Here is a 57,671-nt window from a genome sequence, read left to right as displayed (position 1 = left end):
GGTTCAAGTGGATGGAAAAGTCTTCTCCAAATCAGGTGATACAGAAGGGTGGAGTTATGACAGTGCAAAAAAATTGATTTTGTTGCACACACAAAAAACTAGTAATCAAAATATTACAATTACTATTAATTAAGGTGTATAAATCAACAGTACACAACAGGACAGTAAATATTAATAAATAAAATAAATTTCCTTTTATAATTTAAACCTTGTTTACCATGGCTATTTTGGAAAAAAAATTTAATCATGTCTCATATCTATGGGATGAGCAAAAAGCAAACTCTTTGGGCAATGACGAAGTTGCCCTTTTGATATATAGGTCTAACATACTTGGCGCGGATCTACGAATCACAAATTATGGCGGTGGAAATACCAGCTGCAAAACCTACGAAAAAGACCCTCTTTCGGGAAAAGAAGTGGAAGTGATGTGGGTAAAAGGCTCAGGCGGTGATATAGGCACATTGACCAAATCAGGCTTGGCAGGTCTATACGTAGACAAATTGAGAGATTTGGAAGGTATCTACAAAGGAATAGAATTCGAAGACGAAATGGTTGGGCTATTCAACCATTGTATCTATGATCTGGACTCCAAAGCTCCTTCGATCGATACGCCACTCCATGCATTTTTACCATTCAAACACATTGATCACCTTCATCCGGATGCGGCCATCGCCATTGCTGCTTCCAAAGAGGGAGAAAAAATCACCCAAGAACTTTTCGACGGGCAAATCGCCTGGATTCCTTGGCAAAGACCGGGATTCGATTTGGGTCTTCAGTTGAAGAAGGCTTTGGATGAAAACCCTGGAATCAGAGGCATCATGTTGGGTGGCCACGGACTTTTCACTTGGGGAGATACAGCATATGAATGCTATATCAACAGTCTTGAAGTAATCGAAAAAGCTTCCCAGTATTTAGAAGACAACTATGGTAAAAAGAGACCGGTATTCGGTGGTCAAAAAATCGAATCACTTGAACCAAGCAAAAGAAAAGACCAAGCAGCTATCATCGCTCCACTTTTGAGGGGATTGGCTTCCAGCTACGATAGGATGGTCGGTACTTTCAGTGACTCAGACACCGTATTACAATTTATCAATTCCAATGATTTGGACAAATTGGCTCCTTTGGGTACTTCTTGCCCAGATCACTTTTTGAGAACCAAAATTGCCCCTTTGGTATTGGACATTCCTGCTGACCAAGACCTCAGTGACTTGGGTGCCATCAAAGAGCACATCAGCAAGCTGTTTGCTACTTACAGAGAAGGCTACAAGGACTATTACGAAAAACATAAAAGATCCAACAGCCCAGCAATGCGTGATCCAAATCCAGTGATCATCTTATGGCCAGGTGTTGGTTTGTTCTCTTACGCAAAAAACAAACAAACTTCCAGGGTAGCTTCAGAATTCTATATCAACGCAATCAATGTAATGCGTGGTGCCGAAGCTGTATCGGAATATGTTTCATTGCCATTGCAGGAAGCATTTGATATCGAATATTGGTTGTTGGAAGAAGCAAAGCTTCAAAGAATGCCTAAAGAGCAGCCTTTGTCAAGAAAAGTAGCTTTGATCACAGGAAGTGCGGGAGGTATCGGAAAAGCTATCGCAGACAAACTTGCCAAAGAAGGCGCTTGTGTGGTCTTGACAGATCTTGATGGAGATAGATTGGAAGAAGCCGTGAAGGATTTCGGAAAAGACACTGCTATCCAGACAAAACTGAATGTTTTGGACAATGACACCATTACGTCTGCATTCAAAGCGGCTAACCTTGCCTTTGGTGGTGTGGATATCGTTGTGAACTGTGCAGGTCTTGCGATAAGCAAACCATTGAACGAAACTTCAGAAGCTGATTGGGACTTACTAAACGATGTGTTGGTCAAAGGCCAATTCAAAGTAAGCCAGGAAGGTGTCAAAATCCTAAGAGCTCAAGGCCTGGGTGGTGATATCATCAATATTGCCTCTAAAAATGCCCTTGTATCAGGACCAAACAATGTAGGTTATGGAACGGCAAAAGCAGCCCAAGTACATATGTCTAGGTTGTTGGCAGCTGAATTGGGACCTGACAAAATCCGTGTAAATGTGGTAAATCCTGATGCTGTGATCGAAGGGTCAAAAATCTGGGAAGGTAAATGGGCTGAAGGAAGGGCCAAAGCGTATGGCATCTCGGTAGAGGAATTGCCTGCGCATTATGCAAAACGCACCTTGCTGAACGAAATCATCAGTACGGAAGATATCGCCAATGGTGTTTTCGCATTCGTAGGTGGCATCCTTTCCAAAAGCACCGGAAATATCCTCAATGTAGATGGGGGTGTAGCGGCAGCATTTGTCAGATAACTTGCACAAACCTATTATTTATACCTCAAATCCTTTCAGGTTTTTTCTAAATTGGACATTAGTCTAAACCTGGAAGGTTTTTATTTATCTAATATGATTATCCGCAATAACATCAGAAGCTAAATTAAAAGACTGGTTCAAGCGGATAACCGTTAATAGTTATTAGTCGATAAGTTATCAGTGCATCAATTGATTTAAAATATATTATTTTCTTTGGCTACTGGTAAGAAAGCGAATACACGTATTATCTAATAATTTCCAAAAATGAAAATCACACAAAGCCATATAGAAAATTCCAATGATGATTTGAAAAAGAATCACTCGGAATCTTTCGACTTTTTATCCAACCAGCTTTCCAACAAAGGTGTAGATGTAAATTTGGTCGTTGAAAAAATCAAGGCATTGCAAATTGCCATACCATCATGGGCACTTGGTGCCGGTGGGACTAGATTTGGCCGTTTTTCGGGCACAGGTGAGCCAGCTGACCTGACCCAAAAGATCCAAGACATCGGCATCATCCACGCACTCAACAAGTCTAGCAATGCGGTTTCACTCCACATTCCTTGGGACATCCCCCAGGATTATGAAGCCATCAGACAGATTGCAAGGGATTTGGACATCAACTTTGACGCTGTCAATTCCAATACTTTTCAAGACCAACCTGGACAAAAAGTATCCTATAAATACGGTTCCTTGGCAAACTCCGACAAAGCAGTAAGGGAATTGGCAGTAGAGCATAACAAAGAAGTCATCAAAATAGGTGAAAGACTTGGCTCAAAAGCTTTGACAGTCTGGCTTGCTGATGGATCGAGTTTTCCTGGTCAGCATAGTATCAGAAAGGCTTTGGCAAACACACATGATTCACTAAGTTCTATATACGAGTATCTTCCTTCAGATTGGAAAATCTTGGTGGAATACAAGCCTTACGAGCCAAATTTCTACAGTACTGTGATCCAAGATTGGGGTACATCCTTTTTGTTGGCCAACAAACTTGGTCCAAAAGCATATACTTTGGTAGATCTAGGGCACCATTTGCCAAATACAAACATTGAGCAGATCGTGGCTACCTTGATGACAGAGGAAAAGTTGGGTGGATTCCATTTCAACGATTCCAAATATGGAGATGATGACCTGACAGTAGGAAGTGTCAAACCATATCAGCTATTCCTGATTTTCCATGAATTGGTACAAGGCTTTGCAGAAACCAATAATCCATCACTTTCGTGGATGATCGATGCAAGTCACAATGTCAAAGATCCATTGGAAGATCTCTTGCAGTCTGTGGAAGCGATCAAGCTTGCTTATGCGCAAGCATTGATCATCGATCAAAAGGCCTTGGAAGAAGCACAGCAAAACCATGATACCGCAAAAGCGCAAGAAATCTTGCAAGACGCCTACAGAACAGATGTGAGGGCACTGGTATCAGAAGCAAGCAGACAATTGGGAGGTGCGATCTCTCCAATAAATGCATACCGAAAAGTTGGTGTGAGAAATGAACTGATCAAGGAGAGAGGAACCGATAGTAAAGCAAGCGGATTATAATGATACCTGTTACTGCCATATTTGATATAGGAAAAACCAATAAGAAATTCTTTCTTTTTGATGTGAATTTCAAGGAAGTCTACAAAGTCTATCATCGTCTGGAATATATCCAAGACGAGGATGGAGATCCATGTGAATCCATCAAGGAATTGACCAATTGGATCAAAGATACCCTTTCACATGCACTGACATTGGAGGAATTTAATATCAGAAAACTCAATTTTACAACTTACGGGGCATCACTTGTCCATCTGGATAGAGAAGGTGACCCAATCACACCGTTGTACAATTACACCAAAGAATATCCAAAGGATCTCCTGGAGGAATTTTATAGCAAATATGGTCCACAGGAAAACTTCTGCCAAGAGACATCCTCTCCTGCATTGGGCATGATCAATTCAGGTCTTCAGCTATTTTGGCTCAAGTACCGAAAGCCCGAATTATTCAAAAAAATCCACAATACCCTCCACCTTCCCCAGTATCTGAGCTATATGTTTACGGGGAAAATGGTCTCGGATTACACCAGTATAGGTTGCCACACTGGGCTATGGGATTTCAAAAACAATAGTTATCACCAATGGCTTGAGCAGGAAGACTTGTTGAAGTTTTTGCCAAGGGCTGTGGATTCTGCAGAGACTTTTCCCATTTCATTTCGCAAGCAATCGATGTCAGTCGGTGTAGGTGTACATGATTCATCCTCTGCACTATTACCTTACCTGATCAACAATACTGAACCCTTTGCCCTCTTATCCACAGGAACTTGGGCCATCAGCATCAATCCTTTCAACAGTGAAGTCCTGACCTTGGAAGAGTTGGAAAAAGACTGTCTGCATTTCATTGGCATTCATGGTCAGCCCATCAAAATCAGCAGACTTTTTATCGGTGAAGAGCACAAGTATCAGATTGAGAAGCTTTACGACCATTTCAAACTTGAAAAAGGATATTACAAGGCTTTGAAATTTGATCCTATTCATTACGCAAAAACGAAGGCATGCAAAACCAAGAAATTCCGTTTCGAATATCTGAAACCGGAAGCTTATGGAATTTCCCAAGCTGGGAAAAATGATTTTTCCCAGTTTGAAACCTTTGAAGATGCCTACTATTGTTTCTTGGATGAACTTACAGAATTGCAAGTGGCATCACTCCAATTAGTCCTAGCCGACACTTCCGTAAAACGATTGTATATTGATGGTGGATTCAATGCCAACGAGATGTTTGTAGAAATGCTCCGCCAAAAACTCCCAAACATCAGTGTAGAAACGACCGACTTTGCTTTGGGTACTGCACTAGGAGCTGCGATTTTGGTGAATAAGGTAGCAGTGGATGTGTGATGGTATTTTTTCAATTAAAAAGTCATATTGAAAACGAAATAATGATCTATTTCCAAAAAAGACTAAACTTTTTCAGTGCCTAGCTTTCACTATGATTTTAACACAATCATAGGTTGTTTATTAAAACCTTAATTCCACAAACCCAATTTGGCTTAATTCCCAAGGCATTTGGATCAACCGATGGGTATTTGATCAATAACTCTTGAAGTTTAATTGAAAATGAATTTTCTGGTGCTATTACGTTTACCAAATACCTCATAATACATAAATGCATATATAATTTTGAAGTGTCTTTTGGTACATCATCAACCCATCTAAATGGAGGTTTAGATAATAGTTTTGGTGTACCTGGTAAATTTTTATTCCATAACCTGCTATGATGCGCACAGTAATTCCTTATTTGCGTAATAGATTGCAACCAACTTGGAAGGTAAGTGTGGTTAGCCACTCCTAATTCTTGCGCAATTATATCTTTTGACTTGACATTATTTTTAAGGTTTCCGTAAAGTTTAGACAAAGATCCAAAACTTGTCAACTCCAGTGTTTTCCAAGCTGGAGGAAATCGCAAATCATCCTTATACTTTTTTTTGTGCTCTTTGATAAAGATGTCTTTTGAACGATCAACTTCTTCTTTGATGCTAGCCAAAGTTCCAATCAAGGCACCTGAATCTTTAAAAATTGTTATATTCTGAAACCACCATGAATCATATTCATGTGAAAGTTGATAGATGAGTTTCGTACGAAGACTAATTTCAATTTTTTCTATGACATCAAATAATAGGATTCTAAGTTCCCTATCAAAATTATATAAGGAAATTACATCTTCAAATCTACTATTTTCTTTAAAAAAATGGTTTTCTTTATCGTTTTGCATAGACCACCAATAGCCTGCAAGTCTATAATAGCTTACATTTTTTAAATAATGCTTGGCAATATTTTCGTCTGTTATAGATAATCCTCTTTTGCGAAGCTGTTCGATATGTTCATCGATGGTAAAAGCCTTTTTATCATAAATCATGATGATGCATTGTTAAAAATGAAAAAACATTAGACAAATCCCATGTTGCATGGAAATATTTTATAAAATCAGGAGCTTTATAAAAGCAAAAGACTCGCCCTGGTACGCAGTCAAATAGACTTAAGCGTGGCGAGTACTGTTACTACAAAGTTATTAATATTTTTTGAATTCCATAAATATTTTAAAAAAATCACCTAACACATTCTTTTACGTGGTTATTGGATAGAAAACTGATATCCAGATAAATCCTATTTCAAAATATCAAAATAGCCTGTTCTTGAGATCATATTAATTATGGTTACAACCATAAAAACTCACTAACTTCTCCTCTACTTTAACTCAAAAACCAAATAATCTGAATACTCCTGCTCAATATCAGGATTGTCTTTTTTTCTGATCAATATTCGGTTACCAGGAAGCTGTACTATTTCTGAATGTGGTTCGCCATCTGAAGGAAAGGTGGTTTCTTGGTATCCCGAACCATCTTTTTCCAAAATCAGAAGCCTGAAAAGCGCTGGATCCTGATAAAAAAGGTAATCAGAATCAGCATCTTTTTTCAAATGTATATCTCCTTCCGACATGCCTGAATAGTATAAAAGCGCTAATTTATCTGATCCCAACTCAAGAAGAGTAACGTTTCTGGATTTATTGGAAGGAATGAAATTTTGATGTTCAAAATTCAGCGTTTCTATCGATTCAAACCCTTTGGACATATCATATACTCCTATGGTTTTCGAATCTTGGAAAGTCAAATACATGAGGTTAGTTTCCCTATTCAGTGCATAGATTTGTTTGGGATTGATTGTCTTTTCTTTGAGTTCAGTAGAAGAAAAATATTGTTTATCAAATCGTAAGGTCCATTCAAGCGAGTCTTTGACTGGATTGTAAAACTCGACCATCATTTGCTCACTTAGTCCGTCTTTTGTTTCAAAATTATGAACCGGAATGCCTGAAAAAAAGTTGGTGAGAAAATAAGGTGAAGAACTGTTTGCAAGGCGGAAATATGGAACACCAAGCTTTGGCCCACTGTATAATTTTATGGTATAGTAGGCAGGAATCTGTAATCGTTCTTTTACTTTCCAATCTCCAGAATACCAAATAAATTCATTGGAGCTTTGAACAAAGATCCCCTCATTTTCATGATTAAATGAAGCGGCCAAAATACTTGTATTGTATTCATCCGGTCCTTCGCCAAATTTCACTACAGCATGCAATACTTCTCCACTTTTGTCAAGCTGCACAAATTCATTTGTAATTGCATCAAATGCCAGGAATTCCTCACTTTTAGAATTATAATCCAAAATCCGGATCCTATTCTCCCGTGCTACCCTAAAGGAATCAACTTGAACCAATTGATATGAGTAGATTGTATTTTCACTCCTCTGGGAGTTGGAACAAGAGAAGAAGAAAAATAAAGATAAAATACAGTTGTAGGCAAACAACTGATTTACAGTTTGATATTTCATAAACGAATAATTTCTTTTTAAATTAACTATTTCTTAAATCGATTCCAAGTGTTAGTTTCATTACCTCTACCCGACACTACAGGATGTTAAAAAGTAGCGATTTATCGAAATTGAAACTATCTTATAGATTCTATTTGAATTTGCATGTGCTATCTTCACTTCTTCGGTTGACAATTGACTTTTGTCTGTCGACTGTTGCTGCCAGATAAGCCAAATCAAGATCCGTATTGATTCAAAAAATATGTCATTCAACAAAAAAGTAGGCCTCTTTATTCCATGTTACGTGGATCAGTTTTATCCAAATGTGGCAATAGCAACTTTGGAGCTTCTTCAGAAATTAGGTTGCGATGTAAGCTACCCCATGGGCCAAACCTGCTGTGGCCAACCCATGGCAAATTCAGGATACGAACGGGATACCGTAGCTACCACACAGCATTTTTTGGACACGTTCGAAGCTTTCGACTACATTGTCGCTCCATCAGGAAGCTGTGTACACCACGTCAGAGACCATGCTCCAAGCATCGAAGGCAAAGAATCCCACCAAAAAGATATTCAGCACAAAGTCTATGAATTGACTGAGTTTATCACCGATATCCTAAAAATCACCGATATCAAAGGAACATACCGCCATAGGGTTGGTTTTCATTCCAGTTGTCACGGTCAGAGAGGGTTGAGGTTGGCCTCATCAAGTGAACTAAACCTTCCTTCTTTCAACAAAGCCAAACAGCTCTTGGCCAATTTCGAAGGTTTGGAATGGGTTGAGTTGAGTAGAAAAGACGAATGCTGTGGTTTTGGGGGAACATTTGCAGTGACAGAAGAAGCCCTTTCCGTCCAAATGGGGAAAGACAGACTTCAAGACCATATCAGCAAAGAAGCTGAAATCATCATCGGAGGTGACATGTCCTGTATCATGCACCTTTCGGGCATTGCTTCCCGAAACAAGCAAGCGATCCAGTTCAAACACATTGCAGAAGTACTAAACGAGGCCATTATATGAACCATCCCGTCCAAGCAGCAAAATTCCTGGAAGACAAGCCCAATGCCAAATGGCATGACGAGACCCTGTGGTTTGTCCGCGACAAGAGAGACCTCTCCAGCAAATCAATCCCAGAGTGGGAGAAGTTGAGGGAATTGGCATCAGACATCAAAGATAATGTACTCAGCAATCTCGATACTTATCTGGTAGAGTTTGAAAAGAATGCAACCAAAAATGGCATTAAAATCCATTGGGCAAAAGATGCGGAGGAACACAATCAAATAGTCCTTTCAATTTTGAAAGAGAAAGACTGCAAGGCCATCGTCAAAAGTAAATCTATCCTGACAGAAGAATGTCACCTGAATCCATATTTGGAAGAAAATGGCGTGGAAGTAGTCGATACTGATTTGGGTGAGCGGATTGTACAGTTTCTCAACCAGCCACCAAGCCACATAGTCCTGCCGGCAATCCACCTCAAAAAAGAACATATTTCGGAAATTTTTCACGAAAAACTCCAAACCGAAAAAGGTAACAATGACCCTTACTACCTGACACAAGCGGCAAGAAAACACCTTCGGGAAAAGTTCCTTGCTGCCAAAGTGGCTATCACAGGAGTAAATTTTGGAGTCGCTGAGACTGGGGAATTTGTAGTCTGCACCAATGAAGGCAATGCCGACATGGGTGTACATCTAGCAGACACACATATTGCCTGTATGGGAATAGAAAAATTGATCCCAAAAAGGGAACATTTGGGTGTATTTTTACGGCTATTGGCGCGCTCTGCGACCGGGCAAAGCATCACCAATTACAATTCCCATTTCAGAAGCCCCTCCAATGGAAAAGAAATCCACATAGTCCTTCTGGATAATGGCCGGACGAAGCAGTTGGCGAGGGAAAAATTCAGAAACTCCCTCAAATGTATCCGATGCGGTGCCTGTATGAACACTTGTCCGATCTATCGAAGAAGTGGTGGCTATTCTTATGGTAGTGTGGTACCTGGACCGATTGGATCTATCCTATCCCCTGGAATAGACCTCAAAAAACACAGCTCCTTGCCTTTTGCCTCTACTCTCTGTGGCTCCTGTTCGGATGTATGTCCTGTCAAAATCAATATCCACGAGCAACTCTACGAATGGAGACAGGAGATCACCAAAGCACAGTCTTCCCTCAACGCCAAAAGCATTGCCATGAAGATCGCAAACGGTATATTCTCAACTCCATTTGCCTACAAAATCAGTGGTAAAATCATGCGTGGAAGCCTCAAAATACTTCCTGAAAGCATCACATACAGCAATCTAAACACTTGGGGCAAAGAGAGGGATCTTCCAGAATTGCCAAAACAATCTTTCAAAGACTGGTACAAAAACAAAGGAAATGAATAGCAGAGAGCAAATATTAAGTGAGATCAAGAAGCTGAAAATAGGCAATTCTGAACTTCCTGTAATTCCTCAGTTTGAGTTTCAAGAGGACATAGTCGCTAGCTTCAAGACATCCATCAAGGCAAATAAAGGGGAAATCATTTCTGAAGAAGAATTTGAAGGCCTCCTGCAATCCGGGGAATTTCCAAATATTTACACCGCTTTGGAAAACTATTCCCAATATGGCAATTGCCAACTGCCAGAGGATCCACATGAACTGAAAAACTTGGATTTGGCCATTATAGAGGGGTATTTTGGGGTAGGAGAAAACGGCGCTATCTGGCTGGATGACAGCAAGCTTGACCATAGGGTCTTGCCATTTATTGCAGAACACTTGGTGATCGTTTTGGATAAAAAATCCCTCGTTCCCAATATGCATGTAGCCTACAATCAAATCGACCAAAAGCATTCAGGATTTGGGGTATTTATCGCCGGTCCATCCAAAACTGCTGATATAGAACAATCCTTGGTGATCGGTGCCCACGGAGCGAAAAGTCTACGGGTAGTGCTGGTGTAGGCGAATAGACCTCACACAAAGACCGCAAAAGTGCAGAGAGACGCTGAGGCTTATTGAAAAACGGTGCGGCTATTCTAGAAAATAAGACAGTGTCAATTATTTTGATAAAAAGATTCTGCTTTTTGTGTTTTATGTATATCCATATTGTTTCTAAGGCAAGTTGTGTTTTTTGAACTCTTATTTATTTTCAGTATTTTAGTACAGATATTTCCACTTATTCATGAAAGAAATAACCCTGAAAATCCCTGAAGATAAATTTGATTTCTACATGGAATTGTTTCGCCAACTCGGTTTGGAATCAGAATCTAATTTCGAAATCCCGAAAGAGCACAAAGATATTGTAAGAGAACGAATTCGTCTTTCTGAAGAAAACAAAAGTAATTTACTTAATTGGGAAGCAGTAAAAGATGAATTTGATTTTTGATGAATGACTACGTTGTGCAAATTGATTCATTAGCCAAACTTGACATACAAGAAGGAATCAATTGGTACAACAACCAAGCTCAAGGTCTTGGAAGAAAATTTCATTTAGAAATAAAGGATACAATTGATAGAATTAAACTAGTCAAGTTTTTTCAAATAAGATATGATGAAGTTCGATGTCTCCCTACAAAAAAATTTCCTTACATGTTTCATTTCACAATCGATGACAATCGGAAATTGATGATAATCAGAGCTGTACTCAACACCCACTTAGATCCCCAAAAATGGGATAAAAGGAAATAATACTAATCTATTAGAATTAAAACCTCACTATTCCTATCAATTATTATTATAATCTATAGGAAACACGTAATTTGCGGAATATTTGATTGTGCAATGATTCAAAAACTCTTTCCCCTAGACAAAAACTACATCCTTCGACAGGCACAAACTGCCATGGAAGAAAGTATGTTGAACTTAATGGTCTTAGAACTAAAGAAATCATACACAGCTCTTTTCAATCCATTGATGCTCATGGATAAGACCTTTAATCAGATATTGGATACTTATGATTTTCCGAAAGATCGGTTAAAAATCATCTACTATCAACTCTGCGGGATCTATCGATACAAATTTGGATCGAATCAACTAGAATTGCTTTTCGATGGAAGAACGCACTTTGACAAATTTCAAGACGATTGGGCAGATCAGTTGACAGAGTGGGTCAGAGATCTTGGACATCATGAACAATATGTCAAAACCATGCTTCGGATGACGGTATTGTTCGATACAGATTCAAGGGCAGAATGGTCAGAAAATCAGTGCAAGGCATTTATCAACCAGTTTTTTGACCTAAAAATTGTCAAGAGAAAAGGGGAGTTGAAACTCAAGATTGCCTAAAAAAACTTAAGCATATAACATAAACAATAAAGGCTCCAAAATTGGAGCCTTTATTGTTTATTCTACTGTCACTGACTTAGCCAGATTTCGTGGTTGATCCACGTTGCAGCCACGCATCACTGCAATGTGATAGGATAGTTGTTGCAATGGGATAACTGATAGCAATGGAACAAATGCCTCTGCTGTGTCAGGAACCTCCAAGACATGGTCTGCCATGCCCCTCACCACAGTATCACCTTCTGTGACCACAGCGATGATTTTCCCTTTTCTAGCTTTCACTTCTTGGATATTGGACACTACCTTTTCGTATGAAGTGTCTTTTGTTGCAATAAATACAACAGGCATCTCTTCATCAATCAAGGCAATCGGCCCATGCTTCATTTCCGCTGCTGGATAACCTTCTGCATGGATATAGGAAATTTCCTTCAACTTCAATGCTCCTTCAAGTGCAACAGGGAAATTATATCCTCTTCCCAAATAAAGGAAGTTTCTAGAGTCTTTATATTCAGCAGCTATTTTTTCAACATTGCTGTTCATTTTCAAAGCCTTTTCTACTTTGCCCGGAATCCCCTCCAATTCATTCAACAACTGCACATACTTGCTCTCTGTCAAAGTACCTCTTTGGTATCCAAGCATCAATGCCATCATGGTCAAAACAGAAATCTGAGCTGTAAATGCCTTGGTGGAAGCCACACCGATCTCAGGCCCTGCATGGGTATAACAGCCTGCATGGGTAGCCCTTGCGATGGATGAGCCCACCACATTACATACACCAAAAATTGTAGCCCCTTTAGATTTTGCCAACTCAATAGCGGCAAGCGTATCCGCAGTCTCGCCGGATTGGGAGATAGCGATCACAAAGTCCTTTTCGCTGATGACTGGATTTCTATACCTGAATTCAGAAGCATATTCTACCTCCACCGGAATCCTTGCAAACTCCTCAAAAAGATACTCTGCTACCAGACCTGCATGCCAAGAAGTCCCACAGGCAGTGATGATGATTCTATCTGCATTTTGGAACTTGTTCATGTAGTCACGAAGGCCACCCAGCACCAATCTGCCATTTTTGGCATCCAATCTACCACGCATACAATCGGCAATGGATCTCGGTTGCTCATTGATTTCCTTCAACATGAAATGGTCATATCCACCCTTTTCGATGGCTTCCAATTCCATTTCCAACTTGTTGATATACGGGTTGGTCTCTACATTCTCAATGGTCTTGATTTGAAGATTATTGTTGCGGATTACGGCAATTTCATAATCATCCAAATAAATCACTTGGTTGGTATATTCTATGATTGGGGTAGCATCTGATGCCAAGAAATATTCATCTTCACCAACGCCTATCACCAAAGGAGAACCTTTTCGTGCAGCTATCAAAGTATCCGGCTCCGCCAAGTTCATGATCACGATGGCATAAGCCCCTACTACCTTATGCAGCGCCAGCCTTACAGCTTCTTCGAGACTACAATCATTGTGTTTATGGATATCCTCAATGAATTTCATGAAAACTTCCGAATCAGTATCACTATGGAACTGATAACCTCTGTTTTTTAAATCTGTTTTGAGTACATCATAGTTTTCGATGATCCCGTTGTGGATCATTGCAAACTGTTCGTTTGAAGAGTAATGTGGGTGTGCATTGACATCATTTGGCTCTCCATGTGTGGCCCATCTGGTATGGCCAATGCCTATCTTGGAACCTAGGTCTGCCTGACTGCTTAGGTGGTTCTCCAACTCAGAGACTTTCCCTTTCTTTTTATAGACATTTAGTCCTTTTTTGTCGATCAGGGCTACACCGGCACTATCATATCCCCGGTATTCAAGCCTTTTGAGACCTTTGATTATAATTGGCAGAGCCTCTTGCTGCCCAACATAAGCTACTATTCCACACATAAGTAAAAATTTTAAAGGTTAAAGGTAATTCATTTCATACTCAGAAAGCAAAACCCAAGCCTAAATTTTAGCATTCATTTTTACTTGAATCCTAATATTTGGGCTTGGGTTTAATACAATGCTTGTTTGGGCAAAGGGTGAATTAGAATGCCCTGATTTTAGAATAATATATTTTTAATTTGATATTGTTTTGGTCTACAGTAAATCCCCTAAATGATTTCTTGAAAGCATCTTCGAAATTTACATCTGATGGAAATGATGGTGATACCAATAAATCATTCCGCTGAAGCCCTTGTCTGTAAACAGCATTCATATAGGAAGTAATGCCTGTTCTGTACATATTCGAAGTACTGATAAAACCCAAAACACCGTGATTATTACTACTCACAGCTGGTACAAGATTCCCTTCTGCATTTCTAACAACCTGAAGAGAACGCTCATCCTGTATTGTATAAAATTGTCCCGAACTATTTCTAAGTTTTTTGTTGGTTTCATCTGTGAAATACATAAACATACCAGCTGGAGGCCTGTTTGTCGTGACCTCTTCGGTCAAAGGTCCAATCTCCAATACAATATCATTGAAGGTGACATTGGTCAGGGTATCCAAAAATGCATCTATGGGACTGGTATCCAATTTCATCATCAATCCAACACTGGATTTCACACCAACGCGGTTTCCTACATCATAAGCCTGATTTGCCTCGGTGATGACGGCAGTAGGGGTACCTGTTCTATCGCTGTGTACATAATTGAAATGTCTGGATTGCGCAGTGGAAATCGAATATCCCCTTGAAACAGTATCGCCTTCATTTTTGAAATACACAACTATTCCGGTCGTGTTTCCTATCCTGATTCCTGTAGATGCATTTTCCTCAGGATTCCCCTGAAAAGCAACTCCCGGAATAAGGTTTCTAAAGGAGAATACATCTTTGAAAGCATCCCCTTTTTTCAGTTCTTCAAAGATAAACTCCGAAAAACCTGATTCCATAGCAACAGAAACAGCAGTATCCTGTCGGGCAGAAAAATCAAAACTTCCCTGGGCAATAGGATTTGGATCGAAATCCAACCTATCAAAATTATAATAGGTGGTATCCATAATTCCCTCGGTCAACAAATGCACCGACAAAGACTTGGCAGTCCCCAAATCATTCCCGATGACAGATTCAATCCGGAAATTAAACTTGACCGAGTCCAAAACGGCATTCTGGGCGGGTCTTGTTGCTGTTGGGCTGATAGCCAGCCTGCTAAAGCCAATCCCTTCGGATTTGCCAAAGAAATCATCGGTCAATCCACCAACAACCATCGAATTGGTATTGGTTGTATTCATTGAATCTTGCAGAACCATAGAAGCAGAAAGGGGTATTTCTGTATAGAAAACCCCTATCTGATTGTTGTTGGGATCCAAATCTAGCCCTAGGGTAGAAGGATCGCTGCAAGAACTCGCAATGGATAATGTGATCATTAGACCTCCAACCAGCTTAGCTGGCGAGGTCATTATAGATGTTGTAATAACTTTCAAAAAGTTGTTCTTCTTCGTCGCTGTTAATCTCACACTTCTTGTCTTTAGAGCACTCCTCAATTAATTGTGTTAGTTTATCTGAGATATCCTCGTTCTTGATGACTACATCGGCATATTCCATCCCTATTTTTAGGAAGCCTTCATAGTCTTTGGATTTCAAAGGAGCTAATATGGCATCATCAATATCAACCATTTTCACTTTCTCAAACAAATCGTCGCCAAATTTATGGCTAAATCCGGTATTATAAATAGCAAATACGGATTTTGTATCCTTAAATAACGGTTCATTTTTGTAGGTGGTCTTGAGGTACATTGGTATCAAGCTGGTCATCCAGTCATTACAATGTACTACATCGGGAGCCCAACCTAGTTTTTTTACTGTTTCAATCACACCTTTACAGAAGAAAATGGCTCTTTCATCATTGTCTTCATAGAATTTTTCCTGCTTGTCATGAAAAACGCTCTTCCTTTGGAAATAGTCTTCGTTGTCTATGAAATAAACCTGAAGCTTCGCATTGGGTATAGATGCAACTTTAATGATCAATGGTTTTTCTTCCTCACCAACGGATATGTTGATTCCAGAAAGTCTCACTACCTCATGTAACCTGTTCTTTCTTTCGTTGATCAGACCAAATCTAGGAACAAGAATTCGAATTTCCATACCTTTTTCTTGCATTGCCTGGGGCAGTGCCCTTACAAAGTTGGCAACTTCTGAAGTTTCTAAGAAAGGATTGATTTCGCTGGCTACGTAGAGAATACGAAGTTTAGACATATCTTGTTTTTTTTGTTGAGGGATAATACGGGACTACAAACTTACAAAAAAAATCCTTCAAATCCATTGTTTTTATCCAGAATAACATAGCTTTGCGGCTATTTTACATTTTCCAAAATTTCCAAATTGTGACAATCCTTAGGACCAAACAGGCTGTAAAATCAGCTCTACAGATTCTTAGAACCAGTCAAAAAACCATAGGTTTTGTACCTACCATGGGCGCATTGCACAAGGGACATCTGTCCTTGGTAGAAAATGCAAAATTATCTTCTGAGGTTGTAATTGTCTCTATTTTTGTAAATCCCACCCAATTCAACAACAAAGAAGACTTCGAAAATTACCCCATCACGATCGAAGAAGACCTTAAATTACTGGAAGAAAAAGGGGTCGATTTCATCTTTTTGCCAAATCTCGAAGAGATGTATCCAGCAGAAACCCTCCTAAAAATGGACTTTGGTGACCTGGATAAAACCCTCGAAGGAGCCTTCCGTCCGGGGCATTTTAGCGGAGTTGGTGTGGTGGTTTCTAAATTGTTAAACATTGTTAAACCTGATAAATCTTACTTCGGACAGAAGGATTTGCAGCAAGTTGCGATCATCAAACGCCTGGTAGTGGACCTTTGCTTTGATGTGGAGATCATCGTAATCCCGACTATCAGGGAACAGGATGGATTGGCTATGTCTTCCCGGAATGTGAGGCTCAATCCAGATGAAAGACTGACTGCAACCATCCTTTACAAATGCTTGGTTTTTGCCAAAGATGAACTTTTAGACGGCGGAGATTGGTTTGAGATCAGGGAAAAGGTGACAAAGAGATTCCATGATGAACCGCAAGCGCGATTAGAATACTTCGAGCTGGTACATACTGATACGCTGGAAAAACTCAAGGAGATCAAAGGGCAAAAAAAAGTATCTATCTGTACGGCTGCCTATATAGGTGAAGTGAGATTGATTGATAACCTTTCCATAGTTTAAATTAGCTTTGCATAAAACAAATTGAATTCATGCATATTCAAGTATTAAAATCCAAAATACATAGGGTAAAGATAACTCAGGCAGAACTTCACTATGTAGGAAGCATCACTGTCGATGAAGACTTGATGGATGCTGCCAACATCATCGAAAATGAAAAAGTGCAAATCGTCAATGTAAACAATGGCGAGAGAATTGAAACCTATGTGATCAAAGGGGATCGAGGATCTGGTATGGTCTGTCTAAATGGTCCGGCTGCACGCAAAGCGCAAGTGGGAGATGTAGTCATCATCATTTCCTATGCTTCAATGGATTTTGAGGAAGCCAAATCCCACAAACCGGTACTGATTTTCCCAGACGACCACAATAAAGTCATTTAAATATTGAGACTCACCATCAAACAATGGATCCAGGTCTTGCTTTCCCTGGGGGTAGCAACCTGGATCTTTTGGTTTTTATACAAAGACATCAGTTTTTCCGAGCTTTCAGATGTCATCCAGGAAACTTCTTTGGCTTGGCTTGGCTTGTCGATTTTGGTATCCATCTTCGGTTTTTGGCTCCGTGCCTGGAGATGGTCGCTGTTGATAGATGCAGGAGAACACCAAAAAACATCTTCCCTCAGAACATTCTGGGCATTGATGGTTGGTTATTTGGCAAACCTCATTGTGCCCAGAGCCGGTGAAGTTGCCCGCTGTGGGGTGTTGAAAAAGACCGAAGGCATAGATATGGGTCGGCTAATAGGCACTGTTCTCATGGAGCGGACCATTGATTTGCTGTTTATGCTCTTTTCCATTTTCCTCGCATTTTTTATCGAAAGAAGGCTCTTCACAAGTTTGTTTTCTGAGCTGGTCTCCGTAGAAACTGTAATCGAGAAGCTTAGCAACGCATTGCCAATTTTCATAGGAGGATTGGTCATTACTATTATTTTTGTTCGTTTTATATCCAAAAAATATAAGCACAAGAATTTCTTCAAAAAGCTTAGACATTTTATCAGAAACTTAGTCCAGGGTGTCTCCAGTCTATGCAAAGTAAAAAACCAGTTTGGCTTTTGGGCATCATCCATTGCCATATGGGTCAGCTATTACCTGACCATGTATGCAGTTGCCTTGGCGATTCCAGCTACTGCCAGTTTGTCACCCAGTGCGGTGTTGATGGTCATGGTAATGGGAAGTATTGGCATGACTGCACCTGTCCAAGGTGGAATAGGTACCTTTCATGCATTAGTGGCGTTCATTTTGATACGTTATGGATTATCGGAAGACCAGGGGAAAATCTTTGCAGCAATCATCCATGGAAGCCAAGTTTTGACGATCATTGCCTTAGGGATGGTAGCTTTGGCTATTTTCTTTAAGATCACTGCAAAACAAAAACCTAAAACTTCCTAAATTCGTAAAGACAAGCACTAAAATACCAAAGCTATGATTATACTTATCGTCGTTGTGTTCGGAATCTTGGGATTCGTGGTAAGCAACAGATTAAAGAGCAAATTCAAAAAGTATTCAAAAACCCCGCTTCAGGCAAACCTGTCTGGAAAGGAAATCGCAGAGCTGATGCTCGCAGACAATAAAATCTATGACGTCAAAGTCAATTGTGTAGAAGGGCAGCTCAGTGATCACTACAATCCTGCTAATAAGACTGTAAACCTGAGCCCAGATGTATATTATGGAAGAAATGCAGCCGCTACAGCAGTAGCTGCCCATGAATGTGGCCACGCAGTACAGCATGCAACAGCTTACTCTTGGCTTCAGTTAAGATCAGCCATGGTGCCTATCCAAAATGCCAGTGGTAAAATATTGAATATTGTGTTGATAGCTTCCATTATTGGTGGCTTTTTAATCAAGTTACCCTATGAATTTATCGGATTGATAGTAGTAGGTGCATATGGAGTCATGACATTGTTTACTTTTATCACACTTCCAGTGGAATTTGATGCAAGTAGAAGGGCCTTGGCTTGGGTCAACCAAAGAAACATCGTAACCAGCTCTGAATACGCCATGTCCAAAGATGCCTTGAAATGGGCAGCGATGACTTATGTCGTGGCAGCATTGGCTTCATTGGCCACATTGGCTTATTACATCTTTATTTTCTTTGGAAATAGAGACTAAGAAACTGAAAACATCAATTTGAGTTTACATTTAAGGGGCAAGAAATTGCCCCTTTTATTTTTTTGCTCTATATTCCAATCTTGAAACAATTAACCCAAATATCGATATGAATTTTGAATATACAGAAGAGCAGCTGGCAGTCCGAGATGCAGCAAGGGAATTTGCACAAACCGAATTGTTGCCCGGAGTAATAGAAAGGGACACAGAAGCAAAATTTCCCCATGAACAAATCAAAAAAATGGGTGAATTGGGATTCCTTGGAATGATGGTAGACCCCAAATACAATGGTGGTGGTATGGATACTGTGTCTTACATATTGGCCATGGAAGAGATCTCCAAGGTAGATGCCTCAGCTTCTGTAGCAATGTCTGTCAACAATTCGCTGGTATGTTGGGGCTTGGAAAAATATGGAAACGAAGAGCAAAAGGAAAAATACCTAAAACGGATCGCATCAGGTGAAATCTTGGGGGCATTCTGTCTCTCTGAACCAGAAGCAGGGTCCGATGCCACCTCCCAAAAGACAACAGCGGATCTAAGTGGAGACCATTATGTCCTGAACGGAACCAAGAATTGGATTACCAACGGAAACACCGCAAGTGTCTATGTGGTCATTGCACAAACTGATGCATCGAAAGGCCACAAAGGGATTTCTGCCTTTATAGTAGAAAAAGAATGGGAAGGATTTGTCATAGGCAAAAAGGAAGATAAACTGGGAATTAGGGGTTCTGATACACATTCTTTGATGTTTACCGATGTCAAAGTCCCCGTTGGGAACAGGATAGGAGATGAAGGTTTTGGTTTTACTTTTGCGATGGAGACATTGAATGGAGGGCGGATAGGCATCGCAGCGCAGGCATTGGGAATAGCTTCAGGTGCATATGAACTGGCCTTGGCCTATTCCAAAGAAAGAAAAACCTTTGGGAAGCCAATCAGCCAACACCAAGCCATCCAGTTCAAACTGGCAGACATGGCTACGAACATAGAAGCCGCCAGGCTATTGGTTACCAAATCTGCCTGGCTCAAAGACCAGGGAAAAGATTATTCGCATGCCTCAGCCATGGCAAAACTATACGCCTCACAGGTGGCTATGGATGTCACGATAGAAGCAGTGCAAGTCCATGGAGGCTATGGATTTGTAAAGGAATACCATGTAGAAAGGTTGATGCGGGATGCAAAAATCACCCAGATTTATGAAGGTACCAGTGAAATTCAAAAAATAGTTATATCACGTAGTATTTTAAGATAATTCAAAATTTATGAGTGAATAAGGGCTTAAAATTCAATTTTAATGCCCTTTTTCTTTTATTCATGAAATTTTTATTAGATAAGTACATTATATTGCAGAAATTTATCCTAGTTTTACAGAAAAACCAAAACAGCCTCTTTCATGGAATATTACAATAAAGTCATAGAATCCGTCGGAGTTCGCTTTTTAAAAGGCAATAACTATAAAATTGATAAATCTGTAAGTGTTTCGGATTACAATGATACCGAAAATACTGTGATTTTACTTCACCAAGGTTCATTGAAGTTTTCAGATGATGGTGAAGGTGTCAATGAAGGGGAAATTCTATTTATCCCCGCAGGTCGAAAAAGCAACGTATCATTCGGAAATGTCACCAAAAAATCTGATTTGACAAATGAGACATTTTTGGATAACAAGAGAAAATACCTTCAGACTATCAGTTTCAAAGATATCAAAAACTCAGAAGAGGACTGTATCACTGTTGTAAATTTTGAGGCTAAGGTTTTTGACGTAGTCAATTTTTTCAATTCTTTGGGCATTCCGCCGTTTGTGATTCGATTCAATGACAAAATAGCCACGATCATTGAAGATATCGTCAAAGAATCAGAGCAGAGTATTCCGGGCAAAGAACGGGTAAACAAGCTCCAAACTGAATTGCTGGTAATAGAAATCGTCAGACATATCCTGAAAAACAGACTGTTTGTAGAGGAATTGTCTACAAATAGTACCTATTTCAAAGATCCCCGACTGATAGATATGTTCAACTACATCAAGAAAAACATCGGTGGAGACCTATCAAACAAGGTTTTGGCAAAAGTCGCCAATGTATCGGAAGATTATGTTGGCCAGTATTTCAAAATGTTGACCAGTATCAACCCACAGGATTATATAGAATACCAAAGAATGGAAGCTGCGGTAGAGTTGTTGAGGACTTCCAAAAAGAGTATCAGGGATATAGGCAAAGAAGTAGGGTACAAAGATACTGCCTATTTCTGCAGAAGATTCAAGATGATGTATGGATTGCCTGCGGGCAAAATGCGTAGAAGGGAATCATTAATTAATGTTCAGTGATAAATTCAACACATTCACATATTCCAAAACCTCAGTCAACAAGCTGGGGTTTTTTTCTGCCCCATTTCCGATGACCACCACATCCGCTCCAGCATGGAGTGCGGTCTTTACTTTTCCAAGCTCATTCAAACCACCGCCAACCAAGAGAGGGGCATTGACGGCATCCTTGATCCCAGAGATAATCTCCTTGGAGACTGGGATTTTCGCCCCACTTCCTGCATCAAGATAAAAATGTTGTAGTCCCAAAAACTTTCCTGCCAGTGCAGTGGCAACAGCAATATCAGGTTTATGGTTTGGGATTGGGATAGTCTGGCTGATATAGTTGACACTGGTAGCAATACCGCCATCTATCAGCATATAGCCTGTCGGCAAAACTTCCACATTGGATTTGGCCAACATCGGCGCTATCATCACATGCTGTCCTATCAGTAACTCTGGGTTTCTACCGGAAATCAAGGAAAGAAATAAAATCCCGTCCGCCAATTCCGAAAACTGAAGTAAACTTCCCGGAAAAAGTACCACCGGAATTTCGGTATTCACCTTCTTGACAAGCCCAATAATCCTATCAATCCCATTTGCACTGATCAGGCTGCCTCCCAAGAAAATAAAATCCAGCTGAAGTGCAGAAGCTTTTTGTACCTGCTCCAAAAAAGAAAAATCATCTAGGGTTTTGTCTGGATCAATTAACCAAGCAACTGCCTTTCTACCTTCTTTTGCATAGAACTTAAGTTTCTCCTCAATCTTCTGATTCATCGTCCTGACTATCCTGGGCTTTTTGGTTAAGGTAAGCATTCATCAGCTTCTCCCTTCCGTAAGTGATTGCTATCGGCAAGAGGATCGCTGCCAACCTCCCGCCAAATCCCGGGCTTTTTTTAGCATTCAATTTCCCTACTATTTCATCATCCAGCAAACCTTCTTTTTCAAGAACTGCCATGATTTTTTTGTTTTTGTTGTTCTTTTTGCCCTTCAAAGCCCTCACTACACCAAATGCAACAAGCCCACCCAGCAAAACACCGGCACCCATTTTTGCCCAGTCCCTTGAATCGCTTCTGAGAAAAGCCAACTGTGCCTGAAGCGTTTGCTCCAATTCCTCTGCTTTGTTTTTAAGATCATCCTTCATGTCCACTTATTTCTTGATCCTGAATATAAATGTTCTAAACAAATGTTTAAATGTCTGTAGTATACTCTTTGACTCCCTAAGAAAGTAAAACAATACAAACAGAATCAAGTAAATCAAACTTACGTACAAAAAACCCTTATAATCAGAATACAAAATCTCACCCAAATAAAACGCCAATGAAATACTCGCAAATAAAAGGATCATCATTGAGAAAAGCCCCATTAAAACCAATATAAAGATCCTCGAAAAGATATCTGAAAATTGGTCTTTGATTTCATTTTTTACAATTTCAATACGTACTTCTATAAGCTGTTTGATCGTTTGTAATATTTCTGAAACATTCAGCATGGTATATAATTTTAAAAAACCACTAAATTGATTTAACAAGTTACAATATACATCAAAAAGCTGGCTTCAAAAACTATCTACTGGATCAGTCATATCATTTTCCATATAAAACATATAATTCAATACTGACTCCAAGGCTTTTCTGATAGCGATATTGATAGGAAATTGCTCTTGTGTCAAATTAAAATCAATGTTATACAGCAGTGAATAGGCATCACCACTGGACGGAACAGCTGCGCCATCTTTGATCGCCTGTGCGGTTTTTTGATACTGTTCAGATTTTTGTTCCTTGATGATTTTGCAGGTAATCAATTCTTTTTTGCCTTCCTTGTTTCTTCTGGCAGCACTTCCAAACAATCTACAGATCATGCCACGATTCGCATAATCGGAACAAAATCCCGATTTGGAATCAGCGCTCAGGGATTTATAAATGATGCAGTTTGCCCCATCCCCAACATTTTCCAACAATTCCAGGGCCTTTTCAGCCTTTCCCTTTTCATAAAGATCAAAAGCCAAAGGCAAAAATTCCAAGACAGAAGCATGTACATTGGGGTTGGCACAACAGGCACCACAGCCGCTGACACATGAAAGCTGGCTATCATCCAAAAATGTCTTGATCTCAGCATCCACTTCAGCAAATACCTTCCTGACTTCCAGCGACTTTTGTCGTATATTCATATTCTCATAAATAAAAGCCTGCGAAAGTAACACCAGTTTTGATCTAAAGCAAAAAGTATTTTTTTGAAACTTATTTTTCCGCAAAACGATTATCATAATTGGAAATTTTCTATCTAGAAAGAAAAATCTAACTTTGACAGCTTAATCAGTTTTTAAGCAGTAAAAATTGTTTTTTAATTTAATGTAAAAATTATGAGTGAACAAAACGGAAATATCGATCCAAAACAGGAAGAAAAAATCAGGAAAGCATTCAAGGAAAGAGATTGGAATGAGATCAAGAGTGCAGATTCTTGGGCGATTTTCAAAGTAATGTCAGAATTTGTCGAAGGCTTTGAGAAGTTGGCAAAAATAGGTCCCTGTGTTTCAATCTTCGGTTCTGCGCGAACCCCCAGAGACCATGGCTACTACAAGATGGCTGAGGAAATTGCCGCCAAACTTGTCAGACATGGCTATGGTGTGATCACGGGTGGTGGTCCGGGAATCATGGAAGCCGGTAACAAAGGTGCGCATTCAGAGAATGGTAAGTCGGTCGGATTGAATATTGTATTGCCATTTGAGCAGTTCAACAATATCTACATAGACCCAGACAAGCTGATTACCTTCAACTATTTCTTTGTAAGAAAAGTCATGTTTACCAAGTATGCCCAAGGATTTATCGTACTCCCTGGAGGCTTTGGTACTTTGGATGAATTGTTTGAAGCCTTGACATTGATCCAGACCAACAAAATCGGGAAATTCCCAATAGTATTGGTGGGTAAAACCTACTGGTCAGGATTGGTAGATTGGCTAAAAGAGACCATGTTGGAAAATAGGAACATCAATGTAGAGGACTTAGATCTGTTTTCCCTGGTAGATGATCCTTCTGAAGCGGTCAAGGTCATTGATGATTTTTATGGAAAATATTTATTGTCTCCAAATTACTAAAATTGAAAAAATACCATCTTTTTATCATATACGGGTTTATTGCAATCCTTTTTGGTTTGGTTTTTCTGTACATACCGCAGAAAAACCAAACTGAAATGCCCTATGAAGAAATAACCGTCAGCCAGGAAAAACAGGGTGAAGAAATCATCTTTAGAATCCCTGACACCCGGGCAAAATTATTTGAACTTCCAAAATCGATAAACTTTGCAGGTGAAGACGTCCCCTTGAAGATCGATGATGTGAGGGAGCGATTTGAAAGGGAAATCTATGTGAATGCCTATTGGCAATCTAATATGATCCTCTTGATGAAACGGTCGGGAAAATATTTGCCCACGATCGAAAAAATCCTCAAAGATTATAACGTTCCGGAAGATTTCAAGTATTTGGCAATGGCTGAGTCGGGACTCCTCAATGTGGTCTCTCCGGCAGGAGCAAGGGGATTTTGGCAGTTTATGCCTGCTACCGCCAAGGAATACAACCTGGAAGTCAGCAATGAGGTGGATGAACGCTATCATTTGGAAAAATCCACCATTGCAGCATGCAAATATCTGAAAGCAGCATATGCAAGGTTTGGAAGCTGGACATCCGTGGCAGCAAGCTACAATATGGGGATGGGTGGACTTTCCAAAAGAAAATCAGAACAAAAACAGGTCAATTATTACGACCTTTTGCTCAATGATGAAACCAGCAGGTATCTCTTCAGAATATTGGCTTTCAAAGAAATATTTGAAAATCCCGAAAATTATGGTTTTAGTTTGCAGAAAGAGGATTATTACACACTACCCGTTCTGAGGGAATTGGTAGTGAAGCAAAGCATCGATGATCTGGCTGATTGGGCGATTAGACACAACAGCACCTACAAAACCTTGAAAATCCACAACCCTTGGCTCCGCTCGGACAAGCTTAAAATAAAAAAAGAAAGGGAATATACCATTAAACTGCCACCCTTAGAATAAGTAAACTACATCTTTGTAATTTACATTTTATTTGATACCTTAAGGCAAAAGAATCCATGCTTTTCTTAAGTTTTTATGAAAAAGATCATTATTGCCTTATTGGGACTCGTTTTGGTCTTGGTGTTGGTTTTAAGGGGAATACCTTACTTTATCAATATTTACCTCAACAACAATGCGGATAGAATAGTCAGCAACATGATTACCCGAACGAGTGGTTTTGGCAATCATGAAGTGACATTTGGTAAAATCAAACTAGACTACAACTATTTCGGCACCTTCTTGTCCATAGAAGACATCAGCATCCAACCTACCGAAGAAATCCACTCAGATCAGGTCAAGGTCAGTCTTCGGCTGGAGGAAGCAAAGATCTCTGGCTTCAGATGGAAAAGCTTTTTGTTGGACAACTCCATTCAGGTTGATTCTGCGAGATTGGAAAACCTTACGATCTTGAGTGTCACGCCTCCAATGGACTCTTTGAATATAGAGAATGGAGAAGAGGATCATGACAACGAAGAAAAACCAGAAACAAGGGACTATGATGCGATCTCCGTCAGGATCATCTCTTTGCAGAATTTGAACCTAGAGAATAAAGACAGCAAAACAGATTCCATAAGAATGAGTCTGCAAAACCTATCCGTAAACGCAGAAGGTTTTGTCCTAACCAAAGAAGATATCCAAACAGAGACGGCATTGTTTTCCGTGGATTTGATCCATGGAAAAATCGAGCAGGTCCAAATACATTTTGATGAATTCCGGCAAATGGCAGAGGTCAAAAACCTTCACTTTGATACCGCGGACAAAAACATGAAAATTGGGGATTTCTCGATTTTGAATAAGCTGGGAAAGTATGCCTATACCCAATCTTTCGAAAAGAGAAAGGCTTGGTTACAATTGAAAAATGGCTCTTTGGACATCAAAGGGATGAATTTTCAAGAGTACTTTAGGAATGGCATAATAGAAATTGACTCCCTGTTGGTAAAAGATATCAAATTGGAATCTTTTATGAATAAGCTCATACCGGACAATTACGGCAGGAGACCCCCGATGGCACATGAAGCCTTTGGCATCTTGGATTTTCCGGTCAATATCAAAAATACCGTAATCAAAAACAGCCATATTCACATAGAGGAACAACCGGATAACGGTGCTCCTACCTCTGGCTACCTGTATTTTTCCGATCTGAATGCAGTCGTCGGCGCGATAAGCAACATGGACAAAGTCAACCAAGAAAAGTACGAACTCAATATCGAAGCCCAAGCAATGCTGATGGGCAAAGGAAAAATAAACCTTACTGTAAAGTATGATTTGGCGGATACTCTTGGCAGCTTCCAGTTAAAGGGTAATTTGGGAAAAATAGACCTGACTGAGATCAACAAAATCGTAGAACCTGAGGCTAAGGTCAGTCTAAAATCCGGAACGATCAACAGGTTGGATTTCAATATCCATGCAAATGATTTTGATGGTACCGGTGAAGTCATCGTCAGGTATGATAATTTGGAAATCGAAATCCTGAACAAAGATTTCGAGAAAGACCAGAATATATTCAGAAAGATCGGCTCATTTTTAGCCAACAAGGTTGTGATCAAATCACAAAATCCAAGAAAAAATGGGGATCTACAGAAAGGGGTGGTCTATACCCAAAGACTCAAACACAAATCAGAATTCAATTATTGGTGGCGTTTGGTGTTCTCTGGACTGAAATCCACCCTGACTGGGGATGACCTGGAAACCCTCAAGAAAAAGGAAAATGAGAACAAGTAGGTAAAATAGTAAGCAATCTTCACAACAATCGAAAATAGCCTAAACTATCTCCCCCGAAATTGGGTTGATGAATCTGAAATCATCTTGGGATGCCCCAATTTAAATTCCTATTTTTGCAAGCTTGAATAATAAAGGTTTAGCCCTCCATGACAGACCCAATTACGGATAAAAAAGAGTATATTGAGATATACGGTGCCCGTGAGCACAATCTTAAGAATATAGACATCAACATTCCGCGGAAAAGTCTCGTGGTCATTACCGGACTGAGCGGAAGTGGAAAAAGCTCCCTGGCTTTTGACACCATCTATGCCGAAGGGCAGCGCCGGTATATGGAAAGCTTTTCCGCTTATGCAAGGTCATTTTTGGGGGGCATGGAAAGGCCCGACGTGGATAAGATCAATGGCTTGTCCCCGGTAATTTCCATAGAACAAAAAACCACCTCAAAGAACCCCCGGTCTACTGTCGGTACAGTGACTGAAATCTACGATTTTATGCGCTTGTTATATGCAAGGGCCGGAGAAGCCTATTCTTATCTGTCAGGCAAAAAAATGATCCGACAGACCGAGGATCAGATTGTAGAGCAGTTGTTTGAGAATTTTTTAGGGAAGAAATTATACGTCTTGGCTCCTGTAGTCAAAGGTAGAAAAGGGCATTATCGGGAGCTCTTTGAGCAAATCCGGAAAATGGGCTTCTCAAAAGTGCGGATCGACGGGGTAGTCATGGAAGTAGTGCCCAAGATGCAGGTAGATAGATACAAAATCCACGATATAGAAATCGTCATAGACAGGATCATAGCCGAAGAGGAAGATCGGTTCAGGATCAGCCAATCACTCAAGACAGCCCTGCAACATGGCAAAGGGATCATCATGCTCAGAGATGAAGATGGAAATATCCACCACTTTTCGAAGTACCTGATGGATCCTACCACTGGACTATCCTATGATGAGCCAGCACCAAACACCTTTTCATTCAACAGTCCATATGGAGCATGTCCATCCTGCAATGGTCTTGGCATCATAGAAGAAATCACCCAAGAGAATATTATCCCAGACCCTACGCTGAGTATTTCCAGAGGAGGTATTGCGCCTTTGGGAGAATTTAGGGATATCTGGATATTCAAGAAAATAGAGGCCATTCTCAAAGAATACAAATGCAGCATTACAACCCCAATAGGAAAACTTCCCGAAAAAGTTATCGAAATCCTGCTCTATGGGGATAAGATGGAAGTGGAAGTCAGTTCTGTAAAATACCCCGGTACTACTTGGACTACCACGTTTGAAGGAATAGTCAATTTCCTTACCAAACAGCAGGAAGGTAGTTCCGATAAAATCCAGCAATGGGTCAGCGAATTCACTACCACTAAAATTTGCCCTGATTGTGATGGCTATAGATTGAAAAAAGAAGCCCTACACTTCAAAATCGCCGAAAAGCATATCGGTGAGTTGGCCATGATGGATATCACTTCCCTGGGAAGCTGGTTTGCAGATGTGGAAACCAGGATGACAGATCGGCAAAACCTGATTGGCAAGGAAGTTCTCAAAGAAATCAGAAAGCGGATAGGATTTCTATTGGACATTGGCTTGGATTACTTATCCCTCAACCGGCCTTTGAGGACACTTTCCGGAGGAGAGGCACAGAGGATCCGGCTCGCCACCCAAATAGGAACCCAGCTTGTTGGTGTCCTATATATTTTGGATGAACCAAGTATCGGCCTTCACCAAAGAGACAATGTCAAATTGATCAAAGCACTACAGGATTTGAGGGATTTGGGCAACTCTGTCATCGTGGTAGAGCATGACAAAGACATGATGTTGGACGCGGATTTCGTCGTGGATATAGGCCCAGGAGCTGGAAGACATGGTGGACAAATAGTCGCTTCAGGTACGCCGAGTGAGTTTTTGAAGCAAAATAGCATCACAGCAAAATACCTGTCTGGCGGTCTGAAAATAGAGGTTCCAAAAAATCGTAGAAAAGGAAATGGGGAATTTTTGGTACTCAAAGGGGCAAAAGGCAACAACCTGAAAAATGTGGACTTGAAACTTCCTTTGGGAAGCATGATCTGCGTCACGGGAGTATCGGGTTCAGGCAAGAGCTCACTGATCCACGAAACACTCTTCCCACTGCTCAACAGGCACTTTTACAATTCCAAAAGAGAACCTTTGGAGCACAAGGAAATTACCGGATTAGACCAATTGGATAAGGTAATCGAGGTAGATCAATCACCGATCGGAAGAACACCAAGATCAAACCCTGCCACCTATACCGGTGTTTTCACGGATATCAGGGCTTTGTTTACAGAATTGCCGGAGGCCAAGATCAGAGGCTATAAACCGGGAAGATTCAGCTTCAACGTAAAGGGGGGAAGGTGCGAAGACTGCGAAGGAGCTGGCATGAAATTGATCGAGATGGACTTTTTGCCGGATGTGCATATTCCATGTGAAACATGCAAGGGCAAGCGATACAACCGGGAAACACTAGAAGTAAGGTTCAAGGGAAAATCCATCTCTGATATATTGGATATGACTGTGGAGCAGGCAGTGGAATTCTTCGAATTTCAACCAAAAATCCTAAGAAAAATCAAGACCCTGAATGAAGTCGGTCTTGGTTATATCACACTCGGCCAACATGCCACGACACTTTCGGGAGGTGAGGCCCAAAGGGTAAAACTGGCAACGGAACTTTCGAAGAAGGATACAGGAAAAACCTTCTATATATTGGATGAACCAACGACAGGGTTGCATTTCCAGGATATCGAGCATTTGCTGAGGGTACTCAACAAGCTGGTAGAGAAAGGAAACTCTGTCTTGATTATTGAGCACAATATGGATATTATCAAAGTAGCTGACTATATTGTGGACTTGGGTCCTGAAGGAGGGGAAAAAGGAGGGGAAATTGTCACCCAGGGAACCCCAGAGCAAGTCGCCAAGCATAAAAGCAGCTATACGGCCAAGTTTTTGAAGGAGGAACTTAGCTAACATGCTGATTTGACTATCAAAAAAGCTATGTGTCCATTAGTATAATTGATGTCAGGGCTTTGGTTGGCTTGGTTATCTTTGAAGTCTGACATGAATAAAACCAAACTATATTGGATATTGCAAGTTTTGGGATGGTTGGGGTATGCCCTGATCAATCTATTGTTTGTATCCTTGGAGCGTGGGATATCCTCTGTGCAGGTGGGTGCATTCTTTTCATTGGCCGGGTTTTACTTGATTTCTTCGCATGGCTTGAGGTATGTGATCAAAAAACACAATTGGTTCAACAGAAACCTAGGCCAACTGACTTGGAACACACTCTTAGCCCTGGTTCTGTTGGCTGTCGCCAATACCATAGCCCAGATTATCATCAACCTTATCTTTGACACCCTTGATCCTGCCATAGATTTCAGGCCGGTGGTACTGGCTGTCAGCATTTTTGTCAGCTTTCTCTTCTATGCATTATGGGTCATGCTTTATTACCTCTTCCACTTTTTGGACAATTATAACCAAAGCTTGAAATACCAGGCAAAAATCAATGAAATCCAGCTGAATCACCTGAAAAGCCAGCTAAATCCCCATTTTATTTTCAATGCATTGAACAGTGTCAGGGCATTGGTTGATGAAGAACCTGCAAAGGCCAAATCTGCCATCACCCAACTTTCCAACATTTTGAGGTTTTCATTGATGATGGACAAAAAGCGTGTCATTGATTTCGAAAATGAATTCAATACTGTCAAAGATTATCTAAACCTAGAGACAATCCGGTTCGAAGAAAGACTCAATGTCAAATATGAAATAGAACCGGAGGCATTCGACTATAGAATCCCTCCAATGATGATGCAGACAATCGTAGAGAATGCCATCAAGCACGGTATATCGAATAGGGTAAAAGGAGGGGAAATCATCATCAAATGCTATGAAGGATTGACAGATGATCTGTATATCCAAGTCAAAAACAGCGGACAGCTTAAAAGTCAGCCGTTTATAAAAAAGAAACCTGGGGAAGGACATGGAATCGCCAATACAATTCAAAGACTCAAACTGATCTATGGCGAGCGTGCATCCTTCAAAATATTCAATTCCGGTAACGATTTTGTCATAACTGAAATAAAAATTCCAAAACAAAGCCTTACATTAGGTTAAAATTTCAAAGAAATGAGAGCACTAGTAATCGACGATGAAAGATTGGCAAGAAAAGAGCTGATCAATTTATTATCACATTATGATCATGTAGAAGTGGTGGGTGAAGCTACCAATGTAGATGATGCGAAAGAAAAAATAGATGCTCTCCTTCCCGATGTGGTTTTCTTGGATATCCAAATGCCCGAAAAAACAGGCTTTGAGCTCCTTGAGGAATTGGACAATGTTCCCCATGTCATATTCACCACAGCATATGATGAATATGCACTGAAGGCATTTCAGGTAAATGCCCTGGATTATCTCCTGAAACCCATCGAGCCAAAGCGGCTGGAGGATGCCATCGTGAGACTTCAAAAGAAACTTCAAGACCAATCACCAAAGCAAGGTGAAAACGAAAATCCCAACGGATCGAAGAAGTTGACCTTGGAAGATCAGGTGTTTGTAAAAGATGGGGACAGATGCTGGTTTGTAAAACTGGTCAATGTGCGCCTTTTCGAATCTGACGGAAATTATATCAAGGTATATTTCGAAAACAACAAGCCAATGATTCACAAATCGCTCAATGCACTTGATGAAAGATTGGATGAAAAATCTTTTTTTCGAGCCAGCAGAAAACACATCATCAACCTGAGCTGGGTGGAAGCAATCGAACCTTGGTTTAATGGTGGTTTGGTCGTAACCCTCAAAGGTGGTGAAAGAATAGAAGTAAGTAGAAGACAGGCTGCCAGATTTAAGGATATGATGAGTTTGTAATCTTGCAAATCCATCTATCCTATTAGATACCACCCAAGTAAATTGATTTTACAGAATTATTTTTGTAAATAGTATATATCTTGCGTTATGATGCAAAAAATACTATTTGTAAAACATATTATTGCAAAAAACCCCATATACCACCCGATATGAAAGAGGAAAGAATTCTCGTCGTAGAAGACGATGTAAACATTGCAGAAAATATAGAAGAGATTTTAGAACTTTTGGGCTATGTAAATATTGATATTGCAAATTCTGCCAACCAAGCCATAAAAATCGTCAAAAAATACAGACCTGACATGATTTTCATGGATATCAAACTGAAAGGTGATAAGGATGGTATCGAATTAGGCGAAATCCTAAAACAAATGGTCGACGCACCCTTGGTCTTCGTAACTTCCTACAGTGATCCAACAATCATCGAAAGGGCCAAAAGAATAAATCCAGCTGGCTTTATAGTAAAACCTTTCAATACGAACGACATCCATGCAATTGTGGAAATCGTATTGTATAACAAGCGCGTCAATCCTATTTCGGACACTGCCACTGTCAAATCCAAGGATGAAAGTCCTTACCTGGTAACGGATGCGGTATATATCAAAGCCGACAATGCATACGAAAAAGTCCCTTACAAAGATATTTTCTATGTAGAGGCCAATGGAAACATGGTCACGATATATACAAGACACAGAAACTATACCATCCGAAAATCCATGAAGGACATGGAAGAAAAACTCCCTTCCAACCTTTTCCTCCGGGTTCAAAAATCATTTATCGTACAACTGGGGCTGATTGAAAACTTCAATACCAAAGAAATCACCTTGGAATCAGGTGCAGTGGTACAAGTCGGTAGGCAATATTATAACAGCTTCCTGGCAAAATTAAATACCATTACAGAAAGTTAACACCCAATCATCTGGGTTCAAAAAAAAGGTGAGCAATGCTCACCTCCTTTTTATCGTTAAACCAAAAAGTCTTTCTATCCTTATAGATAGATTTTGTGTTTTTCCGATACTGTGATATAATCACATTTTTTGGACATTCTTTTAAAACTATTTTATCTCTCTGTTACATTCAGTGAATGTTTTCCAAAGATATGAACTAATTTTACATTAGATCATGGTTCTGTTTATTTTTTAAGATAAATTATAGTTTGAGACCAAAATTTTCGGTTGTTTCAGGATTCTGGGAATAGCTTATGTTTATTTGGTGATCTTCTTTTACTTTATTGACTTGTATAGATGCACTGAATATGATTGTCAATGCCATGATCAAGCCTAACAAAGCACAAACATTTTTTTGGGTTAGCATTGAAGTTTTCATGTTTCCTATATTTAGCTGAACGGTTGGGTCTACACTTATCGCATCCTCGATGGATAAATTCCATATGCCAAAATTCGAACCCAAATTTTAATTCATTGATTTATTGGTATTTATATCAAATTCAAAAAATAACAGTGTACATTAACGGGCATAAAAATTTCTGTTTTGATACACTCTCCCTAAAATTTAAAGTAAAAATAAGGTTCTAAAAAAATGAAAAAGAGGTAGTCCCACACTTGGTAATATGATTATTTCAAAAACGATGTTATGCGAATCAATATACCTGGGATAGGGCTTGCTGAAAAATAGATTCTTGAATGTACGATTAGAAGTTATGTCGACCACGCCACAGGCAAAAGCTGTTGACGAGTATCCACAACTTACATATGGATTTTCTTACCCAACGTGCATCATTGTGGATGCTTATTAGTAATTTTAGTTTTTCAGAAAACCTCTAGGGTAAAAGAGAAAGATCAAAGGAGCTACTCCTTTGATCTTTCTGTATATTTAGGATGTTTCCCAACATACTATGGTAAGAGAATCTCGAAATCGACTTTTTGCGGCGACATCTTTTGGTTCTTTTTGCCGAAAAACAATTTTATAACAATTCATTGGCAAGATTAGCCAGCTCTGATCGCTCTCCTTTCTCCAGCTTGATATGCGCATATAAAGGATGGTCTTTGACTCTGTCTATCAGATACGAAAGGCCATTGCTTTGGGAATCCAAGTATGGGGTATCTATTTGAAATACATCACCTGTGAAGATGATCTTGGTATTTTCACCGGCACGACTGATAATTGTCTTGACTTCATGGGGCGTCAAATTCTGCGCTTCATCCACGATAAAGAAAATATTGGACAAGGAGCGTCCACGGATGTAGGCAAGGGGCTGGATGACCAGTTTTTCCTGGTTTACCAATTCCACTATCTTCTGATACTCTTTATCAGATTCTTTGTATTGGTTCTGTATAAATTTCAGGTTGTCCCACAATGGCTCCATATAAGGATTCAATTTGGACTTGATATCACCTGGAAGAAACCCGATGTCCTTATTGCTCAATGGAACAATGGGACGTGCCAAAAACACCTGCTTGAAATCCCTTCGCTGCTCCAATGCCCCGGCCAATGCAAGGAGTGTCTTTCCCGTACCTGCAACTCCCTGGATAGAGACAAGCTTCACCCTTGGATTCAGTATGGCATGGAGTGCAAAAGTCTGCTCGGCATTTTTTGGCTTGACATTGTATGCCAACTGCTTGTCTACCCGCTCCATGGTATTATCTTCTGCATTGAAATATGTCAAGACGGAGTTCTTCTCATTCTTGAGGATAAAATAGCCGTTGGATTTCACTTTTTTCCTTCCAAAAATCAGCTTCCCATCTACATGGTGGGATTCATAAAGCTGGTTGATTACATCCAGATCAACATTTTCAATAATAAATTTGCCAGTATTCTCAAGCTCGTTGATATTTTTGATTTTGCCGGTTTCATAATCCTCAGCAAAGATATCCAATGATTTTGCCTTCAGACGCAGGTTGATATCCTTGCTGACCAATATCACTTTTCTTCCTGATTCAGTCTGTTTGAGATGAAGTGCTGCATTGAGGATCTTATGGTCATTCTTCTCTTCCCCGAAGATTTCATTGGCATTCATGTTATTCTCCGGATTCATCAAGACCCTAAAAAACCCTTTGGTCTTCCCATTGAGGGGAGTCCAATTATGGATCATATTGTCTTTGGAAAGATTGTCCAAAAGCCTGATAAATTCCCGGGCTTCAAAATTTTTGGTATCATTTCCTTTTTTGAATTGATCGAGCTCTTCCAAAACTGTAATCGGTATGACTACATCATGCTCAGCAAAATTCATGATACTGTTGTGCGCATATAGAATCACAGAGGTATCGAGTACGAAGATTTTGCGGTCTTTATCGGATTTAGCTCTAGGCATAGACAGAAAATTTTAATGGTTATTAGCTTGGAATAAGTTAGAAAAATAAAAGAAAGATTACCATGTTCACTGTAGAAAATAATATCCAAGTCCAAATATTCATGGTTATCTATTTGGTATTCAGAAGTATAATTTTATCGTCAAATCCCCCTTAACTGTCAAATAATGTCAGTTTTGCACTAATCCCATGGTGTACAGGGAAATAGAACCAGACCTGGACAAAAAATCCATTCCAGCTATCAGAACCGCCCTGCAGCTATCACCGCCAAATCCACCGTCTTGGCTTTTCCTTCCAACAAAACATTCGCACATGCCGTCAATGTAGCCCCGGTAGTCATCACATCATCAACCAACAAAACCCGTTTGTTTTCGATCTGGACATTTTCGTTGACAGCAAATACTTCCGACACATTGATAATCCGCTCCATTCTGGTCTTTTTGGTCTGTGTTTCTGTGAATTGGGTCCTGATCAGCCCCAGGTTCATGGGAACTTCCAAGACGGAAGCCAGTCCATTGGCAAACTGTTCACTTTGGTTGTAGCCTCTCCTTCTTTGCTTTTCCGGATGGAGTGGGACAGGCACCACCAAGTCCCATTGATCCGAGAAGCCGTGTTTTTGCAGCAAGTGGCCATATAAACTTCCCAATTCAATTCCGACCTCCGGTTTATTTTTGTATTTCAGGTTGTGGAGAAGCTTTTGGCTCATGCCCCGTTTGGTAAATCTCAGGAAAGACATCACCAAATTGGGATTGGTCAATCCCATCACTTTGACTACCAGGTCGTTGTTTTGGGGATGAAGGTGATAATTGGTGATCGGAAGACGTCCTATACAGATTTTACATAGCTGATTTTCGAAGTCAAAAAGGCTCCTTTTACAGACACAGCAGGTTTTGGGGAAAACCAATGCCAAAAAATCTTCAAAAAAAGTGAAACGCATATCCAAAAAGGCTTGTTAGAACTGAATGACAGCAAAATACCTGTTATATTTGCTGGTTATTTAAATACTTATCTAAATTTAATGAATCTTATAGAAGAATTCAACGATTACAGAAGCCGCATGAACGAAAAAATCATGTCGGCAGACAACAAAGTGATCAAACGTTTCTTTAACCTTGATACCAATGCCTATGCAGAAGGTGCAGTGGATGTCAAGACTAAAGAAATGATTGGGTTGGCATGCTCCATGGTACTGCGTTGTGATGATTGTATCAAATATCACCTCGGAAAGTCCTTTGAAGCAGGTCTGAGCAAAGAAGAAGTGTTTGAAGTATTTTCGATATCCACGCTGATAGGAGGGTCTATTGTGATTCCCCACTTGAGAAGGGCTGTAGAATATTGGGAGTTATTGGAAAAAGAAAAATCGGATGTTTAAAAAGGATCTGGATCTTGAAAAACGATGGAGTAAGCTACTGACAGGACTCCAGGAATTGGTAGGAAAAAAACCAGCCGATCTCAATGGTGTATTATTCTTGATCGGCGTACAGGAGCTTGGCCAGGGCAATAGGACATTTACAAAGGAGCAAAAGCAGGATCTCATGCACATAGCAATCTGCAAAGTATTGAGTCTGGCAGGCTTTTATGAATTGGATTACATTGACCAAGATGGTTGGCCCCATTGGAAATTGACAAAAAAACTTCCCCATTTCGATGTATTAGAACAAGAAAAGCTATTAAAACTTCATGTATTAGAGTATTTTGAGCAGGAATTTGAAATAGAGATAAAGTGATTATCCGCAATAATGCCAGTAAGTAAAATGATTCAGGTATAACGTAGCAAATAACCGTCCACAGTCGACGGTCAACAGATCCTCGAAATATGCTGAATATATTCTTAAAATGGCAATTGAATTTAGGGCGTATTATCATATAAAATAAAATTGGAATGAAAATAGTATCATACAATGTCAATGGTATCAGGGCAGCCTTGAATAAGGGTTTTGCGGATTGGTTGAAAGCCACAGATCCGGATATCATAGGTCTACAGGAAGTAAAAGCCTTGGAAAACCAGATTGACAAAAGCATCTTTGAAGACATGGGCTACCACATCTATTGGTATCCTGCAGTAAAAAAAGGATATAGCGGCACTGCCATATTGAGCAAAATCAAGGCTAAACACATTGAATTTGGTATGGGCATGCAGCTGTATGATGATGAAGGAAGAATAATCAGGGCAGATTTTGATGACTTTTCGTTTATATCCGCCTATTTTCCCTCTGGCACTACCGGAGACATCAGACAAGACTTCAAATACAGGTTTTTGGATGATATATATGGTTACTCACAAGATTTAACCAAAAAAATCCCTAATTTGATCTTGAGTGGGGATTACAATATCTGTCACAAACCGATAGATATCCATAATCCCATTTCCAACAAAAACTCATCAGGATTCCTACCTGAAGAAAGGGCTTGGATGGATAAGTTTACAGAAAGTGGATTTACAGACACGTTCAGAAAACATAACCAAGACCCACACCACTATACCTGGTGGAGCTATAGAGCAGGTGCACGGGGAAAGAACCTGGGATGGAGAATTGATTACCATATGGCTAGTCAAGCTATGGCAGATAAAGTCAAAAGGTCGATCATATTGCCAGAAGCCTATCATTCGGACCATTGTCCAATCATGATTGAGCTTTAACATAGAAAAATTAAATAAATAATAATATCATCAACATAAGATTCATGAAATCTATAAAAATTTCAATCCCTTCTCTAATAGAGAATATTAAAATCGTAGAAAGCTTCATCGACAATGCAAGGGAGAAATTCCATATAGATGATGATATCTACGGAAATATCATGATTTCCGTGACAGAATGTGTCAGCAATGCCATACTGCATGGGAACAAGGGGGACGTAAGTAAAACAGTAGATTTGGAATTGCATTTTGATGAAGAAGAGATCAAGTTCATTGTGAAGGATCAAGGCGAAGGATTCAACTATGAAGAACTGAAAGACCCAACAGCCCCCGAGAATTTGGAAAAAGCAGGCGGGAGGGGAATCTTTATCATGAAGCATTTGTCTGATGATGTAAGCTTTGAAGATGAAGGAAGAACGGCTACTTTGAAATTTTACATGTATTAGAATGGCAGTACAATTCTTTGATGAAGATTCTGGATTCAATCTGAAAAACAAAAACCTTCATAAAAAATGGCTCAAAACCATCGCAGAACAAGAAGGATACAAAGTAGGTGAGTTAACTTATATATTTTGTTCGGATGAATATTTGTACAAAATCAATGTAGAATATCTTAACCACGATACTTATACTGACATCATCACCTTTGACAATTCTGAAGAAGCAGACATGATAGAGGGAGACATCTTTATCAGTATAGATAGGGTAAAGGAAAATTCAGCCAGAGAGAACAATGGATTTCAAACAGAACTCCAAAGAGTCATGAGTCATGGCATCCTACATCTGCTGGGATACAAAGACAAAACAAAAAAGGATAAAAAAATCATGAGGGAAATGGAAGATAAATCCATTTCACTTTTTGATAAGATATAAACGTTCCACGTGGAACACTAGATGCTTCACAAAAATCATCAAGAAGCGAATGTTTCACGTGGAACACTAATAAGGATAATGATATGTTTCCACAATATGATGTGATAGTAGTAGGGGCAGGGCATGCAGGCTGTGAAGCTGCACATGCTGCTGCAAAGATGGGGTCAAAAGTACTTTTGTGTACTATGAATATGAATACTATTGCCCAGATGTCTTGTAATCCAGCAATGGGTGGTGTGGCAAAAGGTCAAATCGTAAGGGAAATTGATGCCTTGGGGGGAATGTCTGGAATTATCTCAGACAAATCAATGATCCAATTTAGGATGCTCAACAGATCAAAAGGTCCTGCCATGTGGTCTCCACGAACACAAAATGACAGAATGAGGTTCGCAGAAGAGTGGAGATTGGCTTTGGAACAAACCCCAAACGTGGATTTTTGGCAAGAAATGATCACAGGGCTTATCGTAAAAGATAAACGGGTAACAGGTGTAAGGACGAGTATTGGGCTTGAAATCCCAGGAAAATCAGTGGTACTAACCAACGGAACATTCCTCAACGGACTTATCCATATCGGTGAAAAACAATTTGGTGGGGGAAGAACAGGAGAAGGAGCGGCAAGAGGAATTACAGAACAATTGGTTCAATTGGGTTTCGAAGCGGGCAGGATGAAAACGGGAACACCTCCTAGGGTCGATGGTAGATCACTGGATTATACCAAGATGGAAATCCAATATGGTGATGAAAACCCAGAGAAATTCTCCTATTCAGACGAAACCAAACCCCTACAAAAACAACATAATTGCTGGATCACCTACACCAACAAAGCAGTACACAATACCTTGGAGACAGGCTTCGATAGATCACCCATGTTCAATGGTAGAATCCAAGGATTGGGACCTAGATATTGTCCATCGATAGAAGATAAAATCAACAGGTTTGCAGAAAGGGAAAGGCATCAGATCTTTGTAGAACCAGAGGGATGGAATACCGTGGAAATGTATATCAATGGATTTTCGACTTCACTTCCAGAAGATGTACAATATGAAGCCATGAGAAAAATTCCGGGTTTTGAAAATGCCAAAATGTTCAGGCCTGGTTATGCGATAGAATATGATTTCTTTCCACCTACCCAGCTAAAACTCACTTTGGAGACACAGTTGATAGAAAACCTCTACTTTGCAGGTCAAATCAATGGGACCACAGGATATGAAGAAGCAGCATCACAAGGTCTGGTGGCAGGGATCAATGCTTCGCTGAAAGTAGAGGAGAAAGATCCTTTCTTACTCAAAAGATCAGATGCCTATATAGGTGTGTTGATTGATGACCTGATCAACAAAGGCACCGAAGAACCCTACAGGATGTTCACTTCAAGAGCAGAATTCAGGTTGTTGCTCCGTCAGGATAATGCAGATTTGAGGTTGACACAGATGGGTCATCAGATTGGATTGGCAGATGATGTCCGATTGGACAAAATGATGGACAAAAAATCAGAAACAGAGAGGCTGATCAATGACCTAAAACAGAAAAAACTTTCTCCTGAAATCATCAATGATGGTCTGGAAAGCCTAGATACAGCTACAATCAAGGAAAAGATAACCATAGATAAGCTTCTAAAAAGACCCCAACTGGGTCTTAAAGACATTATGGAGTTGGATACCGAATTCAAGCAATATCTATCCAAATACAACAAGGATGTCCTTGAGCAAGCAGAGATCAAGATCAAATACGAAAGCTACATCGAAAAGGAATCACAGATGGTAGAGAAGCTTTCAAATATGGAGAACTACAAGATTCCAATCACCTTTGACTATTTGGCCATCACAGCACTGTCAGCTGAAGGGAAACAAAAGCTCAACAAGGTAAAACCGGAAACTTTGGGGCAGGCATCTAGAATCAGTGGTGTGACTCCAGCAGATCTATCAATCTTGACAGTGTATTTAGGAAGATAATATGAAAAAAAGATTAACCAAATGCCCACTTTGCAAAAGTGGGCTTTTTCTTAATCATCTCGAAGCTACTGACCATTCGGTGAGCAAAGAGAAATTTTTACTGTGCAAATGCAGCAATTGCAATTTTGTGTTCACCAATCCCAGACCAAGCATAGAATCCATTGGAAAATACTATGAGTTTGAAGATTATATTTCCCATCAGGACAAATCAAACAACCTTACCAATTGGCTGTACAAAATAGTCAGGAACATCACCCTCAAAAATAAATTGGCCTGGATCAATCAATACCACGAAAACAAAGGAACAATACTGGATATAGGTTCTGGAACTGGCTATCTATTGAATACCGCCAACAAAGACGGTTGGAATACAAAAGGGATAGAACCAAATGAAATAGCCAGGGAAAAAGCAAAAGCCTTTGGGTTGGAAATATTCCAAAGCATAGAAGAATTGGATCCAAATGAACAATTCGATGCAATCACGCTATTCCATGTCTTGGAGCATATCCATGCATTGAGAAAAACAACAAAATCCATTGTCAACAAACTGAAAGATGATGGAACGCTCTTCATCGCTGTGCCGAATATAGATTCATGGGATGCAGCCTACTATCAAGCGCATTGGGCAGCACTGGATGTTCCAAGACATTTATACCACTTTAACCAAAATACCGTTAAATATCTTGCAAAAGAGATGGGCTTGAGAATAGTGGAAAAAAAACCAATGAAGTTTGATAGCTACTATGTATCCATCCTATCAGAGAAAAATAAACATAGCAACCAAAGTAATATCAAAACACTTTGGAAAGCCTTTGTAAACGGGTATAAATCAAACAATTGGGCTAAATCTCACAAAGGAAACTATTCAAGTATTCTGTATATTTTAAAGAAAAAATGAAACTATTAATCAGGATATTATCTATATCAATAATTATTCTACTTTATGCTTGTGCTAAACAGAGTACACCTATGGGTGGTGACAAAGACGAAAACCCACCCATGATCCAATCAATGAAGCCAGCTAACGAATCCATCAATGTAAAACCTGAAACGATCGAGTTGGAATTCAATGAGTATATAAAAATAGAGAATGCCAACAAGCAAATCATCGTCACCCCAAGAATAAACAAAGATGAAATGACTGTAACCGCCCTCAAAAATAGGGTAGTCATCAAACTCAACCAGGAATTGGAAGATAGTACAACCTATGTATTCAATTTCCAAAAAAGCATAAAGGACATCACCGAAAGCAACCCAGCTGAAAATCTGAAGTTGGTCTTCTCCACCGGAAATGAAATAGACAGTCTCAAATTCAGTGGAAAAGTAAGTTACACTTTTCCCCAAAAGGATAAGTTTATGAAGGATGTCTTGGTAGGCTTGTATCAGAAAAACGATACTACTGATGTCCTCAGCGCATCTCCGTACTACCTCGCTGCCACTGACAGTGCAGGTAACTTTGAGATCACAAATATCAAAGCAGGGGAATACAGGGCTTATGCTTGGCATGATTCAAACAATTCCCTCAAAGCAGAGGAAAAGTCAGAGGCATATGCATTCTATGGAGATACTATAACTATCGATAAAGACATCAAGGATATTAATTTCATTCTATCAAAAGCTGATATTTCCGAGCTTAAAATAAACAGGACATCAACAGTAGGCGAAAACTTTGACGTAGTCACAAGTAAATATCCAACGGTAATCACAGTAGAGCAGGAAGATCTGAATACAAAGCTTTTCTACAGACAAAACGAAAAGAATATCAGATTCTACCATACAGAATTGAGAAATGACAGCATACAGGCAAAACTGACACTGAGGGATTCGGTTGGGTTCAAACTGGATACATTGCTCTATCTGAGCTTCGAAGAGAGTGACAGAAAGAAGGAAAAATTGGAAACCACAGTCAATTCAGGATCAAATTTCCTCAAAAATATAAAAGCAGAGTACAGCTTCAATAAGCCAATAGCAGACATCAACCTGGATTCATTGTATGTAAAATATGATTCTGCATCTATCCTCAGGATTGAGCGTGACTGGATTTATCTAAAAGACAGCTCCAACTATACACAGGTATTCATGGATATACCACTTGTAGACACCCTTACCAATACAACATTTACAATATTCGCCGCTGACTCCACATTCAGGGATGTCGAGGGAATGTACAATGAGAAAAAAGTGGAAGCTACCTACAAAAAGCTAAATCCAGAAACCCTGGTTACTTCCCTAGATGTCACCATAGAGACAGACTTCCGCCCACTAGTCCTCCAACTACTGGACAAAAGTGGTAAAATAGTCAAAGAAGTTTTCTTGGAGAATACCAACAAACATTCCTTCGTGGACTTTGAAGCAGGAACCTACCACCTAAGGGTCATCTTGGATGAAAACGGAAACAAGCGCTGGGATCCATCCAACATGTTTCAAAACCGACAGGCAGAAAGGGTCTACTACTACAAAAACCCAGCAGATATTACCTCTATGGACATCACCATCAAAGCAGGCTGGGTCAATGAAATCACTGTAATCACTTCTCCAACAAAAGAAAAAGCAGATGATGAAAATGTAGAAACCGAAATCACAGAAGAAATAGAAACTGAAATAGAAGTAGACGATAATTAAACAAAGCAAAAATTGGGATGGGAACATGGATTTTGTGGATAAGGCAGAGACAATGTGTGAATAACTGTCAACAACTTGATGATAAACCAGGCATTATCCCCAAGCCCAAAACCACAAACCAGACATTCTCCAACAATTGGGTATAAGTCCAATATCATACACACTAATCCACATTTACAAACACATAAAGTTACAGACATATAGCTTTATTTATTTATCAACAATAAAAAGCAGCATAAAAGATAAGCTGATTAACTGTCAAAGAGATAGCACACAAAAAGCTGTTGGTAAGTGGTGGATAAGCATGGGGAAAATAGGAAAAACCATTGTGGGTAAACAAAAGGTAAAAACTTGTCCACAAATCCACACCTTAATACCTTTAACCTTGTTTTTTAGATAAATAACCAATTACTTGTAAAGAGAAGTGGATAAGTCTCAAATTTGATTATCCGCTTTCTTACCAGTAGCCATTTGAAATAATGTATCCATATTGTTTCTAGGGTAGGTTGACTGTCAACCGTTGACAATTATACGCATGATTTCATATGCATAATTTTACTACTCGTGTCATTGCGGATAATCATATTCCCAAAAATCAAAATTGCTTTCTTCGATTCAATTTCCTAATTTGAATGACCCTAGGAAACCCAAAATAAAAGGATCATGCAGATTAATCGATTATTTGATATCATCAATTACCAGATAGCAACCTATGACAAGGAAATTTCCCTGGCCCAAAAAGTAAATGGGGAATGGACAGGCTATTCTTCAAAAGAGCTGAAATCCATTGTCGATAATCTTAGCTTGGCATTTTTGTCTGCAGGGATCCTATCAGGTGAAAAAGTTGCAATCATTTCTGATAATAGACCTGAATGGAATTTTGTTGATTTGGCATTGCAGCAGATCGGTGCGATTTCAGTGCCTATGTATCCGACGATATCAGCAGAAGATTACAAATATATTTTTGAACATGCGGAAGTCAAAATGGTCTTTGTGGGCAACGAAGAGATTTTTGAAAAGGCAAAAATAGCCACAGCGGGAACTACCATTGAAATATTGTCATTTGATTCCCTTGAATCCTGTAACCATTGGGAAGCATTTATGAAATCCGGAGAGACCGGAAATTTGGCTGATTTGGAAAGATTGAAGGAGCAGGTAAAGTCAGATGACCTATTTACGATCATATACACCTCAGGTACTACAGGAAGACCCAAGGGTGTCATGCTAAGCCATAGGAATATCATCCACAATTTGCTTGCAGTGGAAGATAGGCTGATCATTCAGAAAGGGACTTCAAAGGCTTTGAGTTTTCTGCCTCTGTGCCATATCTATGAAAGAACAGGATCTTTCTGCTTTATGTACATGGGAATATCCATCTACTATGCCGAGAGTATGGAAAAGATTGGTGAGAACCTCAAGGAAGTCCAGCCGCATGTGTTCAACACCGTTCCACGCCTATTGGAAAAAGTGTATGACAAAATCGTTTCGAAGGGATATGAACTGACAGGATTGAAGAAATCCCTGTTCTTTTGGGCACTCAATCTGGGTTTGAAGTTTGAACCCAACAAATCGCAGGGGTTTTGGTATGATCTCCAATTGAACTTGGCAAACAAAATTATCTTCAGTAAATGGAGGGAAGCGCTTGGTGGAAATGTACAGCAGATCAATTCCGGTGCATCGGCATTGCAGCCAAGATTGGCACGTGTATTCTGGAGTGCAGGGATTCCAGTATGTGAAGGATATGGATTGACAGAGACCTCCCCGGTAGTTTCGGCATCGATTTGCAATCTAGAGGACATCCGGATCGGTTTTGTGGGCAAGCTTGTAAAAGAAGTCCAGGTCCAGATCGCAGAAGATGGCGAAATCTTGGTGAAAGGACCCAATGTGATGTTGGGATACTACAAGCAGCCCGATATGACCGCAGAGTGCATTAAAAATGGCTGGTTTCATACAGGAGATATTGGTGAGCTGCATGATGGGGGCTATCTCAAGATTACCGACCGGAAAAAAGAGATGTTCAAAACTTCCGGAGGAAAGTACATTGCCCCACAACCCATGGAGAATAAATTCAAGGAATCCACTTTGATAGAGCAGATCCTCGTTGTTGGAGAAAACAAAAATTATCCTGCAGCCTTGATTGTGCCGAGTTTTGATGGGTTGAGGGATTATTGCCGCCACAAGGATATTCCTTATACCAAAGATGCCGAAATGATCCAAAAACCTGAAATTATAGAAAAATATCAGCGGGAAATCGACCTGCTTAACAAGTACTTCGGAAAATGGGAACAAGTCAAGCGCTTTATCTTATTGCCAAATCCCTGGGGAATAGAATCAGGTGAATTGACCCCTACCATGAAGCTGAAAAGAAAAGTCATCCATAGTAAGTATGCGAATGAGATAGAGGGGCTTTATAATTAGTCAACTGACAACAGTCATCAGACAACAGAATGAATCCCACGTGATCCCCATACTGTTGACTGTCAACGGTTGACCGTTGACGTAATGAAAAATTATAACCACAATGATCACAAAGTTTTTCACAAAGAACACAAAGTCTTGGATGCACTTTAGTCACCTTTTGGAGAAACCAAACCTATAGGACTTTAGCCGATAGTAGTTTAGTTAAAAATTCAGATGCCCTTTCAGGGCAATTGGTTTGCATTTTATTCACTATAGCATAGGGTTGCAACCCTATGTTAGGATCAAATGCCCTTTCAGGGCAAATTAAAAGATGATTTTTGAGTTTTATGATTTGATCAACTGTTGTTCATTTCAAATTTTGAAATCTAAGTATCCAACATTTTTCTATTTTAGCATCCCCCAACCTTCCGACCACTTAACCTCTATAAGCCAATTCCCCAATGAAGCTTAGGGTTTAGAAGTTTGGAAAAATTAACCTTGAATCCCCTAACCTTTAAATCCGACTCGGCGGACAAGCTCTTTCAACTTTCCAACCTACTAATCTTTTTACCAACTGATCCACTGATACTCAATAACTCAATCCACTTATTCCCCTAATTTTCCAATCCACAGATAACTCAATTCACTTATTCAACTATTTCACTATTAACCCAATTAACCCTTAACAATTATTTTATTTTAGAAACTTCTTTCGCCAATACCAGTTTTCAATGCCATTTTATACTTAAATACTTAAGGAAATACTTCATAACAGAATTATATTTCTATTTTGTAAAATAAAACATTTTTTAATTTCTTCTGCATGCATAACTTTTTTAGAGAATAGTATGTATGCATAACAAATTTTTCTTAAATTAGGCTTACAAAATTCAATATGCCTATGAAACGCGAAGAAACGGTAGATTACCACATCAAAAGTTCTTGGCACGCCATTTCAAGAATGTACAACCAAAAAGCCTCTTTGGATGATTTTACTGCGTCAATTGGATATGTATTGATCAATATAAACTCCAAAGAAGGCACAGCTGCCACCAAAATAGCCCCTTTGATGGGCCTGGAGGCCCGCAGTCTGACCAGGATGCTCAAGACAATGGAAGAAAAAGGGCTGATATACAGAAAGCAGGATTCTCTTGACAAAAGATCTGTCCGCATCTATCTGACTGAAGAAGGGAAGAGAAAAAAGGAGATTTCCATAGAGACCATCAAGGATTTTAACTTGATGGTCAGGCAGGAAGTGAATGAAGAAGATTTGGACAATTTTTTTAAAGTCTTCCAAAAAATCAACGAAACAATCGAAAAAATACAGTTGGAAACCATAAACCCAAACCAATATAAGAGTAAAGTATACGAACTCTAAACCAATATAATCTTATGAAATCGACACGATCAAAATAATCATTTCATCATACTTATTATGATTATTTAATCGTGGAAGATTCCATCTGACCAATAAAAAAAAATAATAAACAGATGAAAAGAACAATTCAGAAAGTTGCCATTTTAGGTTCAGGTGTGATGGGATCAAGGATTGCCTGCCATTTTGCCAATATCGGCGTGCAGGTATTGCTCCTAGATATCATTCCCCGCGAACTCAATGACGATGAAAAGAAAAAGGGACTGACCCTCGAAGACAAAGCGGTAAGAAACAGGCTTGTCAATTCAGCATTGCAATCCACCTTGAAAAACAAACCTGCATCCCTCTATGATGCGGCAAATATTGATAGGATTACCACAGGAAATTTTGACGATGACCTTCCCAAAATCAAAGATTACGATTGGGTCATGGAAGTGGTAGTCGAGAGATTGGATATCAAGCAATCCCTATTCGAGAAAGTTGAAAAATATAGAAAGCCAGGTACATTGATCACCTCAAATACCTCTGGTATTCCCATGCACTTGATGTGTGAAGGAAGATCGGAAGATTTTCAGGTCAATTTTGCAGGAACACACTTTTTCAATCCTCCAAGATATCTGAGGCTGTTGGAGATTATTCCCGGACCAAAAACCAATCCTGAGATCATCGATTTCTTGATGGACTATGGGGATAGACATTTGGGCAAGGAGACGGTACTCTGTAAAGATACGCCTGCCTTTATTGCCAACAGAATCGGTGTATATGCAATCATCTCGGGCATGCATGCCATTGAGAAAATGGGCTTGGGTGTATCAGAAGTGGATAAATTGACGGGTACTGTCATTGGACGTGCCAAGTCTGCCACATTCCGTACAATGGATGTAGTCGGCTTGGATACAACGGTCAATGTCGCCAACAATCTATACAAAACACTGGAACATGATGAGTCTAGGGACAAATTCCAGTTGCCAAACATTGTCAAAGTACTCTATGACAACAAATGGTGGGGAGATAAGACCGGTCAGGGATATTTCAAAATGATCCGTCATGATGATGGCAGAAAAGAACTGAAGGAGCTTGATCTGAAGACTTTTGAATACAAAGATGCTGAAAAGCCGAAATTCAAGGCACTGGAAGCATCCAAAGAAATCGAGGATCTGAAAAAGAGGATCAAGTTTTTGGTCAACTTCGAAGACAAGGCTGGTGAGTTCTACAGAGCTTCATTTTATGATTTGTTCAAATACTGCTCACATAGAATCCCTGAAATCTCCGATGAAACCTACAGAATCGATCAGGCTGTTTGCGCTGGATTTGGTTGGGAGTTGGGGCCTTTTGAAACCTGGGATGTATTGGGTGTCAAAGAGACGGTCCAAAAAATGGAAGCAGCCGGAGAGAAAGCCGCTGCATGGGTCCATGAAATGCTGGATGCGGGCAATGAGTCTTTCTACAAAGTAGAAGCCGGGCAAAAAAAGTTTTATGACCTCAAGTCCAAGACATACCTTCCGATCCCGGGACAGGAAGAATTTATCATCCTTGATACGCTCAAAGCGGCCAACAAGAAAGTTTGGGGCAATGCCGGAGCGACTATTTATGACATGGGAGATGATGTGATTGGATTGGAATTTCATACCAAGATGAATTCCCTAGGCCAAGAAGTCATCGAAGGAATCAATACTGCCATCAGCATGGCGGAGAAATCCTACAAAGGCTTGGTAATCGGAAACGAAGGGGCGAATTTCTCCGCAGGGGCTAATTTGGCCATGCTGTTTATGTTTGCCGGAGACCAGGAATATGATGAAATCAACCTGATGATTGCCGGATTCCAGAATACCATGATGCGGGCAAGATACTCATCTGTCCCAGTAGTGGTGGCTCCGCACAATATGGCCTTGGGCGGTGGATGTGAATTGTCACTCCATGCAGATGCGGTGCAGGCACATGCCGAATTGTATATGGGGTTGGTAGAATTTGGTGTTGGTTTGATTCCCGCTGGGGGAGGTACCAAGGAGATGACCCTGAGATTCTCCAATGACATCAAGGATGGGGATGTGGAGTTGAACAGGTTGCAGGAATACTTTATGAATATCGCTACCGCAAAAGTTTCCACTTCGGCAGAAGAAGCAAGGGGTTTGGGTTATTTGCAAGTCAAAGATTCCATTACGCTAAACAGAAAAAGACAGCTGGCAGAAGCCAAAGCCAAAGTCTTGTCGCTGTATGATGCAGGATATACCCAACCGATTCAGCAGACAGATATCAAAGTATTGGGCAAGACCTCCCTGGCATTGTTTGAGGCAGGAATCACAGGCATGCAATATGGAAAATACATCTCAGACCACGATGCCAAAATCGCCAGAAAATTGGCTTGGGTAATGTCAGGGGGAGATCTTTCTTCACCGACATTGGTCAGCGAACAATTCCTCTTGGATCTCGAAAGAGAAGCCTTCCTGAGTTTGACGGGAGAGAAAAAGACCCTGGAGAGAATCCATAGTATTCTGTTCAAAGGGAAACCGTTGAGGAATTAGAAGCGAGATGCTAGAGACGAGATGCTAGAGACGAGAGACTAGAAAGTTTGAAACGATACTATATACACATGGGAAGTGAAAATCAGGCAATAATTTTAAATTGAAATTTTATGAAGCTGAGACATAATTTTAAAAACTTAACTGTTTGGAACAAAGCCGTTGATTTGGCTGTGAAAATTTATGAAACATCTGCATTATTTCCATCTGAAGAAAAGTTTGGAATGACCTCCCAAATGAGAAGATCCAGTGTTTCTATTCCATCTAATATAGCCGAAGGAACAGCAAGAAACTCTTCAAAGGCTTTTGCAAATTGTCTAGATATTAGTTTGGGTGAAAGCTTCGAATTAGAAACCCAATCAATAATTGCAAGCAGGGTTGGTCTCTTGAATCAAGAATTGTTTGAATCTATCAATCATGATCTTGACGAAATTCAAAAAATGCTCGTCGGTCTCAAATCTAAGGTAGAATCGAATCCTTACTAGAACCGAGTCTAATTTCTCGCCTCTAGTTTCTAGTTTCTCAAATGAAACTAAAATCACATCAGAAACACTAAAAACAAACTCAAAATGGAAGCTTATATAGTAAATGGATATAGATCGGCGGTAGGAAAGGCCAAAAAAGGTGGCTTTAGATTCTATCGTCCGGATGATTTGGCAGCGGATGTGATCAAACATCTGGTGGCCAATACACCGGGATTGGAAAATAAAATGGTAGATGACCTGATCGTAGGAAATGCCATTCCGGAAGGTGAACAAGGGATGCAGATGGGGAGGATGATTTCCCTATTGGCTTTGGGAATAGAAAACCCTGGCTTTATCATCAACAGGTATTGTGGTTCCGGATTGGAAGCAATCGCCCTGGCAGTTGGGAAAATCAAGGCTGGAATGGCTGACTGTATCATCGCTGGAGGGACAGAATCCATGTCCCTCCTGCCAATGATGGGCTACAAAACAGCGCTCAATTGGAAAATTGCTTCAGAAACCCCTGATTATTACCTCAGCATGGGTCTGACAGCAGAGGAATTGGCCAAGGAATATGATATCACTAGAGAGCAGGCGGATGAATTTTCCGTAAAATCGCATGACAAGGCTTTGGCGGCAATTGCAGCTGGAAAGTTCAAAGATGAAATCGTTCCGATAGAAGTCGTAGAAACGTATCTGGACGAAAATGGGAAAAGAAAAACCAGAAAATTCACCGTGGACACAGATGAGGGACCTCGTAAAGGGACTTCCCTGGAGGGGCTTTCGAATCTAAGACCGGCCTTCAAGCAAGGTGGCCAGGTGACTGCCGGAAATTCCTCACAGACTTCGGATGGAGCAGCCTTCGTAGTGGTGATGTCAGAGCGCATGGTTAAGGAATTGAACTTGGAGCCGATTGCCAGATTGATGGCCTATTCTGTGGCAGGTGTGGAACCAAGGATCATGGGAATCGGACCAAAAGAAGCTGTTCCAAAAGCACTGAAGCAAGCAGGTCTGACGCTGAATGACATCGATCTGATCGAATTGAACGAAGCCTTTGCAGCGCAAGGGTTGGCAGTGATGAAGTCCTTGGATATGAATCCGGATATCGTCAATGTCAACGGGGGCGCAGTAGCCCTGGGACATCCGCTGGGCTGTACCGGAGCCAAGCTTTCCGTCCAGCTTTTCAGCGAACTCCGCCGCCAAAACAAGAAACACGGCCTAGTCACTGCCTGCGTCGGAGGAGGACAGGGAGTAGCAGGGGTGTTTGAGCTGTTAAGGTAGTTATTAGACTGGAGATATGAGATATGAGAAATGAGACCGCTTTGGTCTTTAAAAGATTTAATGATAATGATCAATTTTGGATTAGGGAAAACTAATTTTCAAACTTTTAATCTGTAGAATTATGAATAATCATAAAGAATTGGAAATCTGGAAGAGATCCATCAAACTAGCTGTAAGTGTATATAAAGCAACAAAATTTTTTCCTTCAGAGGAAAAATTTGGTTTGACTTCACAAATAAGAAGATGTTCGGTTTCAGTACCTTCAAATATTGCTGAGGGAGCAGGAAGGAGAGGAAATAAGGAGTTTCTTCAATTTCTAGGAATTGCTTATGGATCTTTATGTGAATTAGAAACTCAATTAATTATCTCGATGGAATTAGAGTTTTTGAGTCATGGTGATTTTGAAAAATTGAATGTAGAAATTAATGAAATTCAAAAAATGACCTATTCTCTAATGACTAAAATTTCAAACTAGCTCTTAATCTGTCTTATCTCAAATCTCATATCTCACGTCTCAAATCTAAAAAATTAAGTAACTACCGAACTTACTGAAATACAAAAAATGCTCTATTCATTAATCTTAAAATTTGAAAAAAACAATGACTAGGTCGTGGGGGTAAGTTTGTCTTATTTCTTACGTCTTGAGTCTAATGTCTTTAATTATGAACACAGTAACCAAAAAATCAATCAACGGAGGCGAGTTTCTTATCAGGGAAACGGAAGCCCAGGATATCTTCATTTTTGAAGAATTCAACGAAGAACAAAAAATGATGGCGCAGGCATGCCAGGATTTTATCGATACGGAGATCACGCCAAATATCGAGGAAATCGACAGCATGAAAAACCCGGATCTGGTCCCTACAATCTTTAGGAAGGCTGGGGAATTGGGTTTGTTGGGGATTTCTGTTCCCGAAAAATTCAATGGCATGGGCATGAGTTTCAATACCTCCATGCTGATCGCGGATATCATTGGGGCTGCAGGATCATTTTCTACCACCTATGGTGCCCATACTGGTATTGGTACCTTGCCGATTCTCTACTATGGTACAGAAGACCAAAAGCAAAAGTACCTTCCCAAGCTTGCCACAGGAGAATGGGCGGCATGCTACTGTTTGACAGAGCCGGATGCAGGTTCGGATGCCAACAGTGGCAAGACCAAAGCTGCTTTGACCGAGGATGGCAAGCATTACCTGATCAATGGACAGAAGATGTGGATTTCCAATGCAGGATTTGCAGATGTATTCATTGTCTTTGCCAAGATCGAAGATGACAAAAACCTGACGGCATTTATTGTGGAGAAGGATTTTGGCGGTATCACCATGAACGAAGAGGAGAAAAAGATGGGGATCAAGGGTTCTTCAACCCGACAGGTGTTCTTCAACGACTGCAAAGTACCGGTAGAAAACATGCTTTCCGAAAGAGGCAATGGTTTCAAAATCGCCGTGAATATCCTCAATATCGGAAGGATCAAATTGGGATCCGGTATACTCAACGGTGCCAGGTATATCATCAGCAATTGTGTGAAGTATTCTACGGAAAGGAAACAGTTTGGTGTGAGCATCAACAGCTTTGGGGCCATCAAAGGCAAACTTGCTGAAATGGCCATCAAAACCTTTGCCTCAGAATCACTGACCTATCGGGCTGGACAGGACATAGAAGACAGGATTAACAACCTGGCTGCTGAGGGGATGGACGAAAGCCAAGCCAAGCTGAAAGGTGTGGAGGAGTTTGCGATCGAATGTGCCATATCGAAAGTACACGGTTCAGAAGTATTGGATTATGTAGCTGACCAGGGTGTGCAGGTGTACGGGGGAATGGGCTATTCGGCAGATGCGCCGATGGAGCGGGCTTACAGAGATGCCCGAATCGTCCGGATCTATGAGGGAACCAACGAAATCAACCGCATGCTGATGGTGGGAATGGTCTTAAAAAGGGCTATGAAGGGTGAGATCAACCTCTTCGAACCAGCCATGGCAGTATCGAAGGAGTTGACCTCAGTGCCTAGTTTTGACACAATCGATACTTCGGAGCTCTTTGCTGCCGAGAAGGAAGTGATCAAAAAACTCAAAAAGGTATTCCTGATGGTAGGAGGCAAAGCAGCGATGGCCTTGCAGGACAAGATAGAAGACGAGCAGGAGATCATGATGAACCTGGCAGATGTGATGGTGGAGATCTATGCCTCAGAGTCAGCCATCTTGAGGGCCGAAAAGCTTGCCAAGATGCATGGTGAAGAAGCCAGCAAGCACCAGATCGCCATGGCCCAGGTATACTTGGCAGGAGCAGTGGACAAAATCAATGCCGCTGCCAAAGAAGCCATTGCTTCATTTACCAAGGGAGATGAACAGAAAGTCATGCTAATGGGCTTGAAACGCTTCACCAAGATGGATCTGGTGGATACCAAGACACTGAGAAGACAGATCGCCGATTATATGGTGGAGAAGGGCAAGTATCCATTTTCTTGATCCTTTGATGCCACAAAGGAAGTAAGTAAAAATCACTAACTTTTCCAATCGGCCGCGGCTGATTGGAAAAGTTAAAATAAATAAAAGCCCCTGATCTCTCAGAGGCTTTTTTGTTATCTGCATATATTTTTGAGTAATCTTGATTAAATTGGTTTTGACTTACCAAAAACAAAACGACTGTATATTAGGTTGACAAATGACAAGTCAATGCCGACAGATTTGCAAGAAGAAATGGCGAAAAATTTGAACGCAACAAAAATAGAAACTGTGTATAGCGGACATTTGCCTATGATGAGCAAACCAATTGAATTGACAAAAATTATAAAAGATTTTATCGAAAGTCTTAAATCATAAAAACAACGAACTGCTAACAGCCGTTTGGCTCAATGGGGGCAGCCGTGGTTAAATCAAGTGCAGTGCTAAATTCAAGTTCTGTTCTTCGCAGGAAGTTCAGTGCTAAAAATCCCTGCCTGCGTGTAGGTCCAATCGTCATGGGCAATTTTAGGACGACCATGCAGACCGACAATTCCGACCGACTTTTTAACAATCAAAAAAAATCAAAAAAAATTGCGAAACCGAAAAGTTGCATATATATTTGCAACCGATTGGTTTCACAAATAAAACAAACTTACATTGAGAAGAGACATTTTTCAAGCAATTGCAGACCCGACAAGAAGAGCTATAATCGTCTTAATTGCATTACAGGCAATGACACCAAAGGCTATTGCCGAACACTTCGAAACAACAAGACAAGCTGTTTCAAAACACCTTCGCATTTTGACAGAGTGCGAACTTGTAAAACAAGAACACCAAGGTAGAGAAATTTACTACTCACTTGAAATTGACAAAATGAAAGAAATTGACAAGTGGATAGAACAATTCAGAAAGATCTGGGAAACCCGATTCAACCAACTTGACCAAGTATTATCAACAATTAAAAAACAGAAAAAATGAATAATCTATTATTTGACTTCACAGTTGACAAATCAAAAAACACCGTTTTTGTAAACAGAGAATTTGATGCCGACCTATCATTGGTTTGGGACGCATTTACAAAACAAGAAATCCTTGACCAATGGTGGGCACCCAAACCTTTTGCATCTAAAACAATAGCAATGGATTTTAAAGTTGGTGGCAGAAGATTTTACGCAATGGTTAGTCCTGAAGGACAAGAATATTATGCCATTCAAAAATACACGTCAATTACCCCAAAAAGCAATTTCAAATATTTGAATGCTTTTGCCGACAAAGATGAAAATCCCTTTTTACCAGGTTCCGACTGGGATTTGAATTTTTCTGAACAAACTGGAATAACCAAAGTAAGCATTACGATATACAATGATTCTCTTGAACGGATGGAGAAGATGATAGAAATGGGCTTCAAAGAAGGCTTTACAATGACCTTAAATGAACTTGACATATTATTATCAACTTTAAAAAAATAAAACAATGAAAAAAAACAAAATCATATTTTGGACAGCGACCATTATCATTGCACTTTGGGAAGCAGTTATGCCAGTTAGCACTTGGATTTTAGCACCCGAGTATATGACTTTTGGAACGAAAGCATTAGGCTATCCTGACTACTTTGCTTATTCCTTGACAGTAGCGAAAGTTTTTGGTGTCATTGCAATTATCTATTCTAAGACTCCAAACACAATTAAAGAATGGGCTTATGCAGGACTTTCATTTACGTTAATCTTTGCATTTTTAAGTCATTTATTTGTGGACAAGAACATTGGCTATATGCTTATGCCATTGGCTTTTTTAGGTATTCTCGCAGTTTCATACTTTTACAAAGACAAAATTCAAAACAATAAATTAAAATCAAAATAGAATGGCAAAACAAGTATTTATCAATTTAGCAGTTAAAGACCTTCAAAAATCTATGGACTTTTACACTGCATTAGGATTTACTAACAATCCTCAATTTTCAGACGACACAGCAAAATGTATGGTTTGGAGTGAAAACATTTTTGTGATGATAATGACACACGAAAAATTTAAAACTATTGCAACCAAACCATTAGCAGACACAAAGTCAAATTTAGCAGGACTTTTTTCATTATCGTTAGACAGCATAGACGAAGTGAACAATTTAATGGCTAATGGACTTAAGGCAGGTGGGATTGAACCAAACGAACTGAAAGATTATGGTTTTATGCAACAGCGAACAATTGAAGACTTTGACGGACACACTTGGGAAGTTTTCTTTATGGACATTACCAAATTCCCCACGGAACAACCAAACGGATAAAAAAACTGCCCATAACAGCGGTTTGGTGCAAAACGTTATATACAATGGCTCCGACTTAATAATGGGACAAATAATCATTTCTGAAACTTCATAATCTTCCTATTCCACAATGACTGAGCTTCTAAGAATAGTTTTACCGATTTACTTCATTGTTTATTTTGGAGTTGCTTTCGTTTTGAAATCTGTTATTGTAGCAAGACGAATTGGGAAAAATCCGCTTGTTTTACCAAAAGACGACAGTGCTTACGGACTCATCGGACTTTACTTCAGACTGACATTGATAGCAATGCTTATTTATGTTGTTGCTTACGCTTTGTTTCCGACTTGGCACGACAAGTTTTTACCAATCATACAACTTGACAAACAGACGATAAAATATGTTGGCCTTGCAATTCTTTTCATTTCGCTGGCGTGGACAGTAATTGCACAAGGACATATGAAAAATTCTTGGCGTATCGGCATTGACACAGACACAAAAACAGAATTGGTAACAAGTGGACTTTTTGCAATTTCACGAAACCCGATATTTTTCGGAATGATTTTAAGTTTGGGCGGACTTTTCTTGACAACGCCAAACGCATTGACAGCATTGTTTTTGATTTTAGGTTACGTTCTCATTCAAATACAAATCCGACTTGAAGAAGAATTTCTGACCATAGAACACGGACAAGAATATCTTAACTATAAACAAAAAGTAAGGCGACTGATATGAAAAGCAAATTAATTAAAACACATTTTGCACCTGAACTGCACATTCCTAATGGCACGTTCGATATTGATTTTTATATTAAATTAGGTGCAACTGAGAATTTCACCTTTAAGAATGATGACGGGAGCATTCACGTAGTAGAATTGGAAATAGATGGTGCCATATTTCATCTACACGAAACTATGCGTGGTGCTCTTGAGCCTATAACCGCAAAAGGTGTAACAACAGTAATCGGTTTGTTTGTGGAAAATGTTCAAGAAGTTTTTAACCGAGCCATTTTAGCAGGAGCTACAGAAATCAATCCTGTTACTGACTACGATTACGGTTACAGGCAAGCAATGTTCAAAGACCCATTTGGACATTATTGGCAAATTCAGAAAAAAATCTAAACCTGAAAGAGAAACAACGAACCGCCAACAGCAGCTAGACTCCAATAGCCATCGGAGCAGGGATTTTCCCGCTTTGGCGGGACAGGCTGTGCTTCGTAGAACAGGAAAATGCTAAATTTGAAGTTCTCCCGATTTTCTTATCGGGATCGTAGGAAGTTCAGTGGTAAAAATCCCTGCCTGCATGTAGCCTTGACCGTTGGCGGCCATTCCCCCTACTTTAAAAAAGTTGATTTCGTAAGCTAACGTTTGAGAGCATCGTGGCAAGATTTTTTGTAAATTACTAGTCTCTCAGCAAGGCCGATTTTAGA

General features: G+C 39.9%; 56 protein-coding genes (1 of these 56 running past the window's edge). 44 read left to right on the top strand and 12 right to left on the bottom strand.

Annotated features, from left to right (window positions below; translation table 11 throughout):
* The 4 genes from ACFSKL_RS16710 to ACFSKL_RS16695 all read left to right on the top strand — a co-directional run.
* Positions 1-133 carry the 3' portion of a glycoside hydrolase family 31 protein gene (locus ACFSKL_RS16710; RefSeq protein WP_376887483.1) on the top strand. Its footprint begins 2,270 nt before the window's first position, so the window shows 133 of its 2,403 coding nt (coding positions 2,271-2,403); its start codon lies off the left edge, out of view; the stop codon is at positions 131-133.
* Positions 134-218: 85 nt separating this feature from the next.
* Complete coding sequence (locus tag ACFSKL_RS16705) at positions 219-2,327, top strand: bifunctional aldolase/short-chain dehydrogenase (protein ID WP_376887482.1); 2,109 nt, start codon at positions 219-221, stop codon at positions 2,325-2,327.
* Between the two features lie 264 nt (positions 2,328-2,591).
* Entirely contained in the window at positions 2,592-3,869 is a 1,278-nt protein-coding gene (locus ACFSKL_RS16700) for a sugar isomerase (protein WP_376887480.1), read from the top strand.
* Complete coding sequence (locus ACFSKL_RS16695; protein WP_376887479.1) at positions 3,869-5,200, top strand: FGGY-family carbohydrate kinase; 1,332 nt, start codon at positions 3,869-3,871, stop codon at positions 5,198-5,200. Before ACFSKL_RS16700 ends, ACFSKL_RS16695 begins: the two co-directional genes overlap by 1 nt.
* A gap of 106 nt (positions 5,201-5,306) precedes the next feature.
* Here the strand turns inward: ACFSKL_RS16695 and ACFSKL_RS16690 are convergent, their stop codons facing one another.
* Positions 5,307-6,218: an Abi family protein gene (locus ACFSKL_RS16690; RefSeq protein ID WP_376887478.1), complete on the bottom strand. Its 912-nt coding sequence runs from the start codon at positions 6,216-6,218 to the stop codon at positions 5,307-5,309.
* Positions 6,219-6,547: 329 nt separating this feature from the next.
* Complete coding sequence (locus tag ACFSKL_RS16685) at positions 6,548-7,684, bottom strand: hypothetical protein (protein WP_376887477.1); 1,137 nt, start codon at positions 7,682-7,684, stop codon at positions 6,548-6,550.
* Between the two features lie 241 nt (positions 7,685-7,925).
* Here ACFSKL_RS16685 and ACFSKL_RS16680 point away from each other — a divergent pair, with 241 nt between their 5' ends.
* The 5 genes from ACFSKL_RS16680 (at position 7,926) to ACFSKL_RS16660 (ending at position 11,918) form a co-directional block, all read left to right on the top strand.
* A complete protein-coding gene (locus ACFSKL_RS16680; protein ID WP_376887475.1) occupies positions 7,926-8,681 on the top strand; it encodes a (Fe-S)-binding protein in 756 nt (251 codons plus the stop codon).
* Positions 8,678-10,042 (top strand): lactate utilization protein B, encoded by a 1,365-nt coding sequence (locus ACFSKL_RS16675; protein WP_376887474.1) that lies wholly within the window; start codon positions 8,678-8,680, stop codon positions 10,040-10,042. The genes ACFSKL_RS16680 and ACFSKL_RS16675 overlap by 4 nt, the downstream gene beginning before the upstream one ends.
* Positions 10,035-10,595 carry a LutC/YkgG family protein gene (locus ACFSKL_RS16670; protein ID WP_376887473.1) on the top strand — a complete coding sequence of 187 codons (561 nt, stop codon included), beginning with the start codon at positions 10,035-10,037 and terminating at the stop codon, positions 10,593-10,595. Before ACFSKL_RS16675 ends, ACFSKL_RS16670 begins: the two co-directional genes overlap by 8 nt.
* 220 nt (positions 10,596-10,815) lie before the next feature.
* Positions 10,816-11,019, top strand: a complete 204-nt coding sequence (locus ACFSKL_RS16665) for an addiction module protein (protein ID WP_376887472.1) — start codon at positions 10,816-10,818, stop codon at positions 11,017-11,019.
* Positions 11,020-11,414: 395 nt separating this feature from the next.
* Complete coding sequence (locus tag ACFSKL_RS16660; protein ID WP_376887471.1) at positions 11,415-11,918, top strand: hypothetical protein; 504 nt, start codon at positions 11,415-11,417, stop codon at positions 11,916-11,918.
* 57 nt (positions 11,919-11,975) lie between these two features.
* Here ACFSKL_RS16660 and glmS read toward each other — a convergent pair whose 3' ends face one another.
* From glmS to ACFSKL_RS16645, 3 genes are all read right to left on the bottom strand, one after another.
* Positions 11,976-13,817, bottom strand: a complete 1,842-nt coding sequence (glmS, locus tag ACFSKL_RS16655) for a glutamine--fructose-6-phosphate transaminase (isomerizing) (protein WP_376887469.1) — start codon at positions 13,815-13,817, stop codon at positions 11,976-11,978.
* A gap of 142 nt (positions 13,818-13,959) precedes the next feature.
* Positions 13,960-15,279, bottom strand: a complete 1,320-nt coding sequence (locus tag ACFSKL_RS16650; protein ID WP_376887468.1) for a DUF4270 family protein — start codon at positions 15,277-15,279, stop codon at positions 13,960-13,962.
* Positions 15,280-15,295: 16 nt separating this feature from the next.
* A complete protein-coding gene (locus ACFSKL_RS16645; RefSeq protein ID WP_376887466.1) occupies positions 15,296-16,108 on the bottom strand; it encodes a glycogen/starch synthase in 813 nt (270 codons plus the stop codon).
* Positions 16,109-16,236: 128 nt separating this feature from the next.
* Here ACFSKL_RS16645 and panC point away from each other — a divergent pair, with 128 nt between their 5' ends.
* From panC to ACFSKL_RS16615, 6 genes are all read left to right on the top strand, one after another.
* Positions 16,237-17,082: a pantoate--beta-alanine ligase gene (gene panC, locus ACFSKL_RS16640; RefSeq protein WP_376887464.1), complete on the top strand. Its 846-nt coding sequence runs from the start codon at positions 16,237-16,239 to the stop codon at positions 17,080-17,082.
* 29 nt (positions 17,083-17,111) lie between these two features.
* Complete coding sequence (panD, locus tag ACFSKL_RS16635) at positions 17,112-17,459, top strand: aspartate 1-decarboxylase (RefSeq protein ID WP_376887463.1); 348 nt, start codon at positions 17,112-17,114, stop codon at positions 17,457-17,459.
* A 3-nt stretch (positions 17,460-17,462) separates the two neighbouring features.
* Positions 17,463-18,464 (top strand): lysylphosphatidylglycerol synthase transmembrane domain-containing protein, encoded by a 1,002-nt coding sequence (locus ACFSKL_RS16630; RefSeq protein WP_376887462.1) that lies wholly within the window; start codon positions 17,463-17,465, stop codon positions 18,462-18,464.
* 33 nt (positions 18,465-18,497) lie between these two features.
* Positions 18,498-19,184: a zinc metallopeptidase gene (locus ACFSKL_RS16625; RefSeq protein WP_376887461.1), complete on the top strand. Its 687-nt coding sequence runs from the start codon at positions 18,498-18,500 to the stop codon at positions 19,182-19,184.
* A 106-nt stretch (positions 19,185-19,290) separates the two neighbouring features.
* Positions 19,291-20,430 (top strand): acyl-CoA dehydrogenase, encoded by a 1,140-nt coding sequence (locus tag ACFSKL_RS16620; RefSeq protein ID WP_376887460.1) that lies wholly within the window; start codon positions 19,291-19,293, stop codon positions 20,428-20,430.
* Positions 20,431-20,571: 141 nt separating this feature from the next.
* Complete coding sequence (locus ACFSKL_RS16615) at positions 20,572-21,501, top strand: helix-turn-helix domain-containing protein (RefSeq protein WP_376887459.1); 930 nt, start codon at positions 20,572-20,574, stop codon at positions 21,499-21,501.
* On the opposite strand, the gene ACFSKL_RS16610 is transcribed toward ACFSKL_RS16615, so the two are convergent.
* The 4 genes from ACFSKL_RS16610 to ACFSKL_RS16595 all read right to left on the bottom strand — a co-directional run bounded on the left by ACFSKL_RS16610 (position 21,484) and on the right by ACFSKL_RS16595 (position 23,647).
* Positions 21,484-22,254: a phosphoglycerol geranylgeranyltransferase gene (locus ACFSKL_RS16610; protein ID WP_376887458.1), complete on the bottom strand. Its 771-nt coding sequence runs from the start codon at positions 22,252-22,254 to the stop codon at positions 21,484-21,486. The two genes, ACFSKL_RS16615 and ACFSKL_RS16610, sit on opposite strands and share 18 nt — an antisense overlap.
* Positions 22,238-22,621, bottom strand: coding sequence for a hypothetical protein (locus ACFSKL_RS16605; RefSeq protein WP_376887457.1), 384 nt, complete (start codon positions 22,619-22,621; stop codon positions 22,238-22,240). The genes ACFSKL_RS16610 and ACFSKL_RS16605 overlap by 17 nt, the downstream gene beginning before the upstream one ends.
* A 6-nt stretch (positions 22,622-22,627) precedes the next feature.
* Positions 22,628-22,969, bottom strand: coding sequence for a phage holin family protein (locus ACFSKL_RS16600; protein WP_376887456.1), 342 nt, complete (start codon positions 22,967-22,969; stop codon positions 22,628-22,630).
* 66 nt (positions 22,970-23,035) lie between these two features.
* Positions 23,036-23,647 (bottom strand): YkgJ family cysteine cluster protein, encoded by a 612-nt coding sequence (locus ACFSKL_RS16595; RefSeq protein ID WP_376887455.1) that lies wholly within the window; start codon positions 23,645-23,647, stop codon positions 23,036-23,038.
* 192 nt (positions 23,648-23,839) lie between these two features.
* Between ACFSKL_RS16595 and ACFSKL_RS16590 the strand changes: the two genes are divergently transcribed.
* The 7 genes from ACFSKL_RS16590 (at position 23,840) to ACFSKL_RS16560 (ending at position 33,061) form a co-directional block, all read left to right on the top strand.
* A complete protein-coding gene (locus tag ACFSKL_RS16590; RefSeq protein ID WP_376887454.1) occupies positions 23,840-24,571 on the top strand; it encodes an LOG family protein in 732 nt (243 codons plus the stop codon).
* 2 nt (positions 24,572-24,573) lie between these two features.
* Positions 24,574-25,527, top strand: coding sequence for a lytic transglycosylase domain-containing protein (locus ACFSKL_RS16585; RefSeq protein ID WP_376887453.1), 954 nt, complete (start codon positions 24,574-24,576; stop codon positions 25,525-25,527).
* 75 nt (positions 25,528-25,602) lie between these two features.
* On the top strand, positions 25,603-27,288 hold the full coding sequence (locus tag ACFSKL_RS16580) for a hypothetical protein (protein WP_376887452.1): 1,686 nt from the start codon (positions 25,603-25,605) through the stop codon (positions 27,286-27,288).
* Between the two features lie 146 nt (positions 27,289-27,434).
* Positions 27,435-30,263, top strand: a complete 2,829-nt coding sequence (gene uvrA / locus ACFSKL_RS16575; RefSeq protein ID WP_376887451.1) for an excinuclease ABC subunit UvrA — start codon at positions 27,435-27,437, stop codon at positions 30,261-30,263.
* A 90-nt stretch (positions 30,264-30,353) separates the two neighbouring features.
* Positions 30,354-31,406, top strand: a complete 1,053-nt coding sequence (locus ACFSKL_RS16570) for a sensor histidine kinase (RefSeq protein WP_376887450.1) — start codon at positions 30,354-30,356, stop codon at positions 31,404-31,406.
* 12 nt (positions 31,407-31,418) lie between these two features.
* On the top strand, positions 31,419-32,156 hold the full coding sequence (locus ACFSKL_RS16565) for a LytR/AlgR family response regulator transcription factor (protein WP_376887449.1): 738 nt from the start codon (positions 31,419-31,421) through the stop codon (positions 32,154-32,156).
* A gap of 149 nt (positions 32,157-32,305) precedes the next feature.
* Positions 32,306-33,061: a LytR/AlgR family response regulator transcription factor gene (locus ACFSKL_RS16560; protein WP_376887448.1), complete on the top strand. Its 756-nt coding sequence runs from the start codon at positions 32,306-32,308 to the stop codon at positions 33,059-33,061.
* Between the two features lie 241 nt (positions 33,062-33,302).
* On the opposite strand, the gene ACFSKL_RS16555 is transcribed toward ACFSKL_RS16560, so the two are convergent.
* The 3 genes from ACFSKL_RS16555 to ACFSKL_RS16545 form a co-directional block, all read right to left on the bottom strand.
* Positions 33,303-33,479, bottom strand: a complete 177-nt coding sequence (locus ACFSKL_RS16555) for a hypothetical protein (RefSeq protein WP_376887447.1) — start codon at positions 33,477-33,479, stop codon at positions 33,303-33,305.
* A gap of 598 nt (positions 33,480-34,077) precedes the next feature.
* Entirely contained in the window at positions 34,078-35,424 is a 1,347-nt protein-coding gene (locus ACFSKL_RS16550; protein ID WP_376887446.1) for a PhoH family protein, read from the bottom strand.
* Between the two features lie 239 nt (positions 35,425-35,663).
* Positions 35,664-36,359: a ComF family protein gene (locus tag ACFSKL_RS16545; RefSeq protein ID WP_376887445.1), complete on the bottom strand. Its 696-nt coding sequence runs from the start codon at positions 36,357-36,359 to the stop codon at positions 35,664-35,666.
* 81 nt (positions 36,360-36,440) lie between these two features.
* Here ACFSKL_RS16545 and ACFSKL_RS16540 point away from each other — a divergent pair, with 81 nt between their 5' ends.
* From ACFSKL_RS16540 to ACFSKL_RS16435, 22 genes are all read left to right on the top strand, one after another.
* The gene (locus ACFSKL_RS16540; RefSeq protein WP_376887444.1) at positions 36,441-36,794 is read left to right on the top strand and encodes a carboxymuconolactone decarboxylase family protein; all 354 of its coding nucleotides are present in this window, start codon (positions 36,441-36,443) and stop codon (positions 36,792-36,794) included.
* Complete coding sequence (locus ACFSKL_RS16535; RefSeq protein WP_376887443.1) at positions 36,787-37,149, top strand: hypothetical protein; 363 nt, start codon at positions 36,787-36,789, stop codon at positions 37,147-37,149. Before ACFSKL_RS16540 ends, ACFSKL_RS16535 begins: the two co-directional genes overlap by 8 nt.
* 155 nt (positions 37,150-37,304) lie before the next feature.
* On the top strand, positions 37,305-38,063 hold the full coding sequence (locus tag ACFSKL_RS16530) for an exodeoxyribonuclease III (protein WP_376887442.1): 759 nt from the start codon (positions 37,305-37,307) through the stop codon (positions 38,061-38,063).
* Positions 38,064-38,107: 44 nt separating this feature from the next.
* A complete protein-coding gene (locus ACFSKL_RS16525; RefSeq protein ID WP_376887441.1) occupies positions 38,108-38,509 on the top strand; it encodes an ATP-binding protein in 402 nt (133 codons plus the stop codon).
* A gap of 1 nt (position 38,510) precedes the next feature.
* Positions 38,511-38,936: an rRNA maturation RNase YbeY gene (ybeY, locus tag ACFSKL_RS16520; protein ID WP_376887440.1), complete on the top strand. Its 426-nt coding sequence runs from the start codon at positions 38,511-38,513 to the stop codon at positions 38,934-38,936.
* Positions 38,937-39,019: 83 nt separating this feature from the next.
* Positions 39,020-40,885 carry a tRNA uridine-5-carboxymethylaminomethyl(34) synthesis enzyme MnmG gene (mnmG, locus tag ACFSKL_RS16515; RefSeq protein ID WP_376887439.1) on the top strand — a complete coding sequence of 622 codons (1,866 nt, stop codon included), beginning with the start codon at positions 39,020-39,022 and terminating at the stop codon, positions 40,883-40,885.
* A gap of 1 nt (position 40,886) precedes the next feature.
* Positions 40,887-41,783 (top strand): class I SAM-dependent methyltransferase, encoded by an 897-nt coding sequence (locus ACFSKL_RS16510; protein WP_376887438.1) that lies wholly within the window; start codon positions 40,887-40,889, stop codon positions 41,781-41,783.
* Positions 41,780-43,507 carry an Ig-like domain-containing domain gene (locus ACFSKL_RS16505; protein ID WP_376887437.1) on the top strand — a complete coding sequence of 576 codons (1,728 nt, stop codon included), beginning with the start codon at positions 41,780-41,782 and terminating at the stop codon, positions 43,505-43,507. Before ACFSKL_RS16510 ends, ACFSKL_RS16505 begins: the two co-directional genes overlap by 4 nt.
* 663 nt (positions 43,508-44,170) lie before the next feature.
* Positions 44,171-45,925, top strand: coding sequence for an AMP-dependent synthetase/ligase (locus tag ACFSKL_RS16500; protein WP_376887436.1), 1,755 nt, complete (start codon positions 44,171-44,173; stop codon positions 45,923-45,925).
* Between the two features lie 883 nt (positions 45,926-46,808).
* Positions 46,809-47,285, top strand: a complete 477-nt coding sequence (locus ACFSKL_RS16495; RefSeq protein WP_376887435.1) for a MarR family winged helix-turn-helix transcriptional regulator — start codon at positions 46,809-46,811, stop codon at positions 47,283-47,285.
* A gap of 113 nt (positions 47,286-47,398) precedes the next feature.
* Positions 47,399-49,804: a 3-hydroxyacyl-CoA dehydrogenase/enoyl-CoA hydratase family protein gene (locus ACFSKL_RS16490; protein ID WP_376887434.1), complete on the top strand. Its 2,406-nt coding sequence runs from the start codon at positions 47,399-47,401 to the stop codon at positions 49,802-49,804.
* Positions 49,805-49,914: 110 nt separating this feature from the next.
* A complete protein-coding gene (locus ACFSKL_RS16485; protein WP_376887433.1) occupies positions 49,915-50,286 on the top strand; it encodes a four helix bundle protein in 372 nt (123 codons plus the stop codon).
* Between the two features lie 84 nt (positions 50,287-50,370).
* A complete protein-coding gene (locus tag ACFSKL_RS16480; RefSeq protein WP_376887432.1) occupies positions 50,371-51,546 on the top strand; it encodes a thiolase family protein in 1,176 nt (391 codons plus the stop codon).
* A gap of 121 nt (positions 51,547-51,667) precedes the next feature.
* Entirely contained in the window at positions 51,668-52,021 is a 354-nt protein-coding gene (locus ACFSKL_RS16475) for a four helix bundle protein (RefSeq protein ID WP_376887431.1), read from the top strand.
* Between the two features lie 187 nt (positions 52,022-52,208).
* The gene (locus tag ACFSKL_RS16470) at positions 52,209-54,008 is read left to right on the top strand and encodes an acyl-CoA dehydrogenase family protein (protein ID WP_376887430.1); all 1,800 of its coding nucleotides are present in this window, start codon (positions 52,209-52,211) and stop codon (positions 54,006-54,008) included.
* A gap of 207 nt (positions 54,009-54,215) precedes the next feature.
* Positions 54,216-54,362 carry an alpha/beta fold hydrolase gene (locus ACFSKL_RS16465; RefSeq protein WP_376887429.1) on the top strand — a complete coding sequence of 49 codons (147 nt, stop codon included), beginning with the start codon at positions 54,216-54,218 and terminating at the stop codon, positions 54,360-54,362.
* Positions 54,363-54,641: 279 nt separating this feature from the next.
* Positions 54,642-54,962, top strand: coding sequence for an ArsR/SmtB family transcription factor (locus ACFSKL_RS16460; protein ID WP_376887428.1), 321 nt, complete (start codon positions 54,642-54,644; stop codon positions 54,960-54,962).
* The gene (locus ACFSKL_RS16455) at positions 54,959-55,453 is read left to right on the top strand and encodes an SRPBCC family protein (RefSeq protein ID WP_376887427.1); all 495 of its coding nucleotides are present in this window, start codon (positions 54,959-54,961) and stop codon (positions 55,451-55,453) included. The genes ACFSKL_RS16460 and ACFSKL_RS16455 overlap by 4 nt, the downstream gene beginning before the upstream one ends.
* Positions 55,454-55,457: 4 nt before the next feature.
* Positions 55,458-55,844 (top strand): DoxX family protein, encoded by a 387-nt coding sequence (locus tag ACFSKL_RS16450; protein WP_376887426.1) that lies wholly within the window; start codon positions 55,458-55,460, stop codon positions 55,842-55,844.
* Position 55,845: 1 nt separating this feature from the next.
* Positions 55,846-56,265 (top strand): VOC family protein, encoded by a 420-nt coding sequence (locus ACFSKL_RS16445; RefSeq protein WP_376887425.1) that lies wholly within the window; start codon positions 55,846-55,848, stop codon positions 56,263-56,265.
* A 109-nt stretch (positions 56,266-56,374) separates the two neighbouring features.
* Complete coding sequence (locus ACFSKL_RS16440) at positions 56,375-56,977, top strand: methyltransferase family protein (RefSeq protein ID WP_376887424.1); 603 nt, start codon at positions 56,375-56,377, stop codon at positions 56,975-56,977.
* Positions 56,974-57,363: a VOC family protein gene (locus tag ACFSKL_RS16435; protein WP_376887423.1), complete on the top strand. Its 390-nt coding sequence runs from the start codon at positions 56,974-56,976 to the stop codon at positions 57,361-57,363. The genes ACFSKL_RS16440 and ACFSKL_RS16435 overlap by 4 nt, the downstream gene beginning before the upstream one ends.
* Positions 57,364-57,671: the final 308 nt, after the last annotated feature.

It is taken from the genome of Belliella marina, from assembly GCF_042682445.1.
GTDB lineage: Bacteria > Bacteroidota > Bacteroidia > Cytophagales > Cyclobacteriaceae > Belliella > Belliella marina.
The sequence above is the reverse complement of the archived record's forward strand: the minus strand, read 5'-3'. Positions and strand labels throughout refer to the sequence as shown.

What these genes read in the sequence shown, in the direction of transcription:
- ACFSKL_RS16565 (WP_376887449.1), top strand. Translation starts at nt 31,419, where the DNA reads ATGAGAGCACTAGTAATCGACGATGAAAGATTGGCAAGAAAAGAGCTG.
- ACFSKL_RS16435 (WP_376887423.1), top strand. Translation starts at nt 56,974, where the DNA reads ATGAAAAGCAAATTAATTAAAACACATTTTGCACCTGAACTGCACATT.
- ACFSKL_RS16555 (WP_376887447.1), bottom strand. Translation starts at nt 33,479, where the DNA reads ATGAAAACTTCAATGCTAACCCAAAAAAATGTTTGTGCTTTGTTAGGC.
- ACFSKL_RS16495 (WP_376887435.1), top strand. Translation starts at nt 46,809, where the DNA reads ATGAAACGCGAAGAAACGGTAGATTACCACATCAAAAGTTCTTGGCAC.
- ACFSKL_RS16705 (WP_376887482.1), top strand. Translation starts at nt 219, where the DNA reads ATGGCTATTTTGGAAAAAAAATTTAATCATGTCTCATATCTATGGGAT.
- ACFSKL_RS16665 (WP_376887472.1), top strand. Translation starts at nt 10,816, where the DNA reads ATGAAAGAAATAACCCTGAAAATCCCTGAAGATAAATTTGATTTCTAC.
- ACFSKL_RS16525 (WP_376887441.1), top strand. Translation starts at nt 38,108, where the DNA reads ATGAAATCTATAAAAATTTCAATCCCTTCTCTAATAGAGAATATTAAA.
- ACFSKL_RS16685 (WP_376887477.1), bottom strand. Translation starts at nt 7,684, where the DNA reads ATGAAATATCAAACTGTAAATCAGTTGTTTGCCTACAACTGTATTTTA.
- ACFSKL_RS16510 (WP_376887438.1), top strand. Translation starts at nt 40,887, where the DNA reads ATGAAAAAAAGATTAACCAAATGCCCACTTTGCAAAAGTGGGCTTTTT.
- ACFSKL_RS16660 (WP_376887471.1), top strand. Translation starts at nt 11,415, where the DNA reads ATGATTCAAAAACTCTTTCCCCTAGACAAAAACTACATCCTTCGACAG.
- ACFSKL_RS16455 (WP_376887427.1), top strand. Translation starts at nt 54,959, where the DNA reads ATGAATAATCTATTATTTGACTTCACAGTTGACAAATCAAAAAACACC.
- ACFSKL_RS16550 (WP_376887446.1), bottom strand. Translation starts at nt 35,424, where the DNA reads ATGCCTAGAGCTAAATCCGATAAAGACCGCAAAATCTTCGTACTCGAT.
- ACFSKL_RS16605 (WP_376887457.1), bottom strand. Translation starts at nt 22,621, where the DNA reads ATGAAGGATGATCTTAAAAACAAAGCAGAGGAATTGGAGCAAACGCTT.
- panD (WP_376887463.1), top strand. Translation starts at nt 17,112, where the DNA reads ATGCATATTCAAGTATTAAAATCCAAAATACATAGGGTAAAGATAACT.
- ACFSKL_RS16625 (WP_376887461.1), top strand. Translation starts at nt 18,498, where the DNA reads ATGATTATACTTATCGTCGTTGTGTTCGGAATCTTGGGATTCGTGGTA.
- ACFSKL_RS16595 (WP_376887455.1), bottom strand. Translation starts at nt 23,647, where the DNA reads ATGAATATACGACAAAAGTCGCTGGAAGTCAGGAAGGTATTTGCTGAA.
- ACFSKL_RS16535 (WP_376887443.1), top strand. Translation starts at nt 36,787, where the DNA reads ATGTTTAAAAAGGATCTGGATCTTGAAAAACGATGGAGTAAGCTACTG.
- ACFSKL_RS16615 (WP_376887459.1), top strand. Translation starts at nt 20,572, where the DNA reads ATGGAATATTACAATAAAGTCATAGAATCCGTCGGAGTTCGCTTTTTA.
- ACFSKL_RS16670 (WP_376887473.1), top strand. Translation starts at nt 10,035, where the DNA reads ATGAATAGCAGAGAGCAAATATTAAGTGAGATCAAGAAGCTGAAAATA.
- ACFSKL_RS16650 (WP_376887468.1), bottom strand. Translation starts at nt 15,279, where the DNA reads ATGATCACATTATCCATTGCGAGTTCTTGCAGCGATCCTTCTACCCTA.
- ACFSKL_RS16540 (WP_376887444.1), top strand. Translation starts at nt 36,441, where the DNA reads ATGAATCTTATAGAAGAATTCAACGATTACAGAAGCCGCATGAACGAA.
- ACFSKL_RS16490 (WP_376887434.1), top strand. Translation starts at nt 47,399, where the DNA reads ATGAAAAGAACAATTCAGAAAGTTGCCATTTTAGGTTCAGGTGTGATG.
- ACFSKL_RS16590 (WP_376887454.1), top strand. Translation starts at nt 23,840, where the DNA reads ATGAGTGAACAAAACGGAAATATCGATCCAAAACAGGAAGAAAAAATC.
- ACFSKL_RS16500 (WP_376887436.1), top strand. Translation starts at nt 44,171, where the DNA reads ATGCAGATTAATCGATTATTTGATATCATCAATTACCAGATAGCAACC.
- ACFSKL_RS16570 (WP_376887450.1), top strand. Translation starts at nt 30,354, where the DNA reads ATGAATAAAACCAAACTATATTGGATATTGCAAGTTTTGGGATGGTTG.
- ACFSKL_RS16470 (WP_376887430.1), top strand. Translation starts at nt 52,209, where the DNA reads ATGAACACAGTAACCAAAAAATCAATCAACGGAGGCGAGTTTCTTATC.
- ACFSKL_RS16485 (WP_376887433.1), top strand. Translation starts at nt 49,915, where the DNA reads ATGAAGCTGAGACATAATTTTAAAAACTTAACTGTTTGGAACAAAGCC.
- mnmG (WP_376887439.1), top strand. Translation starts at nt 39,020, where the DNA reads ATGTTTCCACAATATGATGTGATAGTAGTAGGGGCAGGGCATGCAGGC.
- ACFSKL_RS16620 (WP_376887460.1), top strand. Translation starts at nt 19,291, where the DNA reads ATGAATTTTGAATATACAGAAGAGCAGCTGGCAGTCCGAGATGCAGCA.
- ACFSKL_RS16440 (WP_376887424.1), top strand. Translation starts at nt 56,375, where the DNA reads ATGACTGAGCTTCTAAGAATAGTTTTACCGATTTACTTCATTGTTTAT.
- ACFSKL_RS16465 (WP_376887429.1), top strand. Translation starts at nt 54,216, where the DNA reads ATGCCGACAGATTTGCAAGAAGAAATGGCGAAAAATTTGAACGCAACA.
- ACFSKL_RS16675 (WP_376887474.1), top strand. Translation starts at nt 8,678, where the DNA reads ATGAACCATCCCGTCCAAGCAGCAAAATTCCTGGAAGACAAGCCCAAT.
- ACFSKL_RS16475 (WP_376887431.1), top strand. Translation starts at nt 51,668, where the DNA reads ATGAATAATCATAAAGAATTGGAAATCTGGAAGAGATCCATCAAACTA.
- ACFSKL_RS16505 (WP_376887437.1), top strand. Translation starts at nt 41,780, where the DNA reads ATGAAACTATTAATCAGGATATTATCTATATCAATAATTATTCTACTT.
- uvrA (WP_376887451.1), top strand. Translation starts at nt 27,435, where the DNA reads ATGACAGACCCAATTACGGATAAAAAAGAGTATATTGAGATATACGGT.
- ACFSKL_RS16600 (WP_376887456.1), bottom strand. Translation starts at nt 22,969, where the DNA reads ATGCTGAATGTTTCAGAAATATTACAAACGATCAAACAGCTTATAGAA.
- ACFSKL_RS16695 (WP_376887479.1), top strand. Translation starts at nt 3,869, where the DNA reads ATGATACCTGTTACTGCCATATTTGATATAGGAAAAACCAATAAGAAA.
- ACFSKL_RS16610 (WP_376887458.1), bottom strand. Translation starts at nt 22,254, where the DNA reads ATGAATCAGAAGATTGAGGAGAAACTTAAGTTCTATGCAAAAGAAGGT.
- ACFSKL_RS16450 (WP_376887426.1), top strand. Translation starts at nt 55,458, where the DNA reads ATGAAAAAAAACAAAATCATATTTTGGACAGCGACCATTATCATTGCA.
- ACFSKL_RS16545 (WP_376887445.1), bottom strand. Translation starts at nt 36,359, where the DNA reads ATGCGTTTCACTTTTTTTGAAGATTTTTTGGCATTGGTTTTCCCCAAA.
- ybeY (WP_376887440.1), top strand. Translation starts at nt 38,511, where the DNA reads ATGGCAGTACAATTCTTTGATGAAGATTCTGGATTCAATCTGAAAAAC.
- ACFSKL_RS16445 (WP_376887425.1), top strand. Translation starts at nt 55,846, where the DNA reads ATGGCAAAACAAGTATTTATCAATTTAGCAGTTAAAGACCTTCAAAAA.
- ACFSKL_RS16690 (WP_376887478.1), bottom strand. Translation starts at nt 6,218, where the DNA reads ATGATTTATGATAAAAAGGCTTTTACCATCGATGAACATATCGAACAG.
- ACFSKL_RS16580 (WP_376887452.1), top strand. Translation starts at nt 25,603, where the DNA reads ATGAAAAAGATCATTATTGCCTTATTGGGACTCGTTTTGGTCTTGGTG.
- ACFSKL_RS16480 (WP_376887432.1), top strand. Translation starts at nt 50,371, where the DNA reads ATGGAAGCTTATATAGTAAATGGATATAGATCGGCGGTAGGAAAGGCC.
- ACFSKL_RS16680 (WP_376887475.1), top strand. Translation starts at nt 7,926, where the DNA reads ATGTCATTCAACAAAAAAGTAGGCCTCTTTATTCCATGTTACGTGGAT.
- ACFSKL_RS16645 (WP_376887466.1), bottom strand. Translation starts at nt 16,108, where the DNA reads ATGTCTAAACTTCGTATTCTCTACGTAGCCAGCGAAATCAATCCTTTC.
- ACFSKL_RS16700 (WP_376887480.1), top strand. Translation starts at nt 2,592, where the DNA reads ATGAAAATCACACAAAGCCATATAGAAAATTCCAATGATGATTTGAAA.
- glmS (WP_376887469.1), bottom strand. Translation starts at nt 13,817, where the DNA reads ATGTGTGGAATAGTAGCTTATGTTGGGCAGCAAGAGGCTCTGCCAATT.
- ACFSKL_RS16560 (WP_376887448.1), top strand. Translation starts at nt 32,306, where the DNA reads ATGAAAGAGGAAAGAATTCTCGTCGTAGAAGACGATGTAAACATTGCA.
- ACFSKL_RS16530 (WP_376887442.1), top strand. Translation starts at nt 37,305, where the DNA reads ATGAAAATAGTATCATACAATGTCAATGGTATCAGGGCAGCCTTGAAT.